This is a genomic window from Paraburkholderia sp. SECH2 (assembly GCF_030464795.1).
Lineage (GTDB): Bacteria > Pseudomonadota > Gammaproteobacteria > Burkholderiales > Burkholderiaceae > Paraburkholderia > Paraburkholderia aspalathi.
Genome location: NZ_JALPRH010000009.1, coordinates 57,672 through 115,342 on the forward strand (window position 1 = coordinate 57,672; position 57,671 = coordinate 115,342).

The window sequence follows — 57,671 nt, forward strand, 5'->3', positions numbered from 1 at the left end:
TGCCCGGAGAGCTGAACGCTTCGACCATCCAGACGCTCTTTGCGGGCACGGAGGGCTGGGCTGCGGCGCTGCGCATCCAGATGTCCATGCTATCGCGCAAGGATGGCGAGACGGTTCGGGAGCGGGATGCGCCTTCCGGTAGGTCGCGGCCGTTCGCCGCCTATATCGAGTACATGTTCGAGCGCCTGTCCCCCGACATGGTCGGGTTCATGCTGCGCACGTCGATACTCGACCGGTTGAGCGCGCCGCTCTGCGAGGCGGTGACGGGCCTGCGCACGAGCCAGCCGATGCTGGACGAAATCGCCGGGGCGCAGTTGCTGTTGCAGGCGCTCGACGACAATGGGCAATGGTTCCGTTATCACCCTCTGATGGGCGAATACTTGCGGGCCCAACTCGAGGCACTGCACGCCGACGAGGTGGCGGAACTGCATTGCCGTGCGTGCGCGTGGTATGCCGATCAGGAGTTGTGGACGGAGGCAGTCAGACACGCGATCGCCGCGGGCAACACGGATAACGCAATTCGTCTGATGGAGCGGTGCGCGATGGCGCTGGTCAAGAAAGGCGACCTGCTCACGCTGCTCGACCTGCAGCGCCGCTTTCCCGCCGGTCTGGCCGGTGCACAGGTGAAGGTTACGCTGGCGATCGCCTGGGGCATGGCGCTCGCCATGCATTTCGAAGAGGCGCTCGCGATGCTGGATGTAGTCGAACATGGTCTCGCGTCCAGCACGGGCGCCGAAGCCAAAGACATCCGGCGCGAATGCCAGGCGATCCGCTCGGTTGTCGCGGGCCTGCAGGATGATCCCGAGCGCGCACTCGTTATCGCTGAACCATGCATCGAGCGGCCGACCGCCGATATCTGGACCACCAATGTGGCGTCCAACGTCGTGCGCTTCGCCCATTGGAAAGCCGGCAATCTCGAAGCGCTTTACGCAACGCCGTGGATGTCCTATTCAGCCGAAGAAAATCAGCGCAATCTGTACTCTTCGGTCTACCGGCAGTGCCTGCTGGGACACGCGGAGATGCAACAGTTGCACTTCGGGCTTGCCGAACGGTATTTCACGGAATCGATGCAACTGGCCGAAAGGCATGCCGGTCCCGATTCGATCTCGGTGGCGCTATGCGCACCGATGATCGGCCAGATCTGGTACGAACAGGGCCGGCTGGACAAAGCTGAAACGCTGGTTGCCGGGTTAATGCCGGTCATTGACGTTGCGGTCCTGCTCGATAGCGTGTTGATTGCCTACCGCCTCCTCATCCGGATCGCCGTCGCGCGTTCGGACGTGACGCAGGCGTACGCATTGCTCGACCGGGGCCAGGCGTTGAGTTGCGAACGGCAATGGGACCGCATGACCGCCGCCGCCCTGGTTGAACGCACACGGCTTTATCTTGCGGAAGGCAGGATGGTCGAAGCGGCTGCGTGCGTCGCGCAACTCGATCAGATGGCGGCCCCCAACGCCCACCCTTCGCGTTCCATCTCGCTCGAGATCGAGAACTATCGCGCATTCGCAGCGGCCGCTGTTGCTACAGCCCAACAGCGGACCGAAGAAGCCACCACGGTGCTGGGTGCCGCGCTGCGGAGCGCCGACGGACGCCATGCGGATTTCGAGGCGCTACGCCTGCGAACCATGCTTGCACTGGTCTGGCTGGCCGCGAACGAACATGCCCGTGCGATCGCGATCTTTCGCGAAGTCCTGAAAGTCGCCACGCCCGCAGGCGTGTACCAGTCCATTCTCGACGTAGGGCCGAACATCGGACTGCTGCTGGACGCCGTTCGTGAAGACGCGGAGCAGAAGGAGCACTCGAACGAGCTGATTGCCTACGTCGATCATCTGCTCGACGGCGCGCGGATTCTCTATCAGCCAGGCGGCCACCGTCGACGCGATACCGAGCGCGGGTCGCTGAGTTCAAGGGAACGTGAAATCGTCGACCTGATTGCGCGCGGACAGTCGAACAAGGAAATCGCGAATGTGCTCGGAATTGGCGCCGAAACCGTCAAATCTCATCTGAAAAGCGTCTTCGTGAAGCTCGGCGTCGACAAGCGCGCTCAAGCCGTTGCGCGTGCACGGGACCTCGGCCTTGTGGGTTCAGACTAGCTGCATGCTGAAGTTGGCAACATGAGTTAGCGACATGAATATGTAATGGTGCAATCCGACGCAAAGTTCTAAATTGATCTTTTTTCCCCTGATCTTTTTCCTGAGCTTGCCTGACCGGCAGTTCCCGAAAAGACACCCATCTGCAATGGTATGACCTATCTCCACCATTGCCTCGTAATCGATTCGCGCCACAACAGCACGCACGATCAGACCTCGCGGTACGAGATGAAGTAACCGTCAACCCTCTCCGCTCGCCTGGCGAGCTAATGAGCTTTTCGCTGGAAAATCCCGCCATTGATGTGAAAATGTGGAGTAGCACTATTCAATACGTCGACGAACTCCGAGGTTGACATGCTTACCGTGTTGATACCACGCTCGTCCCGGCTTGCCGCCCTCAGCGTCGCCATAGCGGGCACGTCAGCAATGGCAGGCTTACTCGAACCGGTCACGGGCTGCTTCGGCCTCGTCATGGTTGTTCTGGTCGCGCACTTTTTCGACCGCAGCTTTGGGCGTCTTGCCGCGGGTTTCGTCTCGCTCGGGATCGCCGGCACGATGTTGACTGCCGGTCACCCTCCTCTGTCCTCCGGCTCGATCGGCCGTTGCGCCCTCGCGATCGGCGCGGCATGGCTTTGTGCCGAGCTGGTCTCCCGACGCCCGCGGCACATCCGCTACACCCAACCGCCAGACTCGACGGCCCACTCGAAGGATGACGATGTCGATCTCGAGGTTCGACAGGCGCTAACGGCAAGCGAGTCGAGAGAATTGATCCGCAAGCGGGAAGCGCAACTGAACTGGCTGATCGAGAATGTTCCCAGCCTGCTCTGGCGGACGGACGCTCATGGCCGCCTGGAATATGTGAACAAACGCGCTGAGGACTACACCGGCCTACGGTTTGAGGATCTGAAAACGCGCGGCTGGCTTCACCTGGTGCACCCGGATGACGCAGCCTCAACCCTTGAGGCCTGGCAAGATTCCCGCGCTAGCGGGAGACCTTACGACTCGGTCCATCGGTTCCGCGCGGCTGACAACACGTATCGCTGGTTTCAATGCAAAGGCACGCCCATGCGGAATGCCAACGGCGATATCGTGAACTGGTATGGACTTTCGACGGATATCCACGAGCGGCAGCTAGCTCAGGAGGTTCTTCGCACGGAAGAGCTCAATTTGCGAAGACTCGTCGACGTATTGCCCGCGATGATCTGGCGAGCCACACCGGAAGGCAAAGTCGACAGATGGAGCCGCCAAATGCTCGCCTTCATGGGCGCGAGCGAGGAAGAATTCGACGGCGAAATGTTACTTCGCCGCATCCCGGAAGCGGACCGTCTTCGTGTCCGCTCGCGCTGGCGGCAAGCTGTCCACGAAGGTGTGTCGTATCAGGACACGTACCAGATTGCAGGCGCCGATGGCGCACTGCGCTGGTATCTCGCTCGCGGCGAACCGTTTCGCGACAAAAGCGGACAGATCCTGCACTGGTTCGGCGTATGTACAGACATCGACGATCTCAAGCAAACGGAAGCTGTGCTCGAACAGCGGGAGCACCAGCTACACGAACTGATCGAGACTATCCCCGCCATGCTCTGGAGCAACGACCCACAAGGGGGGCTCACCTACATCAATCGAAAAATCGTCGAATTCGTTGGCATGGATCTTTCGCAGCTCGCGGGCGGCGGCTATCAGAAGACCTGCCATCCTGACGACCTGGACACTATGGTTCAAGCGTGGACACACTCGGTCGAGACTGGCGAGGCGTACTGCCACGCTGCGCGGCTTCGCCGAAACGACGGGATTTACCGGTGGTACCAGCACATTGGCGAAGCCATGAGGGACGTCGACGGCAACATTGTTCAATGGTATGGCCTCAGTCTTGACATTGACGAACGCAAGCGTGCAGAGGACCGGCTCAGGCACACTCAGGCTGAACTTGCACGGGCAACCCAGATTGCCACCGTCGCAGAACTCTCCGCCTCTATTGCGCATGAGCTTAATCAGCCTCTCACGTCCGTTATCGCCAATGCGCAGGCTTGCAATCGGTGGCTCGCAGCATCCCCGCCCAATTTAAGTGAGGCCAGGACGTCCGCGGAAAGCGTCGTTCGAGATGCCCATTCCGCCGATGAGACGATGAAAAGCATCCGCGCACTGTTCAAGAGCCAATCATTCCAGAAGTGCAAGCGTAACGTGAAAGACATGGTCCTCGAATCCGTACGGCTGCTACGGCAAGACGAAACCAGACATACCGCCGACATCGACCTCGATTTGCCCGATGGCCTGCCGCCGGTGTTCGTCGACCAGATACAGATTCAGCAGGTCCTGCTAAATCTGATCACGAACGGCATAGAGGCCACGGAAAACTCCGGGCGCACGCCCAGGATTCTCATTACCGCAAGGGCGCTTCACGACGGATCCGTGCTTCTCAAGGTGATCGATAACGGTTCGGGCATCGTGGGCGACGACAGCATATTCGACGCATTCGTCACGACCAAGAGCAAGGGCATGGGCATCGGGCTTGCGGTGTCGCGTTCCATTATCGAAGCGCATGAGGGTTCTCTTACTGCCGCCAATAATCAGGGCTACGGATCGACCTTTAGCGTCGTCCTGCCAGTCTCGAGCGATGACGCCGCGTGTCCGGACGTCGAGATCAGTGGAGCGACCAGTCGCTGAGCGGAGCACGGTGCTGGAGGGCGAACGAGGGACGCCCTCCACAATCATGTAATAGCGGCCCGCCAGTCTGCTACCTATCATCCAGTCAAGGTCGAGGGTTAGCTCTAACGTGAATCGAGGAACCGTATCATGCAAGCTCCCATTGAAACAGACAGAACGTGGCAGTCAACCATGGCGCTTCTCTCGAACGAAGGCGAAACACAGGCACCGGTTGTGTCCAGTTGCCTCCGCCCGCAGGGCGGCGAAAGCGACTTCCGCGAATGCGTCATCCGGGTGCTGGAGCGCCGTGGACGGAGCTCGGCAACGGTTGCGTGGAGCGACGCGACGTCCTGCTGCTACGGCGAGCAGCATTGGCGGCGTTGCGTCGCGAAGAAAGCCGGAGTTTGCGCCCTGAGTGGCCAGGCCATCAAGAGAGGCCATGCCGTGTATCGACCCAAGCGGGTTCAACCTACACCACTCAACATCGAAGCGATGATTCTGGCCACGGTCCTCGAAGCGGTCTCTTTGGAAGAAGGCTTCTGAAGATTCAGATCCGCTCGAAGCGTTGAGCGGGCCCCCTCCTGTCATCGGTCACCATCCGAACTTCGCTTCGACGCCCACGTAGTCCGCGTTGCGCGCCCCCAACGCGCGGATCGAATCGCCGACTTCGAAATGCACTGCTTCCAGCGCGAGCGCGACATTCGGGCTGACGAGCCAGTCCGCGCGAATCTGCGCATACATACCCGTCCAGCGGGTTCCCTTTCCCGCCGTGCCGGGCACCACGGCCATCCCCTGACCGTAGATCGCATCGCCCGTCGTCGCGCGCCACTGGAAACCGAGTGCCGTCAGTAACGTGAGCTTTGGCGATACCTTGAAGGTGATCGACGGCTTCACATGAATCAGATTGCTGTAGCCGGTGTATCCCGCCAGCGTGAAGTAGTAGCCGTTCGGAAACAACGGATTGAAGGTTTCGACGCGTCCATCGCCCGGATGCCGGTCGCCTGATGCGCCGTCGACCTGCAAACCGAAACGCGGCGACCCCGCCACCGTTGCGAGCGTATAGCCGCCCAGCAAGCCGAACGCCCACGCGCCGATGGTGTCCTTGCCGACGTGCCCTGTCTGCACCATCGATTCGCCATCCCAATCGAACGACGCGACCTTGCCCGCGTAACGCACGTCGAATACATCGCGATGCTCGGTGCCTGCCGCATCGAGAAAGCGCGCGTTGTCGCGGTTATAGCGCGACCAGTACGCTGACAGATCGCCTGGCCCCGTGTTCGCACGTTCCACGCGCACGCCGCTGAACGTGAGATGCCGGTTCGACACATCGTCGAAGGTCGTGACGTCGCGATTCTGCACAGGCTGCGTCATATAGCCGATGAAGCGCCACTTGTCGATTTCATAATCGGCCCACAGCGCGTCGAACGCCTGACGCACGTTCGGCCCGTCACGCACCGAGACGAACCGCTGCAAGTCGAACGCCATCTCCTGCCTCCCGACGCGCGCCTTGAACGTGCCGCCGCCTACGCCATAGACGAACGCGACGAACGCCTGCTCGATGTCGAGCTGATTCTTGTCGACGGGCGAAACGGCATCCTTGCCGAAGGGCCGCGCATCCTCGAGCTGGAAAAACGCCTGTACATGCATGCCGATGCGTGCATCGGCATGCACTTCGGCGCGCTCGATCACGTAGCTGTCGGGTCGCGCGGCGCCGAGTCCGAAGAGTGGCGTGTTGTTCAGTTCGAAGCGTTCACGCAGGGTCGCGCCGAGCGACAGATAGGTCGACGGATCGCTGCCGGGCGAGATGTACTTGAGCGCATCGAACGGCTCGCGCGGCACGCACGGATTGGCCAGCACCGACCAGTCTTCCTGCCAGTGGTTGAATGACAGCGGCGACGGCCGCTTCACGGTGCATTGAGGCGCAGCGGCCACGCCGGCAACCGCATCCGCCACGTTGTCGGCGGCGAACGCGTCCACGCCGTCTGCCCATCCGCATACCGCGAGCGCGGCGCAGGCAGCCGCCTTCGACGTCGCGCGCTTCAGCGAGCGAAGCTGCATCATTTCGCCAGCTCGTGAATCTCGGCGACGTAGCCGCCGGGAAATTCGACCATGGCCGTGCGCCCTTCAACTGTCCTGTTCGCCGGCGACAGCACCTTCACGCCGACGCCCTGCGCCTTCGTGAGCGTCGCGTCGAGATCGGCGACCAGATAGCCGGTGACTTCGCGGCCGAACGGATAAGGCAGCTTGCCGTCGGTCACGAACACGAGCATGGTGCCGAAGCCGGATGTGATGCGCACGCGCCGGATCGTCTCGCCGGATCGGCCGATTTCGCCGCCGTCCGCGTGACGGTTGTCGGACACGACCTTGCCGTGCGAAAAGCGCACAAAGCGCTTGATGAAGTTATCCGCGGATTGCGCGGACACATAGACGCGATTGTCGGGCACCGTCTCGAGCGGACCGTACGAAGGCGCCTTCGTATGCCAGTACAACTGCATATTCAGGCCGCCGGGCCATTGGATCACCGCGTCCTTGCCGATCGGATCGTCGAACGTATCCACGATCACATCCGCGCCCGCGGCGCGCGCGGCACGAACGGCCTTGTCCATATCGGTGACCAGGTAGCCCGTGCGTTCGCTGCCGAACGGATACGGTATCGGCGTCTGGAATGCGAAGACCGACAGCATGCCCACCGGCGTCCGCACGTATTGCGAAGCCGTTTTGCTCGGCGTCGGCGTGACCGTGAACACGGCGCGCGGCGAAGCCGTGCCGCCGAAGGTCGCGACAAAACTGTCGACGAACGCGTCGATGTCCTGGGTCGCCACATAAACGTGCGTCGTGTCGTACTGCGGACCGACCGACACGACCGGCAGGCTCTTGCCTACGTTCTGATGATCGGTCTCGGCGAAAACCGGCGAGGCGCCCAGCGCCATGCCGAGCGCCGTTATCGACACAATCGAAACGACAGCGGCCCGCAACACTCGAACCATCTTGACGGTACTCATAGAAAACACTCCTGGCTGGTAAGGGATGCCGCAGCGTTGCGCGGCACAATCAGGTTCCGACCTGTGGCGTGCCCGTCCTGCGCACCAGCACCGCGAGCACGCACAACGCGGCGAGCGGCAACAGCAGCGCCCAGAATGACGCGAGCAGAAAGCCCGCCGCGCCCGCGCACGCGCCCACCGCAAAACCGGCGACGGGCGGCAGTATGCGCAACAACCGGCTGCGCGCCGCCTGCCGTACGGCCAGGTCGTTGGATGAAAACAGCAGATCGAATCCGTCGATCACGGCCTGCGTAACGTTGCCTGTCATCACCGTGTTCGCGACCACGGCGCGCGTCGTCAACCGCCCATGCGCATTCTGCACGCCCATCGCCGCCGCGCCGAGCAGGCCGCAGGCGATGGTGAGCGGCGCATCGGCATCGGTGACAGGCATAGCCAGCAGGCCCACCGTCATATAGCCCGCCAGCAGCACCGCCTGCAACACGTACAACGCGTGTGCGCGTACTGACGGTTCGCGATGCAGCAGCCTGTTGTCAAGCATGCGGGCGAACACGATTCCGGCGACGAAGGCTGGAAACGCGAGCCACTTGATCAGCAGGCCATGCCCCCCGTGCGCAAGTGCCGCGCCGATCAGAAGGAAGTTTCCGGTCACGTGCGCGGTGAAAAGGCCGAACAGCGCGACGAAGCCGAGCGTGTCGACATAACCCGCTATCAAGGCAAGACACGTGTCTTCGCCGGGCACCTGACCGGGTTGCGCAGCGAACCACGCCACCGCGTCTACTGATCCTCTTTGCATAACGGTGTCGGTTTGGTGCCGGCAACGGGCGGCGCGCTTTGGGTTTGTGCATCCGGCGTGCGTATGCGCGCCTGCACAAACGGAATCGCGTGCTCGCCGATCACAATGCCGAGCAGCCCGGCAAGCGCGATCAGCGGCGGCGCGGGCGATTGCACCCGCACAAGGTAGTACAGGAGACCGACCACGAGGCCAGCTCCCAGCGAGATCAGATATGGCATGATTCGATCCTCACGCGCGATGCGCTCAGGCTTGCCGTTGCACGAACCGCGGCAGCGCAATCCGGTAGCGTCCCGCACCGCCGATCGCGATGGTTCCGAACATGATCAGCAGCATCCACGCGAATTGCGCCTCGCCCAACGTCCATTCGCGATGCACGAAACCCAGCGCGACCACGCAGACCACCATAATCGGCAGCGCGGCAAGCCGCGTCGCGATGCCCGCGATCATCAGCAGCGGGCACACGACCTCCGCGAAGATCGCACAGCCTAATGTCAGCATCTTGCCGAGATGAAACGGGTCTTCGATCGCCTCGAGCTGACTCGTGTAGTGGATTGCCTTCGGCAGTCCATGCACGAGCAGCACGAGCACGCTCGCGGTGACGCGCAGAAACAGCAGCGCCACATCGAAAGTGAGAAAACGCTTCATCGCCTGCCTGCTCCTAGAACGCGAAACAACTGCAACCGAGCGCGCCCCAGAACGCGTTCGCGTCGCCTGCGGGTACGTTGCTGCGCCATGCCCACGCATGCGCGTGACGATGCACACCGCACAGGTTCACGCATGCGTCATTGCACGACTGCACGAGCGGCACCGCAGGACGATAGCGCGCATAGCCGCCGTACTCCGCGACGGGCGACCACGTGGGGCTAACGGGCAGCGCAGGCGGGTCGAACGTTTCGAACTCTTCGGCCGCGTAGACAATCCGCCCATTGACCGCCGTCAGCACCGAGCTCAGATGCTTGATGCCGTCTTCTTCCATCGTGAAGTAGTCGTCGCTCAACACCGCGAAATCGGCTAGCTGGCCAGGCACGAGCGCGCCCTTCTTCGTCTCTTCGTTCGAGAACCATGCGCTACCCACCGTATAACGGCGCAGCGCCTCCATGCGATCCAGCCGGTCCTGCGCGGCGTACATCAGCGTGCCGCCCACCGTGCGCCCCGAAACAAGCCAGTACAGCGACACGAACGGATTGAAGCTCGCGACGCGCGTTGCGTCCGTCCCCGCGCCGACCGGCAACCCGGCCGCGAGCATCTTGCGCACAGGCGGCGTATGCGCCGCGGCTTCGGCGCCGTAGCGGGAAATGAAGTATTCGCCCTGATAGGCCATCCGGTGCTGGACGGCGATGCCGCCGCCCAGCGCGGCAATGCGGTCGATATTGCGCGCCGAAATGGTTTCGCAGTGGTCGAAAAACCAGCGCAGGCCGTTAAACGGCGTGTCCTGGTTGACACGCTCGAACACGTTGAGGAAGCGTTCGATCGATTCGTCGTAAGTGGCATGCAGCCGGAACGGCCAGCGGTTTTGCACGAGCAGCCGCACGACGGCTTCGAGTTCGCTTTCCATCACGTCCGGAAGGTCCGGACGCGGCTCCAGAAAATCTTCAAAGTCCGCGCCGGAGAACACGAGCATTTCGCCGGCGCCATTCATCTTCAGGAAATCGTCGCCGTCACCAGGTTTGGTGACTTTGACCCATCTCGCGAAATCTTCGATTTCCTGCTTCGCGTTCTGCGTGAACAGGTTGTACGCAATTCGCACGGTCAGCTCGTTACGCTTCGCGAGTTCCATGATGACGGCGTAGTCGTCGGGATAAGACTGGTAGCCACCGCCTGCGTCGATCGCGCTCGTCACGCCCAGGCGGTTGAGCTCACGCATGAACTGGCGCGACGAATTCAACTGGTCGTCGAGCGGCAGCTTCGGTCCTTTTGCGAGCGTCGCGTACAGCAGACCCGCATTCGGACGCGCGATCAGCATGCCGGTCGGATTGCCGCGGCGGTCGTGCTGGATTTCGCCGCCCGGCGGATTCGGCGTATCGCGGTCATAGCCGACCGCACGCAGCGCGGCAGCGTTCAGCAGCGCGCTGTCGTAGAGATGCAGGATGAAGACGGGCGTGTCCGGCGCGATCGCGTTGATCTCCTCAAGCGTCGGGCCCCGCTTCTCCGCGAACTGGAATTCGTTCCATCCACCGATAACACGCACCCATTGCGGCGCAGGCGTGCGTGCAACCTGCGCGCGCAGCATCTCTAGCGCGTCGCGCAGCGAGGGCACGCCATCCCAGCGCAGTTCGAGATTGAAATTCAAACCGCCGCGAATGATGTGAAGATGCGAATCGTTGAGCCCGGGAACGACCGTGCGTCCCTTCAGATCGATGCGGCGCGTCGACTCGTTCGCCCATTGCATCATGTCGTGATCGTTGCCGCTCGCAACGATCTCGCCCTTCGCGATGGCGAGCGCCGTCACGAACGAACGCTTGTCGTCCTGCGTCGCAATCTTGCCGTTATAGATCACCAGGTCCGCAATGCGGCTGGGCTGAATCGGTGCGGTCATCGTCGCTCTCCGTGATGGTTGGTCAGACGCCTTTCACGCGCGCCGACAAACGCGTCGCGCGTGAAAAATGGCGTGAGGCAATCAGTTCGCCTAGCTCGCGTGCCCGCCAAGAATCTGCTTCGCGTAGCGCACGCCGATGCCATACGAGGTATGCGCCTTGAAAATCTCCATGCAGCCTTCGTACGTTTCGCCGCGCGCCCAGTCACGTTGCAGTTCGCACATGAACTGCACCGAGGTCAGCGGCACCGCGCCTGCCTGGATGACGCGCTGCACGGCACGCTCATGGGCTTCCCCAGTGATATCGCCGCAGGCGTCCGTCGGCACATAGATCTCGAAGCCTTCAGCCAGCATCTGCACGCTCGGGAAAGCGACGCACACTTCCGTCCACAAGCCCGCGATCACGATCTTCTTGCGGCCCGTCGCCTTGATCGCGTCGCGAAAGCCCTTGTCTTCCCACGAATTCATCGACGTGCGATCGATCGGTTTGATCTGCGGAAACACCGATTGCACTTCCGGCAGCAGTTGGCCACTGAAGGTATCGGCGGCGACCGTCGTCAGAACGGTCGGCACCTTGAAGAGCTTCGCGGTCTTCGCGAGGATCTGAATGTTGTGAAGGATGGTGGTGCGTTCGTGCGAGTGCGTGCCGAAGAACATCTGCGGCTGATGATCGATAAGCGCGAGCGCGCACGTGTCGGGCGTCAACAGTTCATGGGCCATGAGTAGCTCCAATTTTCGAGAATGCGAGGACCCGCACGGTTGCACGAAGGCCACCGTGTCAGCGTCCGGTTAGTGGATAGGTCGAGTCGATGTTGCATCGGCGAGGCGGATGCGAACGGCTTCCCGGCGAAGCTTGAGCGTGAGTTTCACGATGCCGCGATGGCACGACGAGAAGGTATAGCTTCGCACCTTGCCGCGACATTACATATTTATGTAGCGCGGTAGTCCACAGTAAGTTCGGATACCTGACCTCATTGCTCAGCCGGCGCGGAGCAAGAATTGCCTCGCCACGATGTTCCAGATTCATGTAATGGTCGTCTTAGGACCGGCCGGCTACTATCGAACATATCGCGTGGCGAACGGGTCTTCATTCGTCCTGCGCCAAAGGACGACGCACTCACGCGGAATGCGCTTCTTTTGCCTCCCCATAAGCATCCGATGGGCCGCGAATTCTTAATCTATGGAGATATGAAATGGCAACGATAGCTGCCGACTACATGGTTGGTGCACTGGTCAATGCGGGCGTGAAGCGTGTGTTCGGCGTGGTGGGCGATTCGCTGAATGGCTTCACGGATTCCTTGCGTCGCGAAGGTTCCATTGAATGGGTTCACATGCGGCATGAAGAAAGCGCGGCTTTTGCCGCGGGCGCCGAAGCGCATCTCACAGGACAACTCGCAGTCTGTTGCGGGAGTTGCGGCCCGGGGAACCTGCACCTGATCAACGGCCTGTTCGACTGCCAACGCAGCGGCGTTCCTGTGCTCGCTATCGCTGCGCATATTCCCAGTTCGGAAATCGGCATCGACTATTTTCAGTCGACTCATCCCGAAGTGCTGTTCAAGGAATGCAGTCATTACGTCGAGCTCGTCACCCATCCCGACCAACTGCCGCAGATTCTGGGCCGTGCGATCCGGACGGCCGTTGCGCGCAAAGGCGTCGCTGTTGTCGTGATACCCGGCAACGTGGCGCTCGGCCCGCTCACAAAACCTGTGCCGAGTTGGAGCGCACCGTCCGCTCCGATGATTCGCCCGGCAAACGCCGACATCGCGAAACTCGCCCTTCTGTTGAACCAGTCGTCGCGCGTGACCTTGCTTTGTGGAGCGGGTTGCAAGGATTCGCACGCAGAAGTCGTGGAACTCGCCCGCAAGCTGCAAGCGCCGATCGTGCACTCGCTGCGAGGCAAGGAGTACATCGAATACGACAACCCATTCGATGTGGGAATGACAGGCCTTGTCGGGTTCTCCTCCGGGTACTCCGCGATGAAGAGCTGCGACATGCTTCTGATGTTGGGTACCGATTTTCCCTATCGACAGTTCTATCCAGAGGGGGTGACGATCGCTCAAGTCGATACAAGGCCAGAAGCCCTCGGCAATCGATGCCCAATTGAGCTTGGCGTATTGGGAACGGTCAAGGACACGCTCACCGAACTGCTCCCCATGGTTCAGCAGAATACGGACAGCAGCTTCCTGAATCGCGCGCTCGACGACTATCGCAAGGCTCGCGCGAATCTGGATTCGCTGGCCGAGCCCGAAGCGGGCAGCAGCACCATTCATCCGCAATACGTGACCCGGCTCGTCAGCGAACTCGCCGCCGAGGATGCCATCTTCTCCTGCGACGTCGGCACCCCCATCGCATGGACAGCCCGCTATCTGAAGATGAACGGCAAGCGGCGCCTGGTGGGTTCGTTCAATCATGGCTCGATGGCCAACTCGCTCCTGCACTCGATTGGCGCGCAGGCCGCTTTCAGGGACCGGCAGGTGATCTCGATGTCGGGCGACGGCGGCTTCACCATGATGATGGGTGAGTTTCTCACGCTGATTCAGGCAGGCTTGCCGGTCAAAGTCGTCGTGCTCAACAACGGAACGCTGGGCTTCGTGGAAATGGAAATGAAGGCCAGTGGCTTCGTCGATACGGGATGCGACCTCAAGAATCCGAATTTCGCCGCGATGGCCAATGCGATCGGAATCAAAGGCATACGCGTCGAGCACCCTGCGGAGCTGGAAGGTGCGCTAAGCGAAGCGTTCGCCCATCCGGGCCCGGCGCTCGTCGACGTAGTAAGCGCACGTCAGGAGCTCGTGATGCCTCCCTCGACCAGCGCCGACCAGGCTTACCACTTCGGCCTGTTCATGCTTCGTGCCGTCATGGACGGTCGCGGCCAGCAGCTCATCGACCTCGCAAAGGTCAATCTGTTCCGGTAATGCAGTCCGCACGCGTATAGGGACCGTTATCCACGCAATGGGATTCGAACCATGTCCAGCAAAATCGTCGGCACTGTAGATGCTCCATCCGAACGCGAGCCCATCCACATGGGCTTCGTCATCGCATGGCTTTTCTGTGCCGCGTTCTACTTCATGCAGTACATGCTGCGTTCAGCGCCGGGCGTGATGGTGCCCGAGCTGAGTGCGGCGTTCGCGCGCGATGCGCTGGGCGTGGGTGCGCTCGTCGGCCTGTACTACTACACCTATGCGCTGTTCTCGATTCTTTGCGGTGCGCTGCTCGATCGGCTCGGCGGCAAGGCGGTCATTCCGGCCGGCATCGTTCTCGTGGCTGTTGGGGCGGCGCTGTTCGGCCTTGGCAGCGTGGAGGCGGCGCAGGTCGGTCGCCTGCTGCAAGGCGCGGGGTCGGCGTGTGGCTTTATCGGCGCGGTGTATCTCGCCACGCACGGCTTTCCGCCACGCTCTCTTGCGACGGCGGTAGGCTTCACTCAATGCTTCGGTATGCTGGGCGGTTCCGCGGGTCAGTTCGCCGTCGCGCCGCTCATTCACGGCGTCATCACATGGCAGCAGTTCTGGTGGCTGTCCGGCCTCGTGATCTTTGTGATCGCCCTACTGGTGCTCTTCGTGACGCCGGCAGCCCATGACAACAGCCCTGCCAGCCAGGGCTCGTGGCTGAAGATGTTCGCGCCGTACAAGCAGGTACTCACGAATCCGCAGTCCTACCTTTGCGGCTTCTGCGCCGGCCTTTTGTTCCTGCCGACTACGATTGGCGACATGATCTGGGGCATTCCATTCCTGCACAGCGGTCTCAACGTCAGCTATGGAGAGGCCGTCAATCGCGCGAGCATGGTGCCGCTCGGCTGGGTGATCGGCTGCCCGCTGCTAGGCTACCTGGCCGACCGTCTGGGCCGCCGCAAGCCGGTATTGATCGGCGGTGCGCTGCTGATGCTGGTGTCGGGCGCCGGCATTTTTTATCTGCCGGCCGGCGTGGCGCCGCCATATGTGCTCGGCCTGCTGCTCGGCATCGGCTCCGGTGCGGCGATGCTGCCCTACACGGTGATCAAGGAAGTCAACCCCGACAACGTGAAAGGCAGCGCCAGCGGCGCGATCAATTTTCTGGTGTTCACATTCAGCGCGTTGCTCACGCCGGTGTACGGCAAGCTGCTCGCCCACCATGCGAACGGCGGCACAATGGATCTGTCTACATTCCGGGCAGCCGGTTCATGGCTGATCGGTGGCATCGTGCTTGCCATGGTGCTCGCTATATTCATGCGCGAGACCGGACCGCGCGGACGCGCGAACGCGTGAGGGCGACGCCAGGTTCTTCAGCAAGGAGGAGCCCCTTGAACCTGGCGCTATCCGTTACACCGAGGGCGTCAGGTAAGGATTGACCTTGCCCGGCGCATAAGGCTGCGTCTTGAGTTCCATCCGTGCAATGCTCTGCAAGTGAACCTCGTCCGGGCCATCGGCGAAGCGCAATGCACGGCCCCACGTCCAGCTGTCGGCCAATGGCGTGTCGGGGCTCAGCCCCATTGCGCCGAACACCTGCATCGCCCGCTCGCATACGGCGGTGTGAACTGTCGGCACGAGCGCCTTGATCATCGAGATCTCCTTGCGCGCGTCCTTCGCACCCACGTTGTCGATCATCCACGCGGCCTTGAGAACGAACAGCCTCGCCTGATCGATTTCGATTCTGGACTTCGCGATCCACTCGGCGACTGTTCCGTGTTCAAACAGCGTCTTGCCGAATGCCGTGCGCGCCTGGGCCCGCTCCACCATCAACTCGAGCGCCAGTTCCGCGGCGCCGATCGAGCGCATGCAATGATGAATCCGTCCCGGCCCGAGACGCGCCTGCGCCAGTGCAAAGCCGCTACCCTCTTCACCGAGCAGATTCGATCGCGGCACGCGCACGCCTTTGAACTCGATCTCGCAGTGGCCTTCCGGCGCCACGTGATTGACCACCGGAATATTGCGGATCACCTTGACGCCGGGTGTATCGCGGGGCACGAGAATCATGCTCTGCTGACTGTGGCTCGGCGCGTCCGGATCCGTTTTGCCCATCACGATGAAGATCTGGCAATTCGGATGGGCTGCATTCGTGATGAACCACTTGCGGCCGTCGATCACATAGTCGTCCCCGTCGCGACGAATCGACGTGGTGATATTGGTCGCGTCCGAAGAGGCCACCGCCGGCTCCGTCATCGCGAACGCCGAACGGATCTTGCCGTCGAGAAGGGGCTTGAGCCACTTCTCGCGCTGAGCGGGCGTGGCAAACATATGCAGCAATTCCATATTGCCCGTGTCCGGCGCGTTGCAGTTGAACACCTCGGACGCCCACGACACCCGGCCCATGATCTCAGCGAGAGGCGCGTACTCGAGATTGGTCAGGCGGGTACCGGGCTCGTCATCGCGCAGATGCGGCAAGAACAGGTTCCAGAGACCCTCTTCACGCGCCTTATCCTTCAAGGTCTCCATAAAGGAAACCGGATACTGACCGGCACTCACTTCATCGTGCCATTGCCGGATGCGCGGAACGATATGCGTGTCCATGAACGCACGCACCTGAGTACGCAGCGCTTCGACTTTCGGGCTGTATGCAAAGTCCATTTTTACTCTTCCATAATCTGATTGGTGTTGTCGATGCACGGCCAACGACGTGGCCAGTACCGTGCCTCGACCCCATGACTAGATCGTCAGTCCACCGTCGACGACGATACACTCTCCGTTGGTATAGCTCGCAGCGTCGGACACCAGGTACAGCACGGTACCCGCCATCTCGCGAGGTTCCGCATGACGTCGCAGCGGAATCTGCGACACCCAGCTCTCGTACGTGGCCTGATCTGCGAACAGCGCCCCTGCAAAGCGGGTTTTGGTCAGTCCGGGAAGCAGCGCATTCACCCGGATCCCCAACGGTCCGCACTCCTTCGCGAAGGCCCGCGTCATGTTGACAACGGCGGCCTTGGTGATCGAGTAGATGCCCTGTCTGTCGCCAGGCTGCAATGCATTGACCGAAGCCGTGTTGACGATCGCGCCGCCGCCGTTTTCCCGCATCAACTTGCCCGCCTCGACGGACATGAAGAAGTAACCGCGCAGATTGACTTCCACCGTCTTTTCGAAGGACGACAGATCGGTATCGAGAATGTGGCCGAAATACGGATTGGTGGCCGCGTTGTTGACGAGAATGTCCAGACGGCCATGCCGTGCCCGAATATGCTGGAAGATCGCGTGGATGTCCTCGAGACGCCCCACGTGGCACGGGTACGCTTCGGCGCTCCCGCCCGCTTCCTTGATCTCGCTTGCAACGGATTCACAATCTTCCAGCTTGCGGCTCGACACAATCACGTGGGCACCCTGCTCGGCGAGCAATTTCGCGATCTCCTCGCCGATACCCCGGCTCGCGCCCGTCACCAGCGCAATCTTTCCTTTCAGGTCAAACAGATTTGTAGTCACGATCAGTATTCCTATTTCTACGTTCCGATTTCCTGCCTGTCTTCAGATCAGGTCAATGCCCATCTTCGCAAGCGCTCCGGCCATCTCCCCCACCTGCCGCGCTTTTTCGTTCGACGCGTTGCCGCCCAGGGCCCGCTTCTTCACGCCCTGTGCAATCGCGGCGAGTCGGAAGAAGCTGAACGCCAGGTAGAAGTTCCAGTTCTCAATCGACGAAATGCCCCGCAGCGCGCAATATCGCTCGACAATCGACGCCTCATCCGGCACGCCCAACGCGCCTCGATTCAAGCCTGCGAGTCCGGCGATATGGCTGCCGGGCGGAAGCCGCAAACACATGCAGAAGTACGCGATGTCAGCCAACGGATTGCCGAGCGTGGAGAGTTCCCAATCGAGAACGGCGCGGACTTGAGGCGCATCGCGCGTGAAGATGATGTTGTCGATACGAAAGTCGCCGTGCACGAGCGAAGGCTTTCCCGTTTCCGCCGGACAGTGGGCAGGCAGCCATTCGATCAGCGACTCCATGGCCGCCAACGTATCGGTTTGCGCGGCGCGATATTGCCTGGTCCAAACGTCGATCTGACGCTCGAAATAGTTACCCGGGCGGCCGTAGTCGGACAATCCGGCTTCGTCGATGTCCACGTCGTGGAGAGCGGCCATTGTGCCAAGCAGTGCGTCATAGATGGCGCCACGTTCCTCGACGGGTACTTCGGGCAGCGCCGGGTTCCAGAAGATTCGCCCGTCTTCGTAGCTCATGACGTAAAACAGGCTGCCGATGACATCGCGGTCCTCGCAAAGGTGATACGCGCGAGCGACAGGGACCGGTGTCCGGCCGAGCGCCGATATCACACGAAACTCGCGATCAACCGCATGCGCCGCCTTGAGCAGATCGCCGGGAGGTTGACGTCTCAACACATAGCTTCCGCTTTGCGCCTTCAAAAGAAACGTCGGATTGGATTGGCCGCCGGGAAATTTCTCGACGGTCATCGGCCCTTGAAACCCGGGCACGTGCACCGTCAGATAACGTGTGAGATCGTCGATGTCGAACTGGAGACTGGGGTGGTTCATCTAGCAGGAATCCGGATTGAGGTCAGCCGTAGGTGACAAATTCACGCCTCTCGGCATGTTCGAGATGCGGCACGGAATTGAAGCTGACGAGCGACATCGCGTCGTCGTTAAAGACATATTGGCAAACACTGCTGTTTCGAATCTGCAGGTTCAGTGCAATCGCGCTCGCAGCGGGCGCCTGTAGAACCTGCTGGGCAGTGACCGCGATCGGGCCACCCGAACTCACCACCAGAACGCGCCTGCCGCCAGCCCGCTGGATATCGCTGCGCGCACGCTGGACACGCGTCTGGAATTGCTGCCATGTCTCAGGAACAGCACCCGGCAAGCGGTCATCGGCCCAGAGCTGCAGCACGTGCCGGAGCCCTTTGTAGAAGTCCTTCTTTGAACTGGTGGCGGACAGAGCTGACGGCAAGCCCTCATCGCCCACGGCCGCGAACAATGCTTCGAAATCGTATTCGTTCAGACCCGCGTCTTGCGCGAGCTCGATTGGCGGGCCGCCCATTGCGGCGAGAATGGCGTCGGCGGTTTGCCGATGCCGCTGCATCGTGCCGATGACAACACGATCGAACCGCAAGTTCGCCTGCGCGAAGTATTCGCCGAGCCAGCTCGATTGGGTACGACCGGAAGGTGATAGCTCGTCATAGTTGTCAGCGCCGAAGGACGCCTGACCATGCCGTACAAGATAGAGTTCTGCCATGCCAGCCTCGCGTCAACATGGCTAGCAGAATACCCAGCGCCGCATCATTCAGGAAATTTATTGTTGTGATAGTCGACTATAGATTTTCGTGACACCAGGCGTATATCCCACATCCCTCGCCTGCCCCGTAGATCCGCGCTACTGGTTCATTTCCAGCATGAGCCGGCCAACCTGCTCGCGCAACCAACGATGAGCCGGGTCCCCCGTCACGCTTCGATGCCAGTAGCCATGCGACTGAAGATCAGGAAGATCGAACGGCAGTTCCAGGATTCGCGCGTCATAGCGCTTGAGGAGCACGAGGGGGGCCGTGAGGACGAGATCGGTTCGCATCGCAATCAACGGGGCCACCAGATAGTGTTGGACCCGCGTCTGAATCGATCGCCTGACGCCGAGCTTGGTCAGCTCGCCATCGACGAGACCCGATCCCTGGGGGCGGCTGGATACGTGGATGTGACCGAAGCTGAGGTAGTCGTCGATCGTCAGCTTCTTCTTCGTAAACGGATGATCGCGACGCAGCATGCAGGCATAGCGGTCGCGGCCGAGCGGTTCCTGCTCGAGGTAAGGATCGTCAATCAGCGGCGCGTCGATCGCAAGATTGACTGCACCGCTCGCTAGCGCTTCCGGAACCTCTTTACGCGTCGTGAAGTAGCTCTCGATGCGGATGCCGGGCGCCAGTCGCTGCAGCACCTCCTCGAGCGCAGGCAGAAGAAGCGCCTCCGTGAGGTCGGTCATGCTGAGCCGGAACGTGCGCTCGGACGAGCCGGGATCGAAGCGTCCGCCGACGTGCGTACTCGAGTCGAGCAGCTGCAGCGCCTCACGAACCTGGCCGATGATGTTTTCCGAAACGGGCGTCGGCATCATGCCGGCCGACGTACTCACAAACAGCTGATCGTCGAATGTTTTGCGCATCCGCGACAATGCATTGCTGACAGCAGGCTGAGTGATGAATAGCATTTCCGCTGCGCGCGTCAGGTTTCGTGTTCTGTAGACGGCTTCGAAGACAACGAAGAGATTCAGGTCAACCTTTGACAGACGCATTTTCAAATTTCCCGATGCCACTCGAACTGTGTTTTCAATTCCTCCCGTTCACCTGCACTTGTCGGCGCAAGGCGACGATCGGCGTGGTATCAAGGAGCAACCCCGGCGAGTCTACTCCTGCAAGTGCGAGACAACCAGACAGGGGCCAATCGGTGGAGGACCCACTTATCTTGCATCGACTCCTTACTGGTCGATATCACCCAGCGGGGGGATCGGCGCCATGATGGCTCCCCCGTGTCTCATGTCTTGCACCTCTTGCTTGGAGCATCTATCAGCTCGTTGAAAGAGCAAGCAGGCGCTGGCCGATCTGACCACCACGCGGCAAGGAATTCGACAGCCGCTCGAGCGTCGACATGAAGTGGCGCTGTTGCACATCCGCCTGTTCGGCGTCGCCGTGGGCCTCGTGAATCGCCGCCGCCGTACGATGAAGCCGCCAGTCCGCCAGCGGGGTTTCGAAGCCTTCCGTGACCGCGAACGCGGCGTTGATGTGCTCGAGTGCAACGACCGCATCGCCCCTCGCGAGCGCCTGTCGCGCAACAATGTCCCAGGCAAGCGCCTGCCACGTCCGGTCTTCGGTGGCGAGGGCGAGCTTGAGGAACGCCTCGGCGCGCGATCTCGCGGTGCGATGGTCGCCCGCCATCATTGCGGCCTCGGCGGTACCCCATTCGATTGCCAGCCGCCAGTACCAGTCGAACATGATGGGTGTAGCGTCCAGTTGCCGTTGCGCTTCAGCAAATAGCGCCGAGGCGCGCGCGCCGTCCTCCAGTCCGATATACGCGAGGCCCGCGAGTACGATGCACGCACGGTGTTGCACGGGCAGCAGCGCGCCGGCGTCGGCTTCGACCGCTCGATCGGAGGAGTTTGAAGCCGGCACGAAGCGTTCGTACATGTCAATGACTGACTCGTAGTCCATTGTGTGCACGAACAACCAACCCCGATAGACCTCGAGTGTGCGAGCCGCAAAATAGTCGCCGTTCTCGTGGTACGACGCCATGCCCTGCTCGAACAATTCCATCGAGCGCCCCAACTCTCCCAGGAAGAGTTGAGCCCACGCCGTACCCAGCCGGACCATCCACGTCGCTCTCGCGAGGTCGAAGCCCGGATGTTCCACCGCATGCTCAAAGAGGATCTGGTAATTCGCCCGTACCGTGCCGAGTGCTTCACGATAGCGGGTGGAAATGATGCACAGCATGCTGTGCTCCATATTCGCCCGGGCGATCAGCAAGGGATCCCCCGTCTCGCGCAGCGCACGCATCGCCGTCTCGCACTCGGTCAGATCGGCATGCGACCAGCCGTCGGTCCAGATACGGCGTACGTAGGCACTTACGCGCACCAGCGCACTGACGCGCAGGTCAGGATGCGATGCGCTGAGCGTCAGCGCATCGTTGAGCACCTCGATGCAACGTTGCCGGTCGCTCCAGCTAAAAACGTAGGCCAGGCCGAGCATGGCGCGCAATTGCGCATCGAGCCGACCAATCGTGCGTGCCTGCTCCTCCAGTTCGATCCAGGCGGCCTCGGCGCGCGGATCGTGCGCCGCTGCGTAAAGCGACGCACGCGCCTCGGCAAACTCAAAGCTTTTCAACGGGCGCAAATCAGCCGGCAACCTGGTGGTGAGCGAGGCGGCAAAATCGAGAATCGACTGCGCCTCGCGATACGCAAACCGAACCTTCGCGGTTTGCAGCGCAATGCGTAAGTAGTCGATCGCCTTGAGCCAGTCTCGCGCGTCGGCGAAATGATGTCCGAGCTCGTATGCCACCTCGGCTCGCTGATCGCGAGCGTAGATCGCCTCGAGCCGTTCCGCGATTTGCCGATGCAAACGGGAGCGGCGAGTCAGCCCTTGACGCCCATAGAATGCGTGACGAATGAGAGCATGGTCGAAACAGAACATCGCCGCAGCTCCTCCGTCGGGGAAGCGCTTTACGCCGCTACGCTGAATAAAGCGTTGAGTGCGTGCCAGGGCCTCGCACAGATCGTCGAACTGCTCCGCCGACAGCCCCGCGGCCTCGGCCACGGTCGCCGATGAAAAGCAGAGTCCTGCCACGCTGGCGGCTTCAAGCAGATTCCGTTCGTCGGCGCCGAGGCGCCGGATTCTGCCCTCGAGCGTCCGGGTTATCGTGTGTGGCGCTGCCGCGCCGATCGCGGCGAGTGGCGCGAGCGGCCGCCAGCCCGTCACCGTTTTGCGGACCATGTCGCGCTCCACGAGATCGGCAAGCGTCGCCCGCATAAACAGCGGATTGCCGCCGCAACGTTGCGCGATAAGAAAAGACAGTTCTTCTTCGGCAGGGTCGGTGTGATCGCGGTCTGTCAGCCACGCAAGCACGGCATCGCGAGGCAATGGACCCAGCGCCAGTTCGCGGCATAGCCCCCTCAGTGCAAGCTCGTGGTGCAGTTGCTCGATGGGGTGTTCGGTCAGCGCCGCTTCGTCCGGCCGGTAAGTGACGACAACCATCAGACGCAGCACGCCTGGCTGGCGCGCCAGCGCCGCCAGAAAATCGATGGTCGAGTAGTCGGCCCAATGAAGATCTTCGAATATCAGAAGCAGCGGTTGCGTCTGCGTCAGGGAGCTCAGCAAGCCCCGGATCTCCCGCAGCATGCGTTCGCGCGACGCGCCAGGAAGCTGCCGATGCAGGGACTCGCGCACCTGACTCGCCACGTGGCCCGGGAGTTGCCATGCCCACGTGGGCGCGAGCGTCACCAGCGCTTTCACGACTTCGCTGCCGCCGGCGCCTTGGCAAAGTTGGCCGAGCGCCTGCAGAACCGGATAAAACGGCTCCGTGCCGCCATAGCCCTCGACACAATGCCCTTCGGCAACCCACGCATCGTCACGTTCGAACCGTTGCGCGGCAACGAACTGCCTGAGCAACGCTGTCTTGCCGATGCCCGGTTCACCGGTAACCACCACGACCTGAGTGTTTCCGCATCGGGCCTGGTCCATGGCGGCGCACAGTTGCTGCAATTCGCTCGTGCGCCCGGCAAAGCCGCCGAAGCTCTCCTCGCTCACGGCGGGCACAAGCTCCGTGACAGGAATCTCGACGCGCGCGACGAAACGATAGCCGCGTCCGCGCAGCGTTTCGATGTAGCGAGGGCGCTGCGCGCTATCGCCGAGCCGCGCCCGGATCGTCTGTATGTGGCTCTTCACGACTTCGGGCTGCACGTGCACATCGGGCCACACGGCTTCGAGCAGCGCGTCATGGGTAATCAGCGCACCGCGGTTCTCGATCAGAAACCGCAACACGCCGAAGGTCTTGCGTGTCAGGTCGATGCGCTCGGGCGCCGTGCCGGAGGAAGCCAGCCGCCAAAGACATTCGTTCGTCGTATCCAGACGAAAGCCTTCAAAACTGACCGACGATATCCTGCTCGAATGAGCCTTCATGCCAACCTTGCTCCTCATGCCTTTATCTAACCCTCTGAAGAACAAACGCGCCCGCCTGCCAGGACGAGACGCACACTTTTCCCGTCAGGGTAAGGTGTTCGAAATCCGGAAGGGTGATTTTCTGGTCCTGATTGTGTAATGAAATGCTCCACTCAGCATGACCGACAGGCGCAGTATAAAATCGCGGCAACCAAGTCGGGTTGCAGCGCCATCGGAGAACCTAGGTGATCGATTTCCCACCCTTTCGGCTGGATCGAGTGAATCGATGCGTCTGGCAATGCGCGCCCGACGGCGCGAGCCGCAGGCTCACGTTGGCGCCACGCGCCTACGACATGCTGCAATACCTGATCGACCATGCCGGGCGGCTCATCACGCACGAGGAATTCCTCGATGCCCTCTGGCAGAACGTGCATGTTCAGCCCGAAGTGCTGAAGGCTCACATGCTGACCATCCGCACCGCGCTCGGCGACGATCCCGCACGTCCAAGCTTTATCGAAACCCATCGCGGCCGCGGCTATTGCTTCATTGCGCCGCTCTCCGCCAGTTCCAGCAACGGCCCGCGCGAGGCGGACCAGCGCAGCCATGGCGGGTTTGTCGGCCGCAAGCAGCAACTTAACCGCTTGAAGACGCTGTTCGATGAGGCACGCAATGGCGCATCGCGCATCGTTTTCGTGGCGGGGGAACCTGGCATCGGCAAGACGACGCTCGTCAATCGCTTCCTGGACTCCCTCGATGGCAATGCCACGGTGTTGACGTCGCTCGGGCGCTGCGTCGAAGGTTATGGCGGCATCGAGCCTTACTACCCGGTGCTCGACGCGCTCACCCAACTGACTCGCAGCGAAGCGGGCCCGATGATCACCCGCACGCTCGTGTCGATCGCGCCGACCTGGGCGCTCCAGATGCTGGGATCGGTGCCGCAGCAATACCGCGCCGAGCTGCAGCATCAGGTGATCGGCGCGGCGAGCGGGCGCATGCTGAGGGAGATCTGCGAATTCCTCGAAGCGCTCTCGCTGGAGCGGCCGCTCGCACTGGTGTTCGAAGACCTGCACTGGTCCGATTATTCGACGGTCGACATGCTCTCCGCGCTTGCCCGCCATCGTAGCGGCGCACGTCTGATGGTCATCGCCACGTACCGCCCGGAAGACGCCGAACTTGCGCAACATCCCTTGTGCCGGCTGAACCGCGATCTGGGCTTGCAGAAGCTGTGTCACGACATCGTGCTGGAACCACTGAGCGAAGGCGCCATCGCCGAATATCTGACGGGCGGCCCGCGCGATGTCAGGCCCGATAGCGCGAACGGCTTCGCCCAGCTGGTGCGCGAGCGCTCCGGCGGCAACCCGCTCTTCATGGTCGCAACGCTCGATCACCTGGTCGAACAAGGCATCGCGCAATCGACGCCCGAGGGCTGGAAGCTGCACCTGTCGCCCTCGGAAGTGCGGCTGGAAGTGCCGCTCACGTTGAACCAGGTCATCGAGCATCGCATCCAGCGGCTGAACTACGACCAGCAACGCGCGCTCGAAGGCGCGAGCGTCGCCGGCCTCGCGTTTAGCGTCATCACCGCGGCCCCGGCCGCCGGCTTGAGCCAGGAGCTGTTCGAAGATATCTGCGAAGCGCTCTGCCGTCAGGAAAGCTTCATCCGGCGCGAGCCGTCGTCTGCGCTCGAAGATGGTTTCGCTGCGAGCACCTATGCGTTTCGCCACACGATGTACCGGCAGACCTTCTACGAACGGCAGGGGCCGCTGCGCACCATCCGCTCTCATCTGCACGTCGCCGAAGCGCTCGAGGCGCTGTTCGCACCCGAGGAGCGCGGCGGGGTCGCCGCCGAACTCGCTCAGCACTTCGCCGCGGCGAAACGTTGGGAACGTGCGGTCGGCTATCTGCGCATTGCGATCCAGACGGCAAAGAAGCGTCTCGCCTACAACGACGCACTCGCGGTCCTCGACCGCGCGCTGATGTTCGCGGCCAACCTGCCCACTGAAGCCCGCGCGGCGGCGGAAACGGAATTCCTCGAAGGCCGTGCTTCGATCTTCGCCGCAGCCCACGATTCCCGCGCGCGGGAAACCTGCGAGCAGCTCGCGGAGCGTGCCGCGCAGCACGGCCTGATCGATATCCAGAGCCGTGCGCTGATGAGCCTCGCGTACACGTATAGCTGGCGCGACCAGCTGCGCTGCAGCCAGATCATCGGCGAAACGCTCGCGCTTAGCGATCGGCAGACCGACCCGCAGCAGCAGGCCCGCACCCGCATCAGCTGCTACGTTTGGCGGATGTGGGTGCGCGGCTGGTGCGCCGAAGACATCGCGCGCTGCGAAGCCGCGCTCGTCCCCCTGCGCGCCGGTGACGATCCCTACACGACCGCCTGGTCGCTGTGCGAATACTCCATGGTCTTGCTCGTGTCGTCGCACTACCAGGAAGCGCAGGACACCATCCTCAAAAGTTACCGTTTCCTCGTCGAGAACGACGAAAACCGCCCCGAGTTCAACATGGCACGCGCGACCTGGATGGTGCATCTGGGTGTACCGTGGACGCAACTCTATCTTGGCGAATTCGGCCGCGCGCAGCGCGAGTTCGACAAGGCAATCGCGATGTTCGCGCACAACGGCAACCCGTATGGCGCGGACACGCTCACGCTCTATCGCTGCTGGGTGCAATTCCACGCAATGGATTTTGACGCCATGCTGCAATCCTGCACGCAGGTGCTGGCGGGCAAGTCGCCCGAACCGGGCAGCGGCAAATCGATCCTGCCGGCCGAATACCGGCTCTGCCTGCTGCTGACCGGGCTCGCACAGCTCGGCCTCGGCGATACGCGCGCCGCACGCGACGCGCTCACGCAGGTGATGCAGCGAATGGACGCGCTGCCGGTGATCTTCGACTGGTACTGGCGTCTGCCACTCGAATGGGGGCTCGCGGGCGCCGCACTGGCGGACGGCGATCTCGACGCTGCGATCACGCATGCCGACCGTCTCGTCAAACTGGCGACGTCGATTGAAGAACGCACGTGGCAGGGTTTCGCGTGGGAGACGCGCGCGCGGGTTGCGTGCGAACAGGATGATGCAACCCATGCGTTGCACTGCGTCCAGCATGCGCTCGACGCGACTCAGGGTTACCAGACGCCGCTCGCGGACTGGCGTATCCATCGCACCGCGGCCCGCGCCAGCGAGTTGGCTGGCGACATGCAAACGGCCGACTACCACGCAGCACTCAGCAAGACGATGAAAGACGCACTCGCTGCCAAGCTGCCGTCGGGTCATCGTCTGCGCGAGACGTTCGAAGCGGGTTAATCACCGGCGTGCCCGCACGCGGATAGCCGGACGAGACCCAGGCGGCTCGCCAGCGTCACCGCTTCGATCCGGTTCCTCACCGACAGCTTCGAGTAGAGATGCTTGGCGTGCGACTTCACTGTCTCGGGCGCGATGCACAGCCGGATCGCAATCTGCTTGTTGGTCAGCCCGCGCCCCATCAGTCCGATGATCACGCGTTCACGTTCGCTCAGGCCCATGGCGGCCACGGACCGTGCGATGTCCCGCGCCGTATCGCTCGCCGGTTGCGCTTTGATGTCGCCACGCCGGCGTCGCGACATCAAAGCGCCTGCATAGGGAAGCAGCTCGCGGACGTCGCCTGCGGGCACGATCGACCCGCGGACCATCCCGTCGATCAGCTTCGCCACGCGCTCGCTGCAGTCGACGAGCGTTTGCTGCAGTCCCGCCGAAGCCCCCTGCTTGAGCAGCGTGACGAGCGCCTCGACCGCGTCGTCTCGCAGACCGGCGACCAGCAACGCTTCGATCAGCAATAGCGCGATGGTCACCGCGCCGTATCGGTCACGCCTTAGAACGGTATCGCTATGGAGCTGCCGCAGCGCTACGAGATCGATCGCGGCGGATACCTCGATGGGTGCCTGAGGAAACGCGGGAGCGCATGCTGATGAATGCGTCTTTGCGAGCGCAAGCCGCGCCTGCGCAAGTACGTGGTAGCGCGCGATCTCGAAGCGCGCGCTGCTGCTCGCGGCGCCGCATTGCCCGGCCAGCACGGCGAGCCGTTGTGCGCAGAGCGCCGCCTCGTCGAGGCGATCCGCACCCGCGTGGATCTCGACCTGCTGCGCGAGGCTCGCCGCGCGCAGCCGCGGCCAGTTGCGCTTGATCCCAAGCGCGTCCGCCTCGGCCAGCAGCAGGAGCGCTTGTCCCGGTTGCCGCCGGTTCGCGGCGATGCGCGCAAGCAGTCCGTAAGCGCGCACCGCGCCTTCGATCGCACCGCCCTGCCGGATTCCCGGCAACCGTGCCGCGACCAGCGCCTCGCTCTCGTCGACACGGCCCTCCTCGTACAGCACCTGCGCCATCACGCAGGCGGGCAGCGCGTCGATTGTCGCCGGACCGGCCCCGAAACGGCGCGCGACATCGAGTGCGTCATCGGCCAACAGGCGCGCGGCATTGAAATGCATCTGGGCGAATTCGACCGCGGCATCGAGCGCAATGTCGAGCATCGTGGTGACCGCGCGCAGCCGGCCCGGCTGAGCGTCCGGCGCGCGGCGTTCCACCGCGTAGAAACTCTCGGGGTCGCCGAGGCGCAAGTAAGCGCAGCGGCACACCGTCAGCGCGACGTGCGCGGTGGGTGTTGCGGTGCCGAGCCGCAGCGCGGAAAGCGCAGCGGCCAATGCGGCCCCCGCGTCGTCCTGCAGCAGGAGCGCCGCAGCGCGCACGGCCGCGATCTCGCAACGCACCGCAACGGCAACCGGGCCAGTTAGCGGACCGACCTGCCCTTCAAGCCGCTGCGCGCTCAGCAGCGCTTCGGCGGCCTCGCCGCGGATCACCATCTGCCACGCGCGCGCCAGATCCAGATGGATGCGCGCTACACTGGCCGCAGGCCGTTCCCGGCCGACGCGCGCGAGCGACTGAAGTTCGGACCGAAGTTCGTCGGCAAACACCGGCGCGGGCGGCACGACATGAAGCGCCCGCGTCACGAGGGCATCGGACTGCCCTCGCGGCGGCGCCGCGCGGGGTTGAAGATGCCCCGCTTCCTGATGAATTTCGCAGACCCATGCCTCGTTCATTCCTCGCTCCGTCGGACACCTGATCGTCACAATCGCTGGACGAACGCAGTACCGTCCAGACTAGAGATGACCGTCCGGAAAAGCGTGATGATTCGGTTCTTTTTTGGTAAAGGATGGGTTGTTGCCCGGTATTGCCCGGACTGAAACTGAAACGAAAGCAATCAATACCGGGATTTGTAATGCAGCCGGCGATCAACCGGGTGAGACGCGTTCGACCTCGGAGGCCAGCATCATCGCGGTCGCGTTGACGGGCCTCGGCCGCCCCTGGCGCGGACGATAAACCACGTCGCCGGCCTTGATCGGCGCACCCGACAACGCGCAGCGGCCGCGCCGCCTCGAGACGCCCACCCGCCACAACTGGTCGCCGTAGCGGCAGGACGTTGCATCGCACCAGTAGACGACCACCACCTTCGTCGACAGGCGATCGAGCACCCGTACTACGCATTCGCGGCACGCATCGATTGGCGCGCCCCGCACCTTTGGCGCTTCGACGCGCGGCGCCAGCCGGCTCGCGGCCCACTCCCACGCGCCGCCGTCGAGCAGGCGCAACGCGGCGCACCAGCATGCATCATCCGCCAGGTCGGTCTGCATGATCAAGCTCCTCTGTCGCCACGGCGCGGGGAGATAGCCACCGCCGGCTCCACGATCGGCTCCTCGTCCCGCATGCGTGTTCGCCAACTGTTGGGCGGCTCGCCGACGATCCGCCCGAACACGGTCGTAAAGTGCGCATGCGATCCGAAGCCACAACTGAGCGCGACGTCGAGCACGCTGAGCGCCGACGAGCGCAGCAGCATCTGGGCATGCTCGATCCTGCGCCGTAGCAGATACGCATGCGGCGAATAACCGGTTGTCGAGCGGAACTGCGCGGCGAAATGCATGCGGGTGAGTCCGGTGCTGGCGGCCACATCGGCCAGTCCGATCGGCTGCGCGAGATTCGCTTCGATAAAGTCGAGCGCGCGCCGCAGACGCCACTGTGGCAGCGACGCCGCGCGCCGCGTGGACGGCCGCGTTTGCTCAGTGGCCTGCGCGACGAGGCGAGCGACAATCGCGTCGCAGGCGCTGTCCGAGTGGCGCCGATGAGACGCGTCGGCGACCCGTTCGGCTTCGTCGAGCGCGGTCTCATCGTCGGCGGCGAAGTCTGCCGGCTCGTTGCCGCACGCTGCATTGAGTCTCCGCGTGAACATGTGCGCCTCCGCAGGGTGTAAGTCGACGGACCCTATCTTGCGCAGTCTGGCGGCGGCGCAACATCCCCTCATTGGGTGAGTACGACGGGAGCGGCATCCCTCATTCGTACGATCTTAGGCACCGCGACGCGGTTTGATTGCGCCGGCGGGATGGCGCTTCGCAATCGACGAACGCAGCGCGGAATAGGCCGGCGCGACCATCGGGTAGTCCGCGGGCAGGCCCCACTTCGCGCGGTATTCGTCAGGGGTCATCGCGAAGTGGCGCTGCAGGTAGCGTTTGAGCGACTTCAGCTTGCGCCCGTCTTCGAGACAGACGAGATAATCGTCGCGCACCGATTCCTCGATCGGCACCGCCGCCCGCTGCCGCGCGGCCGGTACCGACGTCGTGTGCAATGCGGCCAGCGCCGCGTACGTGCTCCAGATGAACTCCGGCAAGTCGTCTGCCGGCAACGGATTACACGACACGAAGCTCGCCACGATTTCGGCGGTGAGCTCGATCAGATTGATGTCCTGCGTCACGACCGGCCTCGACGAGTCAACGGCTCCGGGTAGAGCAACGGCGTTGCCCGAAGTGGCGTACGGATTTCCGAAGCATCATGATTCTTCATGACCTGGCTCCATGGCAGACGGGTCATCGCTCGCGTTAGCGTCGGCGTTTGCATCAGCGTTTGCATCGACCGGCACGGCGGTCCATCCCCCGACAGAGGGGCGACACGCTCGTGCGGGCAACCGGCAGCATTAAAGAAACCGCCCTGCTCGCCGCCTAGGGCTTGTTCGTGCTGGCCGACTCCGCCGGCAGGTCGTCGCTGCGATAGCCGCCACCCAGCGCGCGAGTCAGCACGATGCCCGCTTCGATTTCGTCGCCGGTCAGTTGCACGAGTTCGAGACGCCCGGCGATGACCGGCGCCTTCGCCTGCATCGCGCTCGTCCTGTCGCCGAGGCCGGTCTTGTAGCTCGCCTCGGCACTGTCGCTCGCAAAGCGCAATGCGTCGATCCGGTCACGCTGCAGATGCGCGCGATGATCGAGGTCGTCGATCGCGCTGCCGCTCTGCGCGACGTCGCGCACCGCGTCGAGCACGGCCTGGTCGTACTGCTCGATCAGCGTGTTGCTCGCCGTGCGCGCGCCGTGCAGGTTCGCGTTCAGGCGGCCACCGTCGAAGATCGGCAGCGTGAGGCCGGGAATGAGGTTGATCTGCTGGCTCGAATGCAGGAACAGATCGCGCATTCGCAACGCGTTGAAACCGAAGAACGCCGTGATGTCGAAGCTCGGGTAGAACGCGGCCTTCGACGCATCGATCTTGTCGAACGATGCCTGTACCAGCCAGCGCATGGCCTGCAGATCCGGGCGCCGCGCGAGCAGCTCATACGATAGCGTCGACGGCAGCGAACCCGCTGGCGCCGGCAACGGCACCGGCGCGATTGGCGGCAGATCGTCGGGGCCGACGCCCGCCAGCGCACGCAGCGCTTCACGCGCGTGGACGATCTGCTCCTCGCTCGAGGCGATCTGCTGGTCGATTGCGAGCACCTGCGAGCGCGCCTGGGCGGTCTGGGTCAGCGCTTCGAGGCCGCGTGCGTGCCGCGCCGATCGCGTGTCGAGCTCGAAGGCGCGCACTTCGCGAAGCTGCCGCAACAGATCAATGCTCGCGTAGGTGATCTGGATGCTGTAGTAGAGCTGCGCGACGCCCGCCGAGAGTTCGAGCTCGGCCTGCGCCGCCTCCGCGCGCCGCGCGTTCTGTTCACCGATCGCCGCGCGCACAAGGTCGCGCTGCTTGCCCCAGATGTCGATATCGTAGTGAGCGTCGACGCCCACCAGCCCGGTCCAGTACCACGGCCCAAACGCTCCGATCTGCGGGTCGTGCGACGCGTACGCGCTGAGGAACCCGTGACCCGAGACATGCTCGCGATCGGCTTCCGCGAGCGCGGACATCTGCAGACCGGATCCCGCGCGGATCAGCTCGACTTGCGCATGAGCTTGCGAGACGTGCTCGCGCGCAATGGCGAGCGAAGGCGCGTGCGCGAGCGCCTGATCGACGAGCGTATTGAGCTGCGGATCGTGATACTGCTCCCACCAGCGTGCCGACGGCCAGCCTTCGTTGGCCAGATGGATGTCGTCGGCGAGACGGATCTGCTGCGGCGTGATCATCGCGGCCGGCGGACTATCGTGGTGAATGATCGCGCACGAGGCGAGCCAGGGCAGCGCGAGCGACGCGAGCCAGTGGTTGAACAGTCGTGCGCTCAGTAAGCGCGGCAGACGGCGCAGGATGAGAACGAAGTGCGTCATCGCCGATCACCCCGCACTCGCAAATTCGCCGGACGCATGTTCGTCGGGCAACCAGCGTGGCAACCCGGCGAGCGCCGCGTCAATGCGTTGCGCGAGCCGCTCCAGCGTTTGCCCATCCGTCGCCCCTACCGCCCCTGCATGCGTCGGCGTGGCGCGCAATCCACTCGAATCGAGCCGCGTCGGCGTCATCGCGGCCGATGGCTCAGCCACGAGCTGTGACGCGTATCGCTCCAGCGCATCCGCGACATCCGACTGAAACTTCTCTGCGCGCTCCATCGGTGCGCTTGCCGACGCATTGATCATCGCTTCATGGTGAAACGCTTCGAGCGCGACAAGCATCGCCCGGCTCTGCGCGAGCACCGTCTGCGACAAAAGCGTGATACGTGACGTCTCCCCCTCGCGCCAGTCGGGTTCGAGCGCGACACGCGCGAGCGCCATCTCGCAATCGCCGACCATGGTCCACGCTTCAACCACCGCTGCAGAATCCGTCGCGCGTGGGCCGCTCTGTACCGCCTTCGCCTCGATGCGAGCCAACGCCGCGATCTTGCGCAATATCGACGTCAGTTGCGCACGCAGGCCATCCGATTCGCGCTCCGGCCACATCGACATCTGGATAAAGGTGGCCACGCCGACACCCAGAATGATGCCGACGATCCGGTCGCGGATCTCAGTGAGATCCGACGGTGGCGAAAACGATTCGAGCAACGCCAGCGCAAACGTGAACATGATCTGGATTCCTGCATAGGCGCTCCGCTCAGATCCCGCCGCCACCCAGGCGCCGAGCGCGATCACGGGCAAACTCATCAGCAGCAGCCCCGTCACGCTTTCCAGTTGCGGAATCACGAACGCGACCATGAACAGCGCCAGTGCACTGCCGATCAGTGCACCGGTGATCCGCAGCACGCCCTGGCGGCTCGACGCGCCAAGGCTCGGCAGCGCGACCACGAGACATGTCAGCATGATCGTGTGGATACCGGGCCAGTTCACCGCGTTGTAGAACACGTAGCAGATCAGTACCGAGAACAGCGTACGCAGCGCGAAGCGCGCGTAACGCGGATTCGCGAAGATGTCGGGTTCGGGCTGCGCGGGGGGCGCCGCCGCTTTCGTCGCCTGCTCCTCTTTCGCCTCTTTGGCCGCTGCACTGCCGGCGGCCGCGTCTTCCGGCGGCGGCGCGACAGCGCCCCGCGTCGCCTCGGAGAACACGTTGAGCGCACGTTGCATCGCGTCGAGCGCGGGTATCGAGGTCAACACCGGCGCCTCACGCGATGCGCCCCAATGCCGCCATTGCAGGTTGTCGCCGATCGCGTGTTCGAGCGACACGAGTTCGTCCTGCACCACGCCGATGGCATCGATCTGCCCGGCGTCGTGCGCGACTGCATGCTCAGGCAGCACCGCCGCAGCTTCGAAGATGCGCGACACCACCGTCACGCAGGCCAACCACGCCGAGGCATCTTCCTCGCTGTAGTGGTGACGCATGGTCGAAAAGCGCAGCAGCTTCTGCAACGTGAGGGCGGCGCGCTCGAGATCGAGCGCGCCGATGCGCACGGCCGGCGCATTCGCGTCGATCATGATCGCGAGCCGCGCACGGGCCGTCGCGAGCTGCCCTTGCATGGCGGCGCGCAACTGCTGCTCCGGTTCGGCCGGCAGAAACAGCGTGTTGATGATCAGCGACAGCACAACTGCGTAGTTGACCGCCACCCACACCCACAGACACGCACGCACCAGCGCTTCCGCGTTATCGGTCCGATCGGCAAAGGTCTGCGCGTAAATCACGATCAGCGAGACGAGAAAGAACACCAGCCCCAGTTTCGCCACGGCCCGCATCATATAGGCGCTGCAAAAAAAGATGGCGCTTGCGACGACGATGCGCAGCAGCGGATAGTCGAACGTCAGCTTGAAGACGCCGATGATGCAGGCGATCGCGCAAGTCGTGCCGATCACGGCCAACAATGCGACGAGACGGGTCAGCACGATGTTCGACTGCGTGACGAAAAAAACCGCGATCAGCGACAACGCCACCTCGGGCACCCGTAAGGTCATCGACACGATTAGCACGATCGCGCAGCCGAGCACGCTGCGCATGGTCAGGTTGGCGCGCCCAGGAAACGCGCCAAGCTCCGAGCGCAGAAAGCCTGCCAGTTGCCCGAGCGGCCGCGGCCAGGCGAGATGACGCCCGACACCGTCGAGCCCACTCATGACGGCGCTCCGTTGGACGTCGCGCGATTGTCACGATCTTCGCGGCGTTCGGGCTGCAGTACGGCGACCGCGGACGTGCCGATCCGGAACATCTGCGGATCGGGGTGATCGACCAGGATCTTCACCGGGAAACGCTGTGAGACGTGCACCCAGTTGATGCTGCGTTGAATACTCGGCAGACCGTTCGCGGTGCCGCTGCCGTCCTGCGGATCGACGCCGAAGCCGATCGAGTCGACCGAACCGCTGAAACGGATGCGCGTATTGCTCATCAGGTACACGGTCGCGCGGGTGCCGGGCCGGATGTTGCCAAGCTCGTTCTCGCGGAGATTAGCGATCACGTACCAGTGCCGCGTATCGATCAGCGTGAAAACAGGCTTTTGCGCGGACACGAATTGCCCGACGGACGTGCGCAACTCGACGACGCGGCCATCGAACGGCGCGCGCACGGTCGCGTACTCCAGGTTGAGCTGCGCCGAGGAGATTTCAGCCGTCAGCACTGCGCGCTGCGCGACGAGCGCGGCGACGCTGCTGACCGCCGCCTGCGCCTCGCGGGCCTGCGCTTGCGCCGCAGCAAGCTCGGCGAGCGCCGAGCGTTGCGTGGTGCGCGCGCGATCCAGATCGTCGGCGGAAACGTAGCCCTTGCCGATCAGCGGCTCCATTCTCGCCAGCGTATCCCCCGCCTGCTTCGCGGCGGCCTGGGCCCGTGCGACTGACGACTTCGCCGCCTCGGCACTGAATCCTTGTGCATTGACGGTGCGTTGCGTCAGCGGAATCTGCGCATCGAGTTGCGCAAGCGCCGCCTGGGCGCGCTGCAACGCGAACTGATACGGCCGCGGGTCGATCTCGAACAGCAGATCGCCCTGCTTCACCGCCTGGTTGTTGCGCACCGCGAGCGTCACGATCTTGCCGCTGACTTCGGGCGAGACGCCGATCGTATCGGCGTACGCATAGGCGTCGTCGGTGCGCGGCACAGTATCCACGCGCCAGATCACGGCGATGATCGCGATCACGGCCAGCACGATCAGCAGGATGGCGGGCCAGGTTCGCGGACGCTGCTTTCCTGCGTCCGTGCTTTGGGCAGCAGTCATGGTCACACGATCAGCTAAAGGTTAAAGGGATCATCAAAAGCGTTAAAGGTTGAAGCCTGCTACCCAGAGCGCGATGGAAAACAGCACCGTCAGCGCCGGATAGACGATCGCGGGCGGCGTGAGCCAGGCGCCGCGGCCGCTTCGCGAAAGCAGCACGTGCACGCATACCACCAGCAGCACGCCGCCCACGATACAAAACAGCCAGTCCGGAAAATACGCGCCCAGCACGCCGATCGACGGCGCGTCGCTACACGCTGTCAGCGTCAACGTCGCGCACGACATCAGGACCGTCCATCCATGGCGCCTACGGCGCACACCACTCGACATCGCCGTCTCTCCCTGATGGCAGGCAATGAAGCATTACGACTCAACCGAATCGCGCGATCCTGGCGCACCGGACATTCCGGATACCAAGGTTCAGCGCGTCAGGTTCACTTTCGCGAGATCGATCAGCTCGCCGCCGCGTCCGTCCATCACCGCCTTCATCATGAAGAGGCCGAAATGCCAGGCTTCATCGACGGTGGTCTTCGGCGGCATGATCAGCTCCTGGCGCGCGCTGACGACGTCGACGAGCGCGGGTCCGTCGTGGGCGAGCGCTGCCGCGATCGCGCCTTCAAGTTCCTGCGGTTTCTCGACGCGAATGCCCTTCACGCCCATCGCTTCGGCCATGCGTGCGAAGTTCGGATTGACGAGATCGGTGCCGGTATCGACGAAGCCCGACGCGCGCATTTCGATCTCGACGAAACCCAGCGTGCCGTTGTTCAGCACGATCACCTTCACCGGCAGCTTCGCCTGAACCAGCGTGATGAAGTCGCCCATCATCATCGTGAAGCCGCCGTCGCCGGACATCGAGATCACCTGGCGGCCAGGGTACGTGGCCTGAGCGCCGATCGAATGCAGCATCGCGTTCGCCATCGAGCCGTGATTGAACGAACCAATTAACCGGCGCCGGCCGTTCAGCTTCAGATAGCGCGCGGTCCAGGCGATCGGCGTGCCGACGTCACAGGTGAAGATCGCATCGTCGGCCGCGAGCTGGCTCACGAGCCGCGTCACATACTGCGGATGGATCGTCGTGCTCGACGGATTACTCTCTGCAAGCGAATCGAGATCCTTGCGCGCCTTCTGGTAATGCGCGAGCGCGCTGTCGAGATGCGACGAATCGGTCTTTTCCTTGAGGACCGGCAGCAACGCGGCGAGCGTGTCCTTGACCGTGCCGACAAGGCCAAGATCGAGCGAACAGCGGTTGCCGAGCGCTTCGGGACGCACATCGATCTGCGCGATCGTGGCGTCCTCGGGATAGAACTGCCGGTACGGAAAGTCAGTGCCGAGCAGAAGCAGCATGTCGCACGCCTTCATTGCGGCGTAGCCCGATGCGAACCCCACCATACCCGTCATGCCGACGTCGTAGGGGTTGTCATGTTCGATGTGCTCCTTGCCGCGCAGCGAGTGCACAATCGGCGCCTTCAGGCGCTTCGCGAGCTCGACCACTTCGTCATGCGCGCCCGCGCAGCCGGCGCCGCACATCAGCGTCACGCGCGATGCCGCGTGCAGCACATCCGCGAGGCGCGAGATCTCTTCGTCAGCGGGACGCAGCACGGGCGGCGCCGACGGCACCAGCCAGGGCGCGACATTGGCCGTAGTCGGTGACAGCGCGACATTGCCCGGAATCACGACGACCGCCACACCGCGCCGTCCGACCGCGGCGCGCATTGCGCGGGTCAGGATCTGCGGCAACTGGTCGACGTGCGACACCAGTTCCACGTAATGGCTGCACTCCTTGAACAGGATTTCCGGATGCGTCGCCTGAAAGTAGTCGATGCCGATTTCCGAGCTGGGAATGTGCGCGGCGATCGCGAGCACGGGCACACCGCTGCGATTGCAGTCGAATAGTCCGTTGATGAGGTGCAGGTTGCCCGGTCCGCAACTGCCGGCGCATACCGCCAGTTGACCGGTGAGATGCGCTTCCGCACCAGCCGCGAAGGCCGCGCCCTCCTCGTGCCGCACGTGAATCCAGTCGATCTCGCCGGAGCGCCTGAGCGAATCGGAGATGCCGTTCAGCGAGTCGCCGACGACGCCGTAAATGCGCTTCACGCCGGCCTGTGTCAGGGCATCGACCAGATAGTCCGCTGCCGTGGTCATGATGCCTCCTGCCGACGTGCCGCAACGGACTTAGCCGCCCCCTTGGGCGGCAGCGAACCTGAATGAGCGTGGGGGTAATTCACGATGCGCCTCCTTTTCCCGGTAACGGGGCGTGCAGGCACATATGCCGGCGGCCACGGTTTGACTTCGACCATGGTGTCGCGGCTCGTCCGGGCGTGCTTTAGGATTCGCACGGTGACGTATCGAAATCGCGTGAACCGGCGGCTCAGCGATCTCGCAAGCAGATCGTGCCCGCCGGGGTTACCGTGACTTACTTACCGTCACGGGGAACCCTTCTACGGCGGGCACGCATTCCATCGATGTCCGCGCTTACCGGGCGCGGCGCTGCGTGGCCAGATCGCGACCGATGCGACGGATCTCGGCCTCGCCCTGCGCAAGCGCATCGGCGTTCGTATGCACCGAGTAGTAGCCGAGCACCAGGGGATAGGGATGCTTGATAGCGGAGCCGATGACGAACGACGTCGCTTGCTCGGCATGCAACTCGATGGGCGCCCCGTCGGATTCCTCGAACACGGCGAGCTCGTCTGCCTCGATCGGCTCGGATGCGTTCAGCCTCCCCTTGTCGATCGCCAGCCACGAGACGTTGTGTCCGGCGGGCGGCACGTAGCGCCACGTCTCCCCAGCGTTCAGTTCGACGTGAAAGTAGTTGATGCCTTCAGGCGCGCGGATATCGCTCGTCGCCGATCCGTGGCGGCCGATGATGACGCGAACCGGCCCATCCCGCTGAACCTCGGCCGGCGCAATGTACTGGCTTTCCGCCGGCGAGTTCTCCTGCGAGGGCGGCAGCGCGACCCAGAGTTGAAAGAGGCGCACGGCTTCGCCCGGCAGTACGTTTCCGTCGTGCCAGACCCCATTGCCGGCCTTCATCCATTCGAGGCCGCCGGCGTGAAGTTCGCCACTCTTGCCGGTCGTGTCCGCATAGGAAATTCCGCCACTCAGCACGGTGGTGAGTGTGGCGAGCCCCGAGTGCGGGTGCATCCCGAACATCGGCTTGCCGGTCGGCACGACCACGGCGTGATCGAGGAACACAAAAGGCTTGATCAACTCGCCGATATCGGAGGGACTGGCGAGACGCGTAATGCCGCCGTGCGCACTGCCAGTGGTGCGAAATGCGACCCGGCGCGGGGCCAGCGTTGCCTCGGGAATCGGGGTGAGTACGGCTGTGTCGGTGTTCATGGCTCTGCCTTAAGAAAAACGCGATACACGTAAGGTAAGAGCTTGCACTCCATCTGAAAAGCCTATATTTTTAGATTTTAGGTATCGTTTGGAGCGATGGATATGCTTGACGGCGTAACGCTGGACCAGCTTCGGACCTTCATCGCCGCAGTCGATGAAGGCAGCTTCTCAGCAGCCGGACGCAAGCTCCGGCGCGCGCAATCGGTGGTTAGCCAGACCCTTGCGAATCTCGAGGCACAGCTCGAGGTGAAGCTGTTCGATCGCACGGCCCGCTACCCGCAACTCACCGACGCAGGCAAGAGCTTGCTGCTCGACGCCCGCTCAGTGGCTGACACGATCGACGGTTTCAAGGCGCGAGCACGCGCGATGCGAGAGGGTCTGGAGCCCGAACTCTCCGTCGCGATGGACGTGATGTACCCCATGGATAGTTTGACGCGCGCGGCGGCTCAGTCCCAGAAGGATTATCCGCACACGCCGCTGCGGCTCTATGTCGAGGCGCTGGGCGGTGTGATGAAGCTGGTGCTCGACCGGACCTGCAACATTGGCGTGATCGGCACGCTGCCGATCGTGACAGATGAACTACAGGTCGAATCCTTGCGCGAGCTGAAACTGGTGACGGTTGTCGGCCCCGCTCATCCGCTCGCAAATAGCCGGGGCATCGTTTCCGCCACCGCAATCAAGAAGCACGTGCAACTCGTACTCAGCGACCGAACCGCGTTGACCGAGGGACGCGAATTCGGCGTGCTGTCCACCTCGACGTGGAGGCTCGCGGATCTGGGGGCCAAGTATGCATTTCTGAAGGCCGGCCTGGGCTGGGGGCATATGCCCTTGCACATGGTCAAGGAGGATCTCGACAGCGGCACCCTGGTGGCGATTCGCATTGAAGGCCTGCCGCGCGACGTAACGATGCCGATGAAGGTGGTTTACCGCAAGGACGCGCCGCCGGGGCCGGCCGCTCGCGCCTTCATTGCACAGTTGGGGAAGTAAGCGGTATGACAGCGCCCCGCTGGCGTTGCAGCGAGCGCCGATCCCGGTGAGACGAGCCAGCCGGTCAGCTGGTTGGCCGGTCGTCTCAGCGGATAAGACTTTTAGCTCGCGTTCGCAGGCGAGACACGCAAAGCTGTCCGGCCGGTGAGCGCGTCCAGGCTGAATGCGCCGGCGCCGAACCAGGTGATTTGCAGCAGACCACCGGCCATCATCACGTTCTTGAGGAAGTGAATCATCTGGTTTTGATCGGCGAAGTTATGGTGAAAGAACAGCGCCGTGACCACACAGAACACCGCCATCCCCAACGACACAGTGCGAGCGCGGTAACCCGACAGCAGCAGCAGGCCGCCACCCAACTCGGTCAGCACGGCAAGAATGAACGCGAGTGGCGGCACGGGCAGCCCCATGGCCGCAATGTAGCCAACCGTCGCGCCATACGCCGCGAGTTTGCCCAACCCACTCATGACAAACGGTGCACCGATCAGAATACGACCCAACAACGGAAGAAATTTAAAACGTTCCATGACTAACTCCTAAGATAAATTTAAGCAGGTGGATTAAGAGAAAGAGAATTAGCCGGCGTCCACCATCACCAGCTCGGAATCTTCAAGGGCAGAAATCTGTGCCGCGGCGACTTTCGTAATCGCCACGCCATCCAGCGGCCCAACGGGCTCGCCATTCACTTCGATGCGTCCCGAGGCCACGACGAGATAGGCACGACGCCCCGCACTCAACTCGTGCTGAACGCTTTCGCCGGCCTTTAGCATTGCGCCGAACACGCGCGCATTGGCGCGAATCGGCAGCGCTCCTTCGTCGCCGGCGAACCCACTGGCAAGAGCCACAAAGCGCCCTGACCGGTCGCCTCTTGGAAACGGCTTGGTATCCCATGCGGGTTCACCACCGGCTTTGCGCGGCAGCAGCCAGATCTGATAGACCTTGAGCGGCAGTTCGCCCTTGTTGAACTCGGCGTGACGTATGCCCGTGCCGGCGCTCATGACCTGGACATCGCCTGCGTGGATCGTTCCTTCGGATCCCAAAGTGTCTCGATGCCCGAGCAGGCCCTGGCGCACATAGGTGATGATTTCCATGTCGCGATGCCCGTGCATGGGGAAACCGCTGCCAACCGCGATCTCGTCGTCGTTCCACACAATCAGGGGACCGAGTGCGGCATGGTCGGGATTGCCGTCGGCGCTCACCGCAAAATGGTATTTCGCGCGCAGCCAATCCCGGTTCGCCGTGTCCAGTGAGTCCCAACGCCTGTGTGTGAGCATGTCCATCTCCGTTTTCCGCCGCCGCCAATGCGGCGCTTGTCACCTGTGCGACCGACCGAATTCGGTGCCGATACAAGTGATGCGGTTGATGGGAAGAATGCTATATTCGCAATGAACTCGCGCATATCTCCTACAATGAAACGTTTCGTTGCCACCAATAGAACGATTAGAAGGAGTTGAAGTCCGCCTATGAACGCAATCACTGACCTCAATGATCTTCGGCTCTTCGCAGAGGTGGTCGAGCGTGGGAGCTACACGGCGGCCGCGCGCGGCCTCGGCTTGCAGACCTCGAAACTCAGCCGGCGCGTGCGCGCACTGGAAGAAGAACTTGGCGTTCGGCTGCTCAATCGCACCAGCCGGAGCCTTTCCTTGACGGAAACCGGGCGGCAGTTCCACCAGCATTGCCTGGCGCTGGTGGCGGAAGCCAAGGCCGCGAAAGAGATCGTGGAGCGCACGCGCTCCAAGCCGCAGGGCACCGTCCGCATCGCCTGCCCGGTGGCCCTACTGGAGTCCGGAATCTCCACGATCATCGCGCGATACGTGCAAGACAACCCTGATGTCCAGGTCCTGCTGGATGCAACCAACCGCCGCGTGGATGTCGTCGAGGAAGGCCTGGACTTTGCCATCCGGGTCAGGCTGCCGCCGCTGGAGAACACCGATCTCGCCGTCCGCCAGTTGGGTTTGTCGATCCACATTCTGGTTGCCAGTCCCGCACTGGCCGCGCGCCATCCGGCGCCCAGCTCAATCGAATCCGTCAAGGAATGGCCTACCCTTTCCATGGCGAGCAGCAATGAGCGATTTGTGTGGAATCTGGTCGACGCTGAGGGGCGCGTGACCTCATGGGCGCACCAGCCCCGCCTCGCCACCGACGACCTGGCGAGCCTGCGGGTGGCGGCGATATCCGGTGTCGGCGTGGCCATGCTGCCGAGAGAACTGGTTGAGGCTGATATTCAGGCCGGCCGCCTGCAGCACCTGCTGCCGGGTCTGGCTAGCACGCCGGGCCTCGTGCATGCGATCTTTCCCACGCGCAGGGGCATGGTGCCGGCCGTGCGTCATTTGCTCGATACGCTCGTGGCCGGATTCGAAGGTCAGAACCGGCAGCGCTAGAGCGTTCGTTCGTTGAGCGTTGGCACGCAACGAGCCCGCCCTTCTGCGCGGTTTCAGCGTGCTGTATGCGGGTCTGCGCCTGCCAGCAGCTTCTCCGTGAGAAACCCGCCGATGGCATCCAGCGCTTGTGCCGACGCCTTCAGACTTCCAATGCTGCCGGCGAAGCCATGCGGCATCCCCATCCAGACATCGAGCCGGGCATCGGTTCCGGCGGCCACCGCACGCTCGATATAGCTGCGCGAATCATCGAGCAAGACTTCGTCGTCGCCGACATGAATGCGAACGGGAGGCAAGCCGGAAAGCTGCCCGTGGAGCGGCGAAGCCAGCGGAAGTTTCGGGTCGGCACTCCCCAGATAGGCGTGCACCAGTTCCGCGACTTGCGGAAGGGTGAAATACGGATCGGCATCCGCGCGCGTCACATACGTCTCGCTCGTGAGCGTTAGATCGGTAACCGGCGACAGTGCGGCCACGCCGACAAGCGCCGCCTTCGCGGAAGCCGCGTCGGCGCAGACGCGTGCGGCGAGTACCAGGGCGAGATTACCGCCGGCAGAGTCGCCCGTGATGGCAATCCGGCGAATTCCCCTTTCCTCGAGCCCGCGGTAAGACGCCAGCACATCGTCGACGGCCGCGGGAAAACGATGCTCGGGTGCAAGCCGATAGTCCGGGATAAATGCACTCGCGCCCGCCCTCGCGACGATGTGCCCAACAAGGTGACGGAATGCTTTGGCGCTTCCCAGGTTGAACCATCCGGAGTGCAGATGGAGGATCGCTTCGTCAGACCGGGCATGCGCAGGATGAACCCAGAGGCCCGCAATGCCGCCAACCGTGTCGGCTTCGAAGCTCACGTCGTCGCGTGGCGAAACGCGCTCCATCATGGCGTCGAAAGGCTCGCGTGCTTCGATGCCCCTCAGTTTGCCTTTCATGGGGCTTGCCATGGCTCGCGCCGCGGCGGTGATCTTCGCGTCTTCCGGGTCGAGCGGATGGGTTACGACGAAATCCTTCAACGCACCTTCAGTTGTCGAACGTTGCATGCTCAGCTCTTTCGAATGAATGGTTGTCAATGGCACCGGTCCTCGGCGAATGTCGAAGGACGGTCCGTATCCAGGTCATGCCGGCCAGGCGGATTTCCACCTGGCCGTCTCATGCGCGCGTCAACGGTGCGACCAGGTCTAACGTTCAGCCAAACAGCTTGTTGGCCGTTCGGGCGATCAGTTCGCCCTGGTGGCGAGCGCCGGCGAGCTCGATTGCGCTCGGTTGGCGTTGACCTTGCCCACCGGCGATGGTCGTGGCGCCGTACGGCGAACCGCCGACGATTTCGTCCAGCGTCATTTGCCCCTGGTGGCTATACGGCAGGCCGACGACGGTCATGCCGAAGTGCAGCAGATTGGTAATGATCGAGAACAGCGTCGTTTCCTGCCCGCCGTGCTGGCTCGCCGTCGACGTGAACGCACCGCCAACCTTGCCGTTCAATGCACCGCTCATCCATAGCCCACCGGCTTGATCCAGGAATGACGCCATCTGCGACGAGATGCGCCCGAATCGGGTCGGCGTGCCGACGACGATAGCGTCGTAGTTGGCGAGTTCGGCGACGGTCGCAACCGGCGCTTGCTGGTCGAGCTTGAAGTACGCGGCCTTGGCCACGTCCGCCGGCGCAGTCTCCGGCACGCGCTTAACGTCGACCGTGGCCCCCGTGGAGCGCGCACCTTCGGCGACGGCATCCGCTAGCGCTTCGACATGGCCATACGAGGAATAATATAGAACCAGAACTTTCGACATTTCGATCTCCTTCCTATATCTGCGTGGTACCACGGTGGGAAATGATGACTCGACCTGAAGGCTACGGCTGAAATGCTTAGGCGCATAGCTCCACGGTTGCAACGGATCGTTGCTTTTGGCAGAACGACAAGAATTAATCAACACATCCGAATGATGGCTGGCAGACGCCCATAAAGCAAAGCGGCTGAGGCTTCCCACCAATACCGGTGGAAAGCCTCAGCCGCAAATTACGCGATCTTCGAGAATCGCGCCTTTACATCGATATTACAGACCGCTTGCTGCGCCCGAACGGGACGTTCCGTCAACAGCACCACCGTAGCCCGAAACAGGGGCTTGGGCTGCGGCATTTTGCGCCGCGACTTTTGCTTCAGCTGCCTGGATGTTCTCCGGATAGTGAAGCCAGTCATGCGGGTCGTAGCCGGCTTTCTCGAGCTGAGCCAGCTCCGCACGCACCTGCTCACGGCTTACCGGCTGACTGGACTGGGCGAACGATGCGACGGGTGCTGCAAAAACAGCAGCAATGAGAACCATCCTGGTGAACGACTTCATGGTGACCTACCTCAACGATTGTTTTAGTTGCGCTTCAGAGCAGCTTCGCTGCCAAGGCTGCACGCAGTCTAAAGGGCAAAAATCGTTAGGGTAAGTACTAGTTTTTGAACTCTCTGTTGCTGATGCGGCAACAATCGGCGAACGTCGCCGTTGAGTATGCAAGAGCGGATGATGCGACCTCCACCCTGCGTGCCTACAGCATCACATAGCTCCTGACGATGTGGTCGACCAGGGTCGGCAGACGCTGAGCGACCCGCCGGGAATCGCTGCCTGATCTGGCGTTGCTTGTGGCATTTTCCCAAAGCATCATCAAGGTATCCACCAACGCCTCGGCATCTACTGCATGTGCGGCAATAGCCAGTCGCATCAATAGTGCGCGAAACTCCCGGCCAAGCTTGATACGCGATAGCCTGACAGGATGATCCTCGTCGGAGAACTGTATCGCCGACAATTGCGGCTGCCTGGGTTGATGGCTATCGGAAGCCAGTTCGACGGCGACATCGATAAAGAGCTCGAGCAAGTGCTGGACAGGCTCCTCGCCGGATCGATGTCCAGCTTCCCGCCATTGCGCACGCTGACGATCACAGAGCAGCTCAGCATAAGCTTGTAGAAACGCCTTGCGCGAGCCGAAAATTCGATAGATGTGGCGCTTACTGAGCCGCGTTTGATCGGCGAGCCGATCGAGGTTCAACGACTCGATCGGCTCGCGAAAGAAAAGCGCTGCTGCAGCTTCAAGAATGGTGTTCCGGAGATCGTCCGTTGGAGCCTCCGGAAGTCTGCCGTTCTTTCGACGGATCGCGGACCGCGCCACTCGCAATGAGTCGGGTTCACGTTCATCTTGCTGAGCAAATTCATCCACCAATGCTTTCCACATCGTTTAGCCATCCTCTGTGTCAGCAGCCGAACCGGCATCAAAGATTGTTGCAGCGGTTCTTCCGACAAAGCATTTTTGCGAATCTCGCGTGATCGACGCTGGAAGCATCGGCTCGTAAGCCATGTCGCTCCATGCACGCCTCGTCGCATTACTATACGATTGGAAAATATAATGTCAAGTGTGGTTAACACCCCGCAATCATGACGCGGCGCTGACCAAGCCACGCGGAAACGACACTCGACAATCATTACTGGAAGCCTTCCAGCACGGTCTTCCCGATAGCCTTTCCTGTTTCGATCCGTTCGTGGGCACGGCGAAGATTCGCTGCCGTCAAGGGCCCTTCCAAGTGCGTGAGTGTCGTCTGCAGCAGGCCGGCGTCAACCATCTCCGACACTTCTTTCAGCAAGCGGTGTTGCGCATCCATGTCCGCTGTCTGGAACAGCGACCGGGTAAACATCATCTCCCACGAAATCGTGATGCTCTTCGGCTTGAACGGCGCAATGCTGTCGTCGAAGTTGTCGATCAGCGTGATATGGCCTTGGGGGTTCAACGCACGGGCGAGACTGGGGGCGCTACCGGGCATCGAAGTGATCGCCCCGATATAGTCCACGCCATCGAAGCCGATTGCGCGCAGCGCTTCGTCGATGGGCTTGCTGTGGTCGGCAACGTGCTTCGCGCCGAGCTTCTTCACCCACTCGACAGTTTCGGGCCGGGACGCAGAAGCGATGACAGTGAGGCCCGTGAGGCGGGTCGCCAACTGGATCAGCATGGAGCCAACGCCCCCTGCACCGTTCAGAACGAGCAGCGTGCCGCCAGGTGTGTGCAAGCCACGCGGCACCTTCATGCGGTCGAAGAGCATTTCCCATGCTGTTATCGAAGTGAGGGGCAAGGCCGCCGCCTCGGCGAACGACAACGCGGTGGGCTTGGGCCCGACAATCCGCTCGTCGACGAGATGAAGCTCCGAGTTGGTCCCGGGGCGATCCATTGCACCCGCATAGAAGACCTCATCGCCCGGCCTGAAGAGCGTGACCTCGCTTCCAACCGCGTCGACCACGCCTGCCGCGTCGTAGCCCAACACTCTCGGCAGCGGACTCTCCGAAGGATCCTCCCAGCGACGGCGCTTCACATCTACAGGATTCACCGACACCGCCTTCACGGCGACCCGCAAATCGCGTGGGCCAGGTTCCGGCATCGGAAGTTCGAGCTCGGTCAAAACCTCGACGCCACCCTTTGCTTTATAGCCAATCGCCTTCATTACATTCTCCAATGTCGCCTATGCCGAACTTTTTCGGCTGGGCCGTGCGAAGCACAGGTCAAATCGCTAACGACTGAAATTGCCGATGGTTTGTGGTTTGACCCGTCTGGAATCCTATATCCACAACGGTCGCTCGCCAGTGTCCCGAATGGCAAAGCACCATTGCGCACGGCAGAACGTCATCAGCGAATGGTTGACACGTCTCCACCGGCATCCTAATATACAACAATGCTGCACGCATTCACTATTGTTGAATATATGCAGTGTAGTGCCTGGCAGGAGACATCGAGGTTTTTACGATCGCCATCATTTATTAAGGATTCCTTTCAATGGAAAGCATCTACTTTGAACGTCGTCAGAACGTAGGCCATATCGTGTTGGCCAACCCGCCCTCCAATCTCATCGCGGCTGATTTCGCTGACTGCCTTGAAAAGGCCGTCCGGGAAGCCAGCAAGACCGATATCCGGTCGCTCCTGATCCGTGCGGAAGGCCCCGATTTCAGCAAGGGCGGCGACGTCCTCGATTTCATCGACAAAGATTTCGATGACTGGCGGACGTTCATCTCGCAGATTCACCATACCTATCGGTCAATCGAATCCCTTCAGATCCCGACAGTTGCCGCCGTGCGCGGCGCGGCGTTCGGCGGCGCATTCGAACTCGCTCTTGCTTGCGACTTCATCGTCGCGGCGGAGAACGCTACCTTCCGTTGCATTGAAGCGTCCGTTGGCTCGGCGCCTGTCGCTGGCGGCGTGCAGCGCCTCGCGGAAAGAGCGGGTCGTGCGTATGCCGCGCGCTACGCGATGCTGAGCGAACCCATGTCCGGCGCGACCGCCGGTCGGCTCGGCGTTGCCGCCTTCGTCGTCGGCGAAGATGAGGTCGAAAACGTTGCCGACAATCTCGCCATCAAGCTTGCGAACGGCCCTACGCGCTCGTATGGCGCCATTCGGGCCCTTCTCAAGGCATGGTCAGGCGGCGGCGTGCCCGGTGCGGACTCGCTGATCCTCGACCTCACCATGGGGCTGCACATGACGGAAGACGCCAGGAAAGGGCGAACTGCGCGTGCAGAAGCCTTCGCTCGAGGCGAAGAACCGACTCCGGTCGTATTTGTCGGCAAATAAGCCGTTTGTCAGGCGCATTGCACGGAAGAGTCCGATGAACACACTTTCATATCAGCGCGGAACACGTTCCCCACAGCTGATCGACAAAACCATTGGCGATTCATTTGACGAGATCGCCAGCAAGATGGGTGAGCACGTCGCGGTAATCAGCCGGCATGAAGGAGTGCAGCTAAGCTACGGCGAACTTCGCGAAAAGTCGGATCGGCTTGCGGCCGCGCTTCTCGAGTCCGGACTCAAGCCGGGCGAGCGGATCGGAATCTGGTCCCACACGAACCTCGCCTGGCTGCTACTGCAGTTGGCCACGGCGAAGGCCGGGTTGATACTCGTCAACATCAACCCGGCCTATCGGACCTCTGAGCTGGAGCATGCGCTTAACCTCGTGGGGTGCAAAGCCATCGTGACGATGGTCCGATACCGGTCGAGCGAGTATCTGAACATGTTGCGGGAGCTGGGAAAGGCCCGGCTTCCGAGCCTTGAGACGATCTGGTGGATCGACGATGCGGACTGTCCGGATGAAGCCGGCGCGCAACGCTTCTCCGACCTGCTCCGCTCCGGCGATGCAAACAGCGCAAAGCTTCAGGACGTACGCCGCGCCGTGCGCCCGGACGATGCCGTCAACATCCAGTTCACCAGCGGGACAACAGGGCTTCCCAAGGCCGCTACGCTGAGTCATCGCAACATCCTGAACAACGGCTTCTTCGTGGGCGAGTGCATGAAGCTCACTCACGTGGATCGAGTCTGCGTTCCGGTTCCGATGTACCACTGCTTCGGCATGGTGATGGGGAATCTGGCTTGCCTGACCCATGGCTCGACGATCGTCTACCCCGCCGAGCGCTTCGACGCTGAAGCCGTTCTGGACACCGTCCAGGCAGAAAAATGCACGGCGCTGTACGGCGTACCGACCATGTTCATTGCGGCCCTCAATCACCCGCGCTTTGCAGAGTTCGATATGAGCAGTCTACGCACCGGCATCATGGCTGGTTCGCCTTGCCCTATCGAGATCATGAAGCGGGTTGTCGGCGAAATGCATTTGCCCGAGATCACGATCGCATACGGCATGACGGAAACGAGCCCTGTGAGCTGCCAAAGCATGACGGATACGCCAGTCGAGCGGCGGGTATCCACGGTAGGCCAGGTGTTGCCTCACCTCGACGTAAAGATTATCGACCCGCTCACCGGCCAGACTGTGGAGCGCGGCCAGACCGGCGAACTCTGCACCCGCGGCTACTCGGTCATGCTCGGCTACTGGAACCAACCCGATCGGACGCGCGACGCAATCGACGCCGAAGGCTGGGTGCATTCGGGCGATCTCGCCACGATGGATCCGGATGGCTACGTCAACATCGTCGGGCGCATCAAGGATATGGTCATCCGCGGCGGTGAAAGCCTTTATCCCCGCGAGATTGAAGAGTTTCTGTATTCCTGCCCGGGCGTGCTTGATGTGCAGGTGGTCGGCGTACCGGACCAGCACTTCGGCGAAGAACTCTGCGCGTGGATCGTCGTCAGGCCGGAGTCGGTTCTCGACGACGAAGCAGTCCGCGAATTTTGCAAGGGCCGGATAGCGCATTACAAGGTGCCCAAATACATCCGCTTTGTCGACTCGTTTCCGACCACCGTGACGGGAAAAATCCAGAAGTACGTGATTCGGCAAATCATGAGTGAAGAACTCGGACTGGAAGAACAGCACACAGCGTGATACGCCTTGACAACGAGGTCACATCAATCCCGCTACAACCATTTACCGGAGTGCCGCCATGGCAGAAGTTGACGTACAAACCATCTACTTCGTCGCGAAGGATATGGTCAGGCTGGAAGATTTCTATGCGTCGGCGCTGGGGATGCCTGTCCAGTTTCGCGACGAGAACAAGTGGACTCAATTTCGTCTGCAGCGCAGCGCGTTTGCACTGAGTTCGGCGGAGGAAGCGGCAGAGGGAGCCGTTGGGGCCGTCCCCGTCTTCCAGGTCGCCGGTGAGGCACAGGACGAGGTCCGGCAGAAGATCCTGTCCGCAGGCGGCCGGCAACTCGCGCAGCGCGACATGGGCACACACGGCATCGTAACCACCTACCAGGATCCGGAAGAGAACATCTTTCAGGTATTCAGCAAATCTTCGACCCGTTAAGTCAGAAGATCACACACTTCGCACTTACTGGAAAAATCATGAAATTCGGTATATTCGACCAGAACGATCGCAATGGACTGCCTATTCATAAGCAGTACGAAGACAGGATGCAGATTATCGAGCTTTACGACAGGCTCGGCTTCCATGCCTATCACATGTCGGAACACCACGCGACCACGCTAAGCGCTTGCCCGTCGCAAAGCGTGTTTCTTGCCGCTGCCGCACAGCGCACCAAGAGACTGCGCCTGTCACCGCTCGTCTACATTCTCCCGATCCACCACCCGGTCCGTCTCGCTGAAGAAATCTGCATGCTCGACAATCTGAGCGGCGGCCGCCTGGAGTATGGCGTGGGCCGCGGCGCCTCGCCTCACGAAATCGAGGCGCTCGGTATCGATCCGGCCACGGCCCAGGCGAGGTACGTCGAGTCGTATGAAATCATCAAGCGGTATTTGAGTTCGGATACGCTCGACTATCAGGGAACGTTCTGGCAATTCAACGACATGCCGATCGAACTCAAACCGCTGCAGACGCCTCCTCCCACCTGGTACGCGCTGGCATCGCCGGAGTCGACGGTATGGCCGGCCCAGGAGAAGATGAACATCGTGTGTGGCGGCCCGGTTCAGCGAGTCAGAGCCATCACCGATCGATATCGCGAAGAATTCGCCAGGCGGCACCCGTCCGCCGCGGAGCCGCTCATCGGTGTGAATCGCTACATCGTGGTCGCTGAAACGGACCAGGAGGCGATGAAAATCGCTTCGCGAGCATGGTCGGTTTTCCATCCGAACTTTTTCAAGCTCTGGAAAAAGCACGGGACGGAACCGGTCAACCAGAAGCTTCCGCCGACGATCGAGCCGCTCGTGGAATCGGGTCTGGCCGTTGTGGGCCGACCGGAGACCGTGCGCGAAAAGCTGCTGGAGCAGGCACACGAAGGGGCATTCAACTACCTCATCGGAACATTCACGTTCGGAGACATGTCCGTCTCCGAAGCGAAGACATCGATCGGCCTGTTTCACGAGTCCGTCATGCCGGCGTTCAGCGAGTCGCAAAAGGTTCTGTCATGAGCGGAAGCATTTCGTTAGACGAGGAGCGTCCTGCCGTCAGGACGTTCGGAAAGCGTCAGTTGAGAGACGTGCTCGGGTCCTTCGTCACCGGCGTCACCGTGGTCACCACGCTCGATGGCGAGGGGAAAATGCATGGCCTTACCGCCAATTCGTTTTCCTCGGTCTCGCTGGATCCGCCTCTCGTCCTGTGGAGCCAGGCGACCTCTGCGGGAAGCCACACCGCGTTCAGGGATGCCGGGCGATTCACTATCAACATCCTCGCTGAACATCAATACGAGCTCGCCAATCACTTTGCGACCCGGTCGCCGGACAAATTCGCCGGCATCGACTATGACCTTGGGGTCGACGGACTGCCGCTACTGCGCGATTGCAGCGCATGGCTGGAGTGCAAGGTGGTCTCGCGCTTTCCGGGCGGCGACCACGTGATTTTTGTCGGGTCGGTGGAATGCATACGCCAGAGCACGCGTCGGCCGCTGGTATTCGGCGGTGGACAGTATCTGGTTGCTGACCCACACGACCTCGGCCGCGCGCCGGTCGGAACTGCGGGCACGATGAAATCGCAACCACATGCTGTCCGACTGGCCAGCCGCGCGATGTTGCGGCTCGCACATACGCTCGACAAGACACTTGCACTCGTAGCGTGGGGCAATCACGGTCCCACGGTGATCGCATGGCAAGCCGCAACCACGCCTGTGGCCGCCGATCTGCCGCTTGGGCTTGTATTGCCGGTGACTTCTTCCGCTTCGGGCCTGGCGCTGGCGGCGTTCCTTCCGCCCGAAGCCGTCGATCGATTTGTGCCAGCGGAACTGCGTGACAACGCACGGCAAGCGTCTGGCGAAGTGCTCCCCACTGCGGAATCGCTCGTAAGCGTACTTGAATCCGTCAGGGTCTCGCAGGTTGCGACGAGGCGCCCCGCTCCGTTCTACGACGACCGTATGCTCGCCAACGCCATCAGCGTGCCCATTCTTTCCCCGAGTGGAATGGCCGTGCTGGCACTGACGGCGATAGGCCCAGCCGAGCATTTCGATGCCGCGGCCGACGGCCATTGCGCAGAAGCCCTCAAAGCCGCCGCGTATGAGATCTCCGCTGCATTGCGAGAAGCGTGAGTTGGCATTCGCCCAAGTTAAAGCGACTGACATATAGGCCAGACTTCAACCATGACTGAAACAGATAGCCACCTACTCGAATCCTCGCTGCCCGCTGTCGAACAGGCACGAGTGAATCTCCCCACACTCGGCGACAAGCGGGTCATCACGTATCGCACTGCTGGCGACGAGCGCGCGCCGGCCATCGTGCTGCTGCATGGTATTGGTTCGAGCTCGGCGGGATATCGCGCTCAGCTTGCCGCACTGAGCAGCAGCCATCGGGTGATTGCCTGGGACGCCCCTGGCTATGGACAAAGCAGCCCCTTTGCGATCAGCACGCCGGCCGCCACGGATTACGCGGATGCGCTCATGGCCTTGCTGTCTGCGCTCGGTATAGCGCGTGCAACCGTCGTAGGCAGTTCGTGGGGTAGCGTCATCGCCGCAACGTTTGCGGCACGGTACCCGTCGGCTACGCACGCCCTTGTATTGAGCGCACCCAATGTTGCGCGAGGACATCTATCCGGTGCGGAGCGCGAGGCGGCACGAGAAGTTCTGATGCGAAGCGCGGCGGCACAATCGCCCGAGGCACGCGCCGCCGTGGTCAATGCGCTGATCGCGCCGAACGCAAGCCCCCTGGTTCGCGCGGTCGTATCCCGGCTAAGAGACGGGGTGACCCCGACCGGCTGGGAACACGCCGTAGACATGCTCTTCTCTGCGCATACACCATCCATTGTCCGTTCGATCGAGGCGCCGATCTCCATCATTGTCGGCAGCCTGGACCGCGTCGCCCCGGCTGACGAGCATGCGCGGCCGATTCACGAGGCGGCCAATGGTTCGACACTCCTCGTGCTCGATGGAATTGGCCATATGCCGAAGATTGAAGCGCCGGAGGCGTTCAATTCCATTGTGTTGGCAGCGGCGGAAGCCGGGACAGACTGAGGGGCTTCTACCCGATTTTCTTGGGGACCTTGCCGCCCAGTGCAGCCGTAGCGCGAACCGCGCTATCGAGTAGCGCCTTGATCTCTTTACCGTCAACGTCCGTGTTCAGCGTTGCAGGCGATCCGATGAGACTGATGGCAAATCGGAGATCGCCGTCCCTGTCCCAGATAGGGGCCGCGACAGACACGTAACCCATTTCCCCGCGATGAACCGTTGTGAAGCCACAGTTGCGCAATTCAGCGATCGCTTCTTCCCGCAAGGAAGCCGCAGTCAATTCCTGTCCCGCAGACAGTTCGTGGCTGATGAGATCGTCGGTACGTGCAGCCTGAAGGCAGGCAATGAACAGCTTTCCCGCAGCAGTCGTGACCAGCGGAATCAGGCCTGTTCTCAGCTCGAGAATGCTGCGCGTCTGCCCCTCCTGCTTGAAGAGACTCACCGGTCCATCTTCGGTCCATGCGGTGACAGCCGCGCCGCTCAGCGTTGCTTCCCGCAAAGCGACCACCTCCCGACGCACGATATCGAATCCGTCAAGTTGATTGATCGCGCTCATACCCAAAGCAAGCGAGGCCGGCCCGAGCTTGTAGCACCCCGGTTTTTCGTCCGGCGACGCAAGCCCGGTTCGCACCAGACTAATCATGTAGTTGCTCGTCGCGCTTGGCGACAGTTCGGATAGCGCAGCAATTTCCTTGAGCGGGAGTGCTCGCTCACTCGTCTGCAACGCCGAAAGGATTCGAAACGCAATCTCGACAGACTGAATGCCGCGCCTCGCAGTCACATTGGTCATTTTTCAACCGTATGGAAGTGATAAAAAATCGCCGCCCCGGGTTTCCACGGACGGCCGTCATGTTGACACGCCTTAGGCGTGGCTTCTATAGTGTTCAACATAGATTATGTCATTCATTATTGTTGAACGCAACACCAGCAAGTTAAGGCGATCGGAGCCAAGCGAGCAGTCGGAACAAAACGTTTGACTCTTTAGCATCTCATTTCATCAGTAGTACATATTTCATACGCTCCCCTTTATTCAAATAACTTCTTCGGAAGAGCAACAACCGGTTCGGAGACAAGGCATGGCAATTTATGGACGTACGATGGCAGGTGCGATTGCCGCACTTTCTGTGATCAGTGCCGCCAACGCGCAATCCAGCGTTACCTTATATGGAATTGCGGACACGGCAGTGCAGTACATCAGCAACGTCGGAGGACACGCGCTAATCCAGGAGGGAAACACGCACGCACCCGACATTTTCGGCTTGAAGGGCGTTGAAGATCTCGGCGGCGGGCTGCGCACCATCTTCGATCTTCAGAACGAGTACCTGCTAAACAATGGCCGGGAACTGGTTCCTGGGACCTTATTCAACAGAAAGTCGTATGTTGGACTGCAATCGGACAGCTATGGGACGTTGACGCTCGGTCACCAACCCAGCTTCATGTACGACATTCTGTCCAGCTATCAAACGCCCTTCCTCCTCGGCAACATTCTCACGCTTCATCAAGGCAATCTGGATGAAATTGCCAACTTCTTCCAGTTCAACAATGCAGTGAAATATGTGAGTCCGACCATTGGCGGGTTCTCCTCGGGGGCGGAATTTGCCTTTGGCAATGTGGCCGGCAATTTCAGCGAGAGCAGAGACTACTCTTTCTTTGTCCAGTACAAGGCAGGGCCGCTGAGTCTGGCCGCCACGTATGCGAACGAGAACAACCGCTTTCTGGAGCTTTCCAGTTTTATCGGTCTGCCGTCGCTCTTTGGAACGTCACTGCCTCAGGCCGAAGGCGTTGTCGCCAACAAGCTCGTCAATTGGGGGCTCGGCGCATCGTATCAGTTGAAAAATGTGCTGCTACACGCCACGTTTACGCAGTCGCGCATCACATTGGCGACTGGCCGCGGTAACGCCAACACCGTCGATGCCGGTGCGAACTGGACCATCGTGCCCGACGATGTCCTCTCGGTCGGCGGATGGGTGGAAAATCTCGACGGCGGAAACTGGAAGACCATTACCGTCTCGAATGCTTACCTCCTGTCGAAACGAACTACCGTCTACCAGCAGGTGACTTACCAACACGCGTCAGGCGCCAATGGCTTCGCTTCGCTCGCGGCCGCAGGCGTGGCATCCGGCCGGTCCACCACCGGCGTCTCGATTGGTATTCAGCACAACTTCTAGCGGTGCAACTGCCGTATGTATATCGCCTCTAACGATAGGTTGCATCGAAATGTATAGGCTTCTTTCAGGGCATGGAATCACGTACCTTTCCTTTCACGAGATCACACGCCGAGGGGCGGTTTTGTCCAAGACCGCCGCCTTTGCACCTAGTCTATGAGGAATAGCATGCAGAACGTCCATGCCGGTAACGCGGCGATTCCGGCCATAGGCTTCGGCACCTACGGGATGACTGGCGACGACATCTATCGAATGATTCCTGAAGCCCTTCGTGCCGGCTTCCGTCATATCGACACCGGGCAAATCTACCGTAACGAGGCAGAAATCGGCGACTGCGTCGCCGCATCCGGCATCCCAAGAAGCGACATATTTCTGACGACCAAGGTCTGGGTGAGCAACTACTCAGCAAGGCACTTCGATGCGTCCGTCAACGAAAGCCTACGCAAGCTCAAGACCGACTACATCGACCTGCTCCTGCTGCACTGGCCGGGAGGATCGGATGTGCCTCTCGCCGAACAGATCGGGGAGCTCAATGCGGTCGTGCGTGCCGGCAAGGTCCGGCACATTGGCGTCAGCAACTTCAACCGCGCACAGATGGCGGAAGCGATCCGGCTCTCAGCAGCGCCATTGGTCACGAATCAGTTCGAATACCATCCGTATCTGAACCAGTCCTTGCTTATCGAAAGCACGCGCGAGACCGGGCTTGCCGTGACAGGATATTGCGGCATGGCGGTTGGCCGAGTGTTCTCGGACCCAACGCTCAAGGAGATCGCCGCTCGTCATGACAAAACCATCGCCCAGATCGTCTTGCGGTGGCTTGTTCAACAGCGCGGCGTTGTGGCGCTTTCGAGAACCACGCGGATCGATCGATTGGCACAAAACCTGGCGGTGTTCGACTTCGAGTTAGATGACGCGGACATGGCCGCAATTCACGCATTGGCGACGGCAAACAGCCGGATTGTCGATCCGCCCGGTCTTGCCCCGCGGTGGGATAGCACGGGCGTCTGAGCATCCGGTCTTTGGCGTGATACCGGAAACGAAACAACGGCATCAATCAAGGTCGGCGCGCAGCGGTGACTGTGCAGTGCACAGGTGGCGCCAGCGGAGCCGATCTTCTTCACGTCGCCCTCTTCATCATTTTGGCTTCCTGATCGACATCGGCCCAACGAAACCCGCAATGGGTTGATTCGCGAGTCGATAGTATGGCCGCAACCTTCACGCGTGCATCTCCTGAATTGCAACGCATCATTGCGCCTGATGAAACGTTGAAACCCCGTTCAGGCCGCACCGGCGCATGTGACATCACATCAATCCAACCGGAAACATGCTCGCGATTGCATTGCTCACTAAACTTTGCAAACGTAAAAAATAACGTATAAGATGAATCCAAGCCGAGGAGGGAATGCCCCCGCCCGATGCTAAAGAATTCTTCATAGGAGACAACGGCCATGCCGAAGAGAAAAATTGACACGCACCAACATTTCCTGCCGAAGCTCTACGTGGACGCGGTTGGGCTGGACTTGCTGAATGCGGCGATGCCAGGCGGCGTGGCCCCAACCTGGTCCGTCGAGGCAGCCCTCGCGATGATGGATGAAAACGGAATCGACGAGGGCATCCTGTCCATCTCCTCCGGCCCCACGCTTCCGGATGCGGCCACACTGCTGAGAAAATGCAACGACCTCGCAGCGGAACTCAGAGCCCGGCATCCCGGACGGTTCGGCTCATTTGCAAGCTTGCCGCTGCCCGACGTTGACGCCGCTCTGAAGGAAGTCAGCTATTGCCTTGACGTGCTGAAGGTGGACGGTTTCATTGCCTTTACGAACTACAACGGGCTGTATCTGGGGGACGAGCATTTCACGCCGCTGTGGGAAGAACTGAACCGGCGCGGGACCGTGGTTTTCATTCACCCCAATCAGCCGCCTCACGAAATACCACCGGTCGCTCCGGCGTCCGTGCTCGAGTATCCTTTCGAAACGACACGTACAGCCACCAGCCTGATCATGTCAGGGGCGATGAGCCGCTTCAGGAACATCCGGTTTATTCTCTCGCATGCTGGCGGGACCCTGCCGTTTCTCGTCCCTCGCATCGCCCTCTCCATTTCCATGATGCCCGCCGTGGCCGAGCGCGTGGGCGACACGTTAGCGGCGGTCAGATCTTTCTACTTCGACACAGCGCTTTCCGCCGGCAACGCGCCTCTCAGTGCGCTGACGCAAGTGGCCGACCCCGATCACATTCTCTTCGGGACCGACTTCCCGTTCGCACCGACAAGCGCAATCCGGCAGTTCGGGAATGTGCTCGATAATATCCAGATCCCCGGCATCGAGTTGGACAAGGTCTACGGAGACAATGCTGCCCGGTTGCTTGGGCGCTAACGGGTTTGCCAACGCGGAGCTCAAGGAAAGACGATGCGTAATATCAACGAAGAGACCATCACCCAGGCGGTGCTTGCGGCAATGGCCGGCTGTAACAACGACAGGCTGCGCACGGTAATGACCAGCCTTGTCCAGCATTTGCATTCGTTCGCAAGAGACGTGAAGTTGAGCGAGAGTGAATGGGCATACGCCATCAGCTTCCTCACCGAGGTCGGCCATATCACGGACGAAAAACGCCAGGAGTTCGTCCTTCTGTCCGAC

50 protein-coding genes (2 of these 50 cut by a window edge) are annotated in these 57,671 nt (G+C 61.9%); 18 read left to right on the forward strand and 32 right to left on the reverse strand.

Annotation, left to right across the window (positions count from 1 at the left end):
- The 3 genes from M0D66_RS17245 to M0D66_RS17255 form a co-directional block, all read left to right on the forward strand.
- Window positions 1–2,093: the 3' portion of a LuxR C-terminal-related transcriptional regulator gene (locus tag M0D66_RS17245; protein WP_211705417.1), read on the forward strand. The gene continues 646 nt to the left of window position 1, outside the view; the window shows 2,093 of its 2,739 coding nt (coding positions 647–2,739); the start codon falls outside the window, past its left edge; the stop codon is at window positions 2,091–2,093.
- A gap of 351 nt (window positions 2,094–2,444) precedes the next feature.
- Window positions 2,445–4,751 carry a PAS domain-containing sensor histidine kinase gene (locus tag M0D66_RS17250; protein WP_093639882.1) on the forward strand — a complete coding sequence of 769 codons (2,307 nt, stop codon included), beginning with the start codon at window positions 2,445–2,447 and terminating at the stop codon, window positions 4,749–4,751.
- Window positions 4,752–4,880: 129 nt separating this feature from the next.
- The gene (locus M0D66_RS17255) at window positions 4,881–5,273 is read left to right on the forward strand and encodes a DUF3331 domain-containing protein (protein ID WP_093639885.1); all 393 of its coding nucleotides are present in this window, start codon (window positions 4,881–4,883) and stop codon (window positions 5,271–5,273) included.
- 48 nt (window positions 5,274–5,321) lie between these two features.
- Here the strand turns inward: M0D66_RS17255 and M0D66_RS17260 are convergent, their stop codons facing one another.
- From M0D66_RS17260 to M0D66_RS17290, 7 genes are all read right to left on the reverse strand, one after another.
- A complete protein-coding gene (locus M0D66_RS17260; protein ID WP_211705419.1) occupies window positions 5,322–6,791 on the reverse strand; it encodes an alginate export family protein in 1,470 nt (489 codons plus the stop codon).
- A complete protein-coding gene (locus tag M0D66_RS17265; protein ID WP_211705420.1) occupies window positions 6,788–7,732 on the reverse strand; it encodes a glyoxalase in 945 nt (314 codons plus the stop codon). Before M0D66_RS17265 ends, M0D66_RS17260 begins: the two co-directional genes overlap by 4 nt.
- A gap of 49 nt (window positions 7,733–7,781) precedes the next feature.
- Window positions 7,782–8,525 carry a YoaK family protein gene (locus tag M0D66_RS17270; protein ID WP_211705422.1) on the reverse strand — a complete coding sequence of 248 codons (744 nt, stop codon included), beginning with the start codon at window positions 8,523–8,525 and terminating at the stop codon, window positions 7,782–7,784.
- On the reverse strand, window positions 8,507–8,743 hold the full coding sequence (locus tag M0D66_RS17275) for a DUF1427 family protein (RefSeq protein WP_200619105.1): 237 nt from the start codon (window positions 8,741–8,743) through the stop codon (window positions 8,507–8,509). The genes M0D66_RS17270 and M0D66_RS17275 overlap by 19 nt, the downstream gene beginning before the upstream one ends.
- Window positions 8,744–8,768: 25 nt before the next feature.
- The gene (locus M0D66_RS17280; protein WP_211705423.1) at window positions 8,769–9,170 is read right to left on the reverse strand and encodes a DoxX family protein; all 402 of its coding nucleotides are present in this window, start codon (window positions 9,168–9,170) and stop codon (window positions 8,769–8,771) included.
- A 13-nt stretch (window positions 9,171–9,183) separates the two neighbouring features.
- Window positions 9,184–11,061: an amidohydrolase gene (locus M0D66_RS17285; RefSeq protein ID WP_200652267.1), complete on the reverse strand. Its 1,878-nt coding sequence runs from the start codon at window positions 11,059–11,061 to the stop codon at window positions 9,184–9,186.
- 90 nt (window positions 11,062–11,151) lie between these two features.
- The gene (locus M0D66_RS17290) at window positions 11,152–11,778 is read right to left on the reverse strand and encodes a hydrolase (protein WP_093639905.1); all 627 of its coding nucleotides are present in this window, start codon (window positions 11,776–11,778) and stop codon (window positions 11,152–11,154) included.
- Between the two features lie 473 nt (window positions 11,779–12,251).
- Here M0D66_RS17290 and poxB (M0D66_RS17295) point away from each other — a divergent pair, with 473 nt between their 5' ends.
- Entirely contained in the window at window positions 12,252–13,973 is a 1,722-nt protein-coding gene (poxB, locus tag M0D66_RS17295; RefSeq protein ID WP_266211071.1) for a ubiquinone-dependent pyruvate dehydrogenase, read from the forward strand.
- Between the two features lie 51 nt (window positions 13,974–14,024).
- Window positions 14,025–15,299 carry an MFS transporter gene (locus tag M0D66_RS17300; RefSeq protein WP_093639911.1) on the forward strand — a complete coding sequence of 425 codons (1,275 nt, stop codon included), beginning with the start codon at window positions 14,025–14,027 and terminating at the stop codon, window positions 15,297–15,299.
- A gap of 54 nt (window positions 15,300–15,353) precedes the next feature.
- Here the strand turns inward: M0D66_RS17300 and M0D66_RS17305 are convergent, their stop codons facing one another.
- The 6 genes from M0D66_RS17305 to M0D66_RS17330 all read right to left on the reverse strand — a co-directional run bounded on the left by M0D66_RS17305 (window position 15,354) and on the right by M0D66_RS17330 (window position 23,611).
- Window positions 15,354–16,598 carry an acyl-CoA dehydrogenase family protein gene (locus M0D66_RS17305; RefSeq protein WP_093639914.1) on the reverse strand — a complete coding sequence of 415 codons (1,245 nt, stop codon included), beginning with the start codon at window positions 16,596–16,598 and terminating at the stop codon, window positions 15,354–15,356.
- A gap of 78 nt (window positions 16,599–16,676) precedes the next feature.
- A complete protein-coding gene (locus tag M0D66_RS17310) occupies window positions 16,677–17,441 on the reverse strand; it encodes an SDR family oxidoreductase (RefSeq protein ID WP_093639918.1) in 765 nt (254 codons plus the stop codon).
- Between the two features lie 42 nt (window positions 17,442–17,483).
- The gene (locus M0D66_RS17315) at window positions 17,484–18,503 is read right to left on the reverse strand and encodes a phosphotransferase (RefSeq protein WP_200619102.1); all 1,020 of its coding nucleotides are present in this window, start codon (window positions 18,501–18,503) and stop codon (window positions 17,484–17,486) included.
- A gap of 22 nt (window positions 18,504–18,525) precedes the next feature.
- Complete coding sequence (locus M0D66_RS17320; protein WP_211705426.1) at window positions 18,526–19,200, reverse strand: histidine phosphatase family protein; 675 nt, start codon at window positions 19,198–19,200, stop codon at window positions 18,526–18,528.
- A gap of 138 nt (window positions 19,201–19,338) precedes the next feature.
- On the reverse strand, window positions 19,339–20,238 hold the full coding sequence (locus tag M0D66_RS17325; protein WP_093639927.1) for a LysR family transcriptional regulator: 900 nt from the start codon (window positions 20,236–20,238) through the stop codon (window positions 19,339–19,341).
- A 271-nt stretch (window positions 20,239–20,509) separates the two neighbouring features.
- On the reverse strand, window positions 20,510–23,611 hold the full coding sequence (locus tag M0D66_RS17330; RefSeq protein WP_211705428.1) for an AAA family ATPase: 3,102 nt from the start codon (window positions 23,609–23,611) through the stop codon (window positions 20,510–20,512).
- A 257-nt stretch (window positions 23,612–23,868) separates the two neighbouring features.
- Here M0D66_RS17330 and M0D66_RS17335 point away from each other — a divergent pair, with 257 nt between their 5' ends.
- Window positions 23,869–26,889: an AAA family ATPase gene (locus tag M0D66_RS17335; protein WP_266211072.1), complete on the forward strand. Its 3,021-nt coding sequence runs from the start codon at window positions 23,869–23,871 to the stop codon at window positions 26,887–26,889.
- Here M0D66_RS17335 and M0D66_RS17340 read toward each other — a convergent pair.
- From M0D66_RS17340 to M0D66_RS17385, 10 genes are all read right to left on the reverse strand, one after another.
- Complete coding sequence (locus M0D66_RS17340) at window positions 26,886–28,652, reverse strand: LuxR C-terminal-related transcriptional regulator (protein ID WP_211705432.1); 1,767 nt, start codon at window positions 28,650–28,652, stop codon at window positions 26,886–26,888. The genes M0D66_RS17335 and M0D66_RS17340 overlap by 4 nt on opposite strands.
- A 192-nt stretch (window positions 28,653–28,844) precedes the next feature.
- Window positions 28,845–29,243 (reverse strand): DUF3331 domain-containing protein, encoded by a 399-nt coding sequence (locus M0D66_RS17345; RefSeq protein WP_211705434.1) that lies wholly within the window; start codon window positions 29,241–29,243, stop codon window positions 28,845–28,847.
- Window positions 29,244–29,245: 2 nt separating this feature from the next.
- A complete protein-coding gene (locus M0D66_RS17350; protein WP_244869686.1) occupies window positions 29,246–29,836 on the reverse strand; it encodes a helix-turn-helix domain-containing protein in 591 nt (196 codons plus the stop codon).
- Between the two features lie 114 nt (window positions 29,837–29,950).
- Window positions 29,951–30,355, reverse strand: coding sequence for a MucR family transcriptional regulator (locus tag M0D66_RS17355; RefSeq protein WP_054035276.1), 405 nt, complete (start codon window positions 30,353–30,355; stop codon window positions 29,951–29,953).
- Between the two features lie 244 nt (window positions 30,356–30,599).
- The gene (locus M0D66_RS17360) at window positions 30,600–32,117 is read right to left on the reverse strand and encodes an MdtP family multidrug efflux transporter outer membrane subunit (RefSeq protein WP_200619096.1); all 1,518 of its coding nucleotides are present in this window, start codon (window positions 32,115–32,117) and stop codon (window positions 30,600–30,602) included.
- A 6-nt stretch (window positions 32,118–32,123) separates the two neighbouring features.
- Window positions 32,124–34,313: an FUSC family protein gene (locus M0D66_RS17365; RefSeq protein ID WP_211705437.1), complete on the reverse strand. Its 2,190-nt coding sequence runs from the start codon at window positions 34,311–34,313 to the stop codon at window positions 32,124–32,126.
- Window positions 34,310–35,401, reverse strand: coding sequence for a multidrug transporter subunit MdtN (gene mdtN, locus M0D66_RS17370; protein ID WP_200619094.1), 1,092 nt, complete (start codon window positions 35,399–35,401; stop codon window positions 34,310–34,312). Before mdtN ends, M0D66_RS17365 begins: the two co-directional genes overlap by 4 nt.
- A gap of 42 nt (window positions 35,402–35,443) precedes the next feature.
- Window positions 35,444–35,683, reverse strand: a complete 240-nt coding sequence (locus M0D66_RS17375; RefSeq protein ID WP_234487777.1) for a YtcA family lipoprotein — start codon at window positions 35,681–35,683, stop codon at window positions 35,444–35,446.
- Between the two features lie 135 nt (window positions 35,684–35,818).
- Window positions 35,819–37,540, reverse strand: a complete 1,722-nt coding sequence (gene poxB / locus M0D66_RS17380; protein WP_266211073.1) for a ubiquinone-dependent pyruvate dehydrogenase — start codon at window positions 37,538–37,540, stop codon at window positions 35,819–35,821.
- 330 nt (window positions 37,541–37,870) lie between these two features.
- Complete coding sequence (locus tag M0D66_RS17385) at window positions 37,871–38,737, reverse strand: pirin family protein (protein ID WP_266211074.1); 867 nt, start codon at window positions 38,735–38,737, stop codon at window positions 37,871–37,873.
- Window positions 38,738–38,839: 102 nt separating this feature from the next.
- Here M0D66_RS17385 and M0D66_RS17390 point away from each other — a divergent pair, with 102 nt between their 5' ends.
- Window positions 38,840–39,724, forward strand: a complete 885-nt coding sequence (locus tag M0D66_RS17390) for a LysR family transcriptional regulator (protein WP_200619091.1) — start codon at window positions 38,840–38,842, stop codon at window positions 39,722–39,724.
- Window positions 39,725–39,825: 101 nt separating this feature from the next.
- On the opposite strand, the gene M0D66_RS17395 is transcribed toward M0D66_RS17390, so the two are convergent.
- Window positions 39,826–40,248 (reverse strand): DoxX family protein, encoded by a 423-nt coding sequence (locus tag M0D66_RS17395; RefSeq protein ID WP_054035269.1) that lies wholly within the window; start codon window positions 40,246–40,248, stop codon window positions 39,826–39,828.
- Window positions 40,249–40,296: 48 nt separating this feature from the next.
- Window positions 40,297–40,995 (reverse strand): pirin family protein, encoded by a 699-nt coding sequence (locus M0D66_RS17400; RefSeq protein WP_266211075.1) that lies wholly within the window; start codon window positions 40,993–40,995, stop codon window positions 40,297–40,299.
- 189 nt (window positions 40,996–41,184) lie between these two features.
- On the opposite strand from M0D66_RS17400, the gene M0D66_RS17405 reads away from it, so the two are divergent.
- A complete protein-coding gene (locus M0D66_RS17405) occupies window positions 41,185–42,102 on the forward strand; it encodes a LysR substrate-binding domain-containing protein (protein WP_093639973.1) in 918 nt (305 codons plus the stop codon).
- A 53-nt stretch (window positions 42,103–42,155) separates the two neighbouring features.
- On the opposite strand, the gene M0D66_RS17410 is transcribed toward M0D66_RS17405, so the two are convergent.
- The 5 genes from M0D66_RS17410 to M0D66_RS17430 form a co-directional block, all read right to left on the reverse strand.
- Window positions 42,156–43,133 (reverse strand): alpha/beta hydrolase, encoded by a 978-nt coding sequence (locus tag M0D66_RS17410; RefSeq protein WP_266211076.1) that lies wholly within the window; start codon window positions 43,131–43,133, stop codon window positions 42,156–42,158.
- A gap of 145 nt (window positions 43,134–43,278) precedes the next feature.
- Window positions 43,279–43,878, reverse strand: a complete 600-nt coding sequence (gene wrbA / locus M0D66_RS17415) for an NAD(P)H:quinone oxidoreductase (protein ID WP_093639979.1) — start codon at window positions 43,876–43,878, stop codon at window positions 43,279–43,281.
- Window positions 43,879–44,142: 264 nt separating this feature from the next.
- The gene (locus tag M0D66_RS17420; RefSeq protein ID WP_093639982.1) at window positions 44,143–44,427 is read right to left on the reverse strand and encodes a DUF4148 domain-containing protein; all 285 of its coding nucleotides are present in this window, start codon (window positions 44,425–44,427) and stop codon (window positions 44,143–44,145) included.
- Window positions 44,428–44,620: 193 nt separating this feature from the next.
- Window positions 44,621–45,301: a TetR/AcrR family transcriptional regulator gene (locus tag M0D66_RS17425; protein WP_211705444.1), complete on the reverse strand. Its 681-nt coding sequence runs from the start codon at window positions 45,299–45,301 to the stop codon at window positions 44,621–44,623.
- A 247-nt stretch (window positions 45,302–45,548) separates the two neighbouring features.
- Entirely contained in the window at window positions 45,549–46,556 is a 1,008-nt protein-coding gene (locus M0D66_RS17430; protein ID WP_211705446.1) for a zinc-binding alcohol dehydrogenase family protein, read from the reverse strand.
- 329 nt (window positions 46,557–46,885) lie between these two features.
- On the opposite strand from M0D66_RS17430, the gene M0D66_RS17435 reads away from it, so the two are divergent.
- From M0D66_RS17435 to M0D66_RS17460, 6 genes are read left to right on the forward strand one after another with little or no spacing between them, the layout of a single operon-like run.
- Window positions 46,886–47,674, forward strand: coding sequence for an enoyl-CoA hydratase/isomerase family protein (locus tag M0D66_RS17435; RefSeq protein WP_093639991.1), 789 nt, complete (start codon window positions 46,886–46,888; stop codon window positions 47,672–47,674).
- Window positions 47,675–47,708: 34 nt separating this feature from the next.
- Window positions 47,709–49,370, forward strand: a complete 1,662-nt coding sequence (locus tag M0D66_RS17440; RefSeq protein WP_266211097.1) for an AMP-binding protein — start codon at window positions 47,709–47,711, stop codon at window positions 49,368–49,370.
- A 58-nt stretch (window positions 49,371–49,428) separates the two neighbouring features.
- Window positions 49,429–49,794, forward strand: coding sequence for a VOC family protein (locus M0D66_RS17445; protein WP_093639997.1), 366 nt, complete (start codon window positions 49,429–49,431; stop codon window positions 49,792–49,794).
- Window positions 49,795–49,832: 38 nt separating this feature from the next.
- Window positions 49,833–50,855: an LLM class flavin-dependent oxidoreductase gene (locus tag M0D66_RS17450; protein ID WP_200619084.1), complete on the forward strand. Its 1,023-nt coding sequence runs from the start codon at window positions 49,833–49,835 to the stop codon at window positions 50,853–50,855.
- The gene (locus M0D66_RS17455; RefSeq protein ID WP_211705450.1) at window positions 50,852–51,961 is read left to right on the forward strand and encodes a flavin reductase; all 1,110 of its coding nucleotides are present in this window, start codon (window positions 50,852–50,854) and stop codon (window positions 51,959–51,961) included. The genes M0D66_RS17450 and M0D66_RS17455 overlap by 4 nt, the downstream gene beginning before the upstream one ends.
- A 51-nt stretch (window positions 51,962–52,012) precedes the next feature.
- On the forward strand, window positions 52,013–52,879 hold the full coding sequence (locus tag M0D66_RS17460) for an alpha/beta fold hydrolase (protein ID WP_093640008.1): 867 nt from the start codon (window positions 52,013–52,015) through the stop codon (window positions 52,877–52,879).
- A 7-nt stretch (window positions 52,880–52,886) separates the two neighbouring features.
- On the opposite strand, the gene M0D66_RS17465 is transcribed toward M0D66_RS17460, so the two are convergent.
- Window positions 52,887–53,663: an IclR family transcriptional regulator gene (locus tag M0D66_RS17465; RefSeq protein WP_200619081.1), complete on the reverse strand. Its 777-nt coding sequence runs from the start codon at window positions 53,661–53,663 to the stop codon at window positions 52,887–52,889.
- A gap of 286 nt (window positions 53,664–53,949) precedes the next feature.
- Here M0D66_RS17465 and M0D66_RS17470 point away from each other — a divergent pair, with 286 nt between their 5' ends.
- Together M0D66_RS17470 and M0D66_RS17475 are read left to right on the forward strand one after the other, a co-directional pair.
- Window positions 53,950–55,041 carry a porin gene (locus M0D66_RS17470; protein ID WP_211705452.1) on the forward strand — a complete coding sequence of 364 codons (1,092 nt, stop codon included), beginning with the start codon at window positions 53,950–53,952 and terminating at the stop codon, window positions 55,039–55,041.
- 165 nt (window positions 55,042–55,206) lie between these two features.
- Complete coding sequence (locus M0D66_RS17475) at window positions 55,207–56,046, forward strand: aldo/keto reductase (RefSeq protein WP_266211077.1); 840 nt, start codon at window positions 55,207–55,209, stop codon at window positions 56,044–56,046.
- Window positions 56,047–56,155: 109 nt separating this feature from the next.
- Here M0D66_RS17475 and M0D66_RS17480 read toward each other — a convergent pair whose 3' ends face one another.
- Window positions 56,156–56,509: a hypothetical protein gene (locus M0D66_RS17480; protein WP_211705455.1), complete on the reverse strand. Its 354-nt coding sequence runs from the start codon at window positions 56,507–56,509 to the stop codon at window positions 56,156–56,158.
- On the opposite strand from M0D66_RS17480, the gene M0D66_RS17485 reads away from it, so the two are divergent.
- Both M0D66_RS17485 and M0D66_RS17490 read left to right on the forward strand, forming a co-directional pair.
- Window positions 56,487–57,410: an amidohydrolase family protein gene (locus M0D66_RS17485; protein ID WP_211705456.1), complete on the forward strand. Its 924-nt coding sequence runs from the start codon at window positions 56,487–56,489 to the stop codon at window positions 57,408–57,410. The two genes, M0D66_RS17480 and M0D66_RS17485, sit on opposite strands and share 23 nt — an antisense overlap.
- A 33-nt stretch (window positions 57,411–57,443) precedes the next feature.
- On the forward strand, window positions 57,444–57,671 hold the 5' end (the start) of the coding sequence (locus M0D66_RS17490) for an intradiol ring-cleavage dioxygenase (RefSeq protein WP_266211078.1). The gene runs 657 nt beyond the window's last position; only the first 228 of its 885 coding nucleotides appear in the window; it begins with the start codon at window positions 57,444–57,446; its stop codon lies beyond the right edge, outside the window.

Coding starts and splice junctions, on each gene's coding strand:
- M0D66_RS17250 (WP_093639882.1), top strand. CDS start 2,445: ATGCTTACCGTGTTGATACCACGCTCGTCCCGGCTTGCCGCCCTCAGC.
- M0D66_RS17255 (WP_093639885.1), top strand. CDS start 4,881: ATGCAAGCTCCCATTGAAACAGACAGAACGTGGCAGTCAACCATGGCG.
- M0D66_RS17260 (WP_211705419.1), bottom strand. CDS start 6,791: ATGATGCAGCTTCGCTCGCTGAAGCGCGCGACGTCGAAGGCGGCTGCC.
- M0D66_RS17265 (WP_211705420.1), bottom strand. CDS start 7,732: ATGAGTACCGTCAAGATGGTTCGAGTGTTGCGGGCCGCTGTCGTTTCG.
- M0D66_RS17270 (WP_211705422.1), bottom strand. CDS start 8,525: ATGCAAAGAGGATCAGTAGACGCGGTGGCGTGGTTCGCTGCGCAACCC.
- M0D66_RS17275 (WP_200619105.1), bottom strand. CDS start 8,743: ATGCCATATCTGATCTCGCTGGGAGCTGGCCTCGTGGTCGGTCTCCTG.
- M0D66_RS17280 (WP_211705423.1), bottom strand. CDS start 9,170: ATGAAGCGTTTTCTCACTTTCGATGTGGCGCTGCTGTTTCTGCGCGTC.
- M0D66_RS17285 (WP_200652267.1), bottom strand. CDS start 11,061: ATGACCGCACCGATTCAGCCCAGCCGCATTGCGGACCTGGTGATCTAT.
- M0D66_RS17290 (WP_093639905.1), bottom strand. CDS start 11,778: ATGGCCCATGAACTGTTGACGCCCGACACGTGCGCGCTCGCGCTTATC.
- poxB (WP_266211071.1), top strand. CDS start 12,252: ATGGCAACGATAGCTGCCGACTACATGGTTGGTGCACTGGTCAATGCG.
- M0D66_RS17300 (WP_093639911.1), top strand. CDS start 14,025: ATGTCCAGCAAAATCGTCGGCACTGTAGATGCTCCATCCGAACGCGAG.
- M0D66_RS17305 (WP_093639914.1), bottom strand. CDS start 16,598: ATGGACTTTGCATACAGCCCGAAAGTCGAAGCGCTGCGTACTCAGGTG.
- M0D66_RS17315 (WP_200619102.1), bottom strand. CDS start 18,503: ATGAACCACCCCAGTCTCCAGTTCGACATCGACGATCTCACACGTTAT.
- M0D66_RS17320 (WP_211705426.1), bottom strand. CDS start 19,200: ATGGCAGAACTCTATCTTGTACGGCATGGTCAGGCGTCCTTCGGCGCT.
- M0D66_RS17325 (WP_093639927.1), bottom strand. CDS start 20,238: ATGCGTCTGTCAAAGGTTGACCTGAATCTCTTCGTTGTCTTCGAAGCC.
- M0D66_RS17330 (WP_211705428.1), bottom strand. CDS start 23,611: ATGAAGGCTCATTCGAGCAGGATATCGTCGGTCAGTTTTGAAGGCTTT.
- M0D66_RS17340 (WP_211705432.1), bottom strand. CDS start 28,652: ATGAACGAGGCATGGGTCTGCGAAATTCATCAGGAAGCGGGGCATCTT.
- M0D66_RS17345 (WP_211705434.1), bottom strand. CDS start 29,243: ATGCAGACCGACCTGGCGGATGATGCATGCTGGTGCGCCGCGTTGCGC.
- M0D66_RS17350 (WP_244869686.1), bottom strand. CDS start 29,836: ATGTTCACGCGGAGACTCAATGCAGCGTGCGGCAACGAGCCGGCAGAC.
- M0D66_RS17360 (WP_200619096.1), bottom strand. CDS start 32,117: ATGACGCACTTCGTTCTCATCCTGCGCCGTCTGCCGCGCTTACTGAGC.
- M0D66_RS17365 (WP_211705437.1), bottom strand. CDS start 34,313: ATGAGTGGGCTCGACGGTGTCGGGCGTCATCTCGCCTGGCCGCGGCCG.
- mdtN (WP_200619094.1), bottom strand. CDS start 35,401: ATGACTGCTGCCCAAAGCACGGACGCAGGAAAGCAGCGTCCGCGAACC.
- M0D66_RS17375 (WP_234487777.1), bottom strand. CDS start 35,683: ATGTCGTGCGCGACGTTGACGCTGACAGCGTGTAGCGACGCGCCGTCG.
- poxB (WP_266211073.1), bottom strand. CDS start 37,540: ATGACCACGGCAGCGGACTATCTGGTCGATGCCCTGACACAGGCCGGC.
- M0D66_RS17385 (WP_266211074.1), bottom strand. CDS start 38,737: ATGAACACCGACACAGCCGTACTCACCCCGATTCCCGAGGCAACGCTG.
- M0D66_RS17390 (WP_200619091.1), top strand. CDS start 38,840: ATGCTTGACGGCGTAACGCTGGACCAGCTTCGGACCTTCATCGCCGCA.
- M0D66_RS17395 (WP_054035269.1), bottom strand. CDS start 40,248: ATGGAACGTTTTAAATTTCTTCCGTTGTTGGGTCGTATTCTGATCGGT.
- M0D66_RS17400 (WP_266211075.1), bottom strand. CDS start 40,995: ATGCTCACACACAGGCGTTGGGACTCACTGGACACGGCGAACCGGGAT.
- M0D66_RS17405 (WP_093639973.1), top strand. CDS start 41,185: ATGAACGCAATCACTGACCTCAATGATCTTCGGCTCTTCGCAGAGGTG.
- M0D66_RS17410 (WP_266211076.1), bottom strand. CDS start 43,133: ATGCAACGTTCGACAACTGAAGGTGCGTTGAAGGATTTCGTCGTAACC.
- wrbA (WP_093639979.1), bottom strand. CDS start 43,878: ATGTCGAAAGTTCTGGTTCTATATTATTCCTCGTATGGCCATGTCGAA.
- M0D66_RS17420 (WP_093639982.1), bottom strand. CDS start 44,427: ATGAAGTCGTTCACCAGGATGGTTCTCATTGCTGCTGTTTTTGCAGCA.
- M0D66_RS17425 (WP_211705444.1), bottom strand. CDS start 45,301: ATGTGGAAAGCATTGGTGGATGAATTTGCTCAGCAAGATGAACGTGAA.
- M0D66_RS17430 (WP_211705446.1), bottom strand. CDS start 46,556: ATGAAGGCGATTGGCTATAAAGCAAAGGGTGGCGTCGAGGTTTTGACC.
- M0D66_RS17435 (WP_093639991.1), top strand. CDS start 46,886: ATGGAAAGCATCTACTTTGAACGTCGTCAGAACGTAGGCCATATCGTG.
- M0D66_RS17440 (WP_266211097.1), top strand. CDS start 47,709: ATGAACACACTTTCATATCAGCGCGGAACACGTTCCCCACAGCTGATC.
- M0D66_RS17445 (WP_093639997.1), top strand. CDS start 49,429: ATGGCAGAAGTTGACGTACAAACCATCTACTTCGTCGCGAAGGATATG.
- M0D66_RS17450 (WP_200619084.1), top strand. CDS start 49,833: ATGAAATTCGGTATATTCGACCAGAACGATCGCAATGGACTGCCTATT.
- M0D66_RS17455 (WP_211705450.1), top strand. CDS start 50,852: ATGAGCGGAAGCATTTCGTTAGACGAGGAGCGTCCTGCCGTCAGGACG.
- M0D66_RS17460 (WP_093640008.1), top strand. CDS start 52,013: ATGACTGAAACAGATAGCCACCTACTCGAATCCTCGCTGCCCGCTGTC.
- M0D66_RS17465 (WP_200619081.1), bottom strand. CDS start 53,663: ATGACCAATGTGACTGCGAGGCGCGGCATTCAGTCTGTCGAGATTGCG.
- M0D66_RS17470 (WP_211705452.1), top strand. CDS start 53,950: ATGGCAATTTATGGACGTACGATGGCAGGTGCGATTGCCGCACTTTCT.
- M0D66_RS17475 (WP_266211077.1), top strand. CDS start 55,207: ATGCAGAACGTCCATGCCGGTAACGCGGCGATTCCGGCCATAGGCTTC.
- M0D66_RS17485 (WP_211705456.1), top strand. CDS start 56,487: ATGCCGAAGAGAAAAATTGACACGCACCAACATTTCCTGCCGAAGCTC.